We start from the raw sequence: 57,671 nt of genomic DNA on the forward strand, positions 1-57,671 counted from the left end.
CAAATCGAAATCACTACACCCAAGACGAAAGAAACCATTAGCAAAGTAATCCTTTTAACAGAGGAGCAAAAAAAAGTAGCTTCAATCTTCAATTTTGGGTGTTAAAATGCGGAAGTCAGGAAAAAGGCGTCCGAGAATTTTAGGACGCCTTTTTTTATGCATTTAAATCTTCACGATTTATTTAAAAACCGATATCGTTCCGTTTCGTGTTTCTACCTCATTTGTAATCATATTCAGGTACTGTAGCACATAGAAATACACACCGTCTGCCACAGGCTGTCCTGTATTCCTATGATTGCCATTCCACGGGGTAGCGGTTTCATAGTTATCGCTTTCGAAAACAATGTCTCCCCATCTGTTCATGATGCGCAGTTTCGCATTCCTGTGCTGTTCGATGTTTTTGATCACAAAATCATCGTTTAGACCATCGCCGTTTGGTGTCATTACATTAGGAATTTCAATGGGTTCATATACAGGTGGGGGTGGTACTGGCTTCTCTTTGCACGAAAATTTTTCGTAGTTCGAAATACTCGTATATTTCCAATTTATGCCTGAAGTATCATCGGCTACTACTCGAAGCCAGTAATCCTGATTTTTAGTGCCATCACAAGGCTTTTGAATCACCATCGTCGTATCGAAAGTCGGGTTGCCTGTCATCTCCACCTTTTGCCAGTTTATTTGTTGGGTTGCTGAATCTTCCACACCCATCTCCACGGTGTAGCGGGGATTAGGCCAACCATCGTAGTGATTCCATACAAGCGCAATTACTGAATCGGTTTGATACAAAGTATCGAGCAATATGCTCTTGATAGAGCGTGTTATGTAAAATGGCTGCGACATTACCAGTTGTACCTTGTAGTGATAAATACCAGAGTTCACCTCCGGTGTATTCAGCGTAATATCTCTCCAGAAAAAGTCGGTAGGTACATTTTGGAAGGCTAAGAAATTAAAAGTCTGACCACTATCATCACTTCTATACACATTCCATCCATCGATGTAGGCGATATTGACGGTGGGAGAATCAATTTCCCATTCGATGTATGGGTGCATGTTGTTTTCGATAGTTACATTTTTTAAATCGTACAACGGATTCGGACAATTATTTACACGAATAATAATCGCATAATACTCTGGCAGCGGGAATCCGCAGGAGTTCAGCATGGTATTGCCATCATTTCCCTGCTTTATGTACAGAATATAGTCGCCATTTACTGTAAAGGGTTTATGTAGTTTTAGTTGAATGTGTTTGGTTTCAAGAGCGACATTGCAATTTTTCTGCACCCCAATCACCGGTCTTAGGATAGAGTCAGGTCCTACAATTCTAAATTCTGAACCTTCGTCGGTAACAGATTCGCATTGAATGTTGACATCAAATTTTAAATCTACAACACTGTCAAAACAATTGTAAGGGACGATGGGAATAATTTTATCCCAACCGGTAGGCGAATTTGGGTTAGGCACTGAATCATTGCGCAGCGGATACCCGTAATTCGACATAAACCCATGCACGTAACCGCCGGCAGGTTCAGAGGTATTGGTATACCCAGGTTGATTGATATCGATTTTAGGTCCGTTCTGCACTTCAGGTTTACAGTTGTTTACAAAGTTTACCTGCATATCACGCTGTGAGGTTCCTACTAGCACCCACTGAAGGAAGATATTGTCATACTTGTATTCTTCAACTTCCACTTTCAGCACAAAGAGGCCTGTGGTCGATCCTGTGGTAAACTTAAAACTTCCGTTGTTTTCAATAACGATTTGAGTACCAGGAGCTATGGGAAAAGGTTGATTGACTGAGTATCCAGGCTGCCAAGCCATATTAACGCCTGGACCACAGTTATTGCCCTCTTGCGGATTCGCCCAGCGGTAGCGTATAGAGTCGCCATTGGGCTCTATGGTAGCTTGCGACCACACAAAGTAGTTGTTTGTACAGAACGATTTTGCTGCAGGTGTAATGAATTGTGGTGAAGTGTTGTTACCAACCATACTGTTGAGTAGTGCTTCTACATAGAGAGTTGCAGAGTTAGCATTTACCAGGTTTTGGTTCGGATTACGACAGCAGACTACCGAGTGCGAGAAGCGCACATCAGAACAGTTTTGAGGTAGGGTAACAACACCCTGATACCAGTGTGTTTCGATGGCTTGAAAACCTGCACCGGGTGCTGTGGAAACACACTCGTCTTGCCCAGGGGTCATAAATCCGCCTGCTCCAGGTCCGCTGGTGATGGGTGTATAGCCGAGCTGTGCAGGTGGAATTTTAGGTAAATTGATGTTAAGGGTGCTGAAACAGCTGGACCTCACGCATAGGGCTACTGAGGTGGAAAGGGAAACAGGTGATGACTGCAATCTATATAGTTTGACAATTACGAGATATTGCCTTGGCACATTAGTACTATCGCCAATGTAGCGATACATAATTTCCGCCCCGGCTACGTGCGTAGCCTGCACACGATAGCCAAATGCAAAAACAAAGACTACGAGAATTTGTATTATTCTCTTCATTTTGAAAAAATGATTTTTAATATCACAAAATAAAGGCAATTAATTTAAATGTCCTAACATATGTTGAAATTAAGATTACCACAAACTGTGTCTTTGCTCGATTATCAAACTGAAATGCAGAGAAATTGCGTTAAAACAAAAATATTTTTCAGAATGTGTATATATTGAAATTTGAAACTAATTTCAAATACTTCATCTGAATACATCATTTTTCAGCAACAAATCTTTTCGTTATTCAAAACTTTACGTTTTATTTATAACTAAAACTTTAATTACAAAAAGTCACTTTTCGTGTATTCTTACAGGCAGTAAAAAAACGGATCAACTTTCATAGTCGAAATTCGAACATATGTATGGTGCTTAAAATAGCAAGTCGTCAACATGGTAAAAAGTACAATAAAAGTGATGGATTTGTCGCGTGCTTAGTCATGAGCCTCCTTATCGGACGAACAGAGTAGTAGTTAGCCTAGAAGGCTAGGCAGCAAAATGTGCGTGGCTGGATGGCTTGATCCAAACATGGATTTGTCCAGAACAAATACAAAAAAAGCCGTAAATTCTTTAAAAGAATACCAATTAACGCACTTTGGCTTTGTTTTCGGCTTCTGAAAGGATTTGATTGGACTGATCGCGGGCTTGCTGTAGGATTTGCTCAGCCCGGCGGTTGGCTTCCTCTTCGAGCTTAAGGGCTTTATTTTCAGCCTCTTGCTCTACCCGACGAGCGGCTTCGGCGGCTGCGCGTTCTTTGATTATGTTTCCTTTGGCCTCATCGCGTATGCGCTGAGCCTGGGTGCGGCCTTCGGCTCGAAGGCGATCAGCAGCTGCTTTGGCTTCGGCACGCACGCGGTCAGCCTGCTGCTGGGCCTGAGCGAGAATCTGGTCGGCCTGAGCGCGGGCATTGGCCATGATGCGCTCGGCTTCGGCATTAACCTGCTGCTTGAGGTCTTCGACTTTCTGCTCTACTTTTTCGCGCACTTGCTCTTTTACCTGACTTACGAGGTCGCCAACGAGATTGCCCAGTGAAGTGCTGACCTTAGGATTGGTATAGGTGCCTGTAATTTTTACCTTGAGGTCAATGGTTTGTGGAGCGCGGCCTCCTATTGATGCAAGTAGCTGTTCGGCGCGAATGGCTGTGCCGGGTATTTTGAGGTCGAGATCGTAATCTAAGGTCTGATCCAAGCCATTAGAGCCGGAGATGGTACCAGTAAGGTTGCCGGTGCGCACCTGAAAAGGAGCTACATGTATGCGGCCGTTTTCGATTTTATAGGAAATGTTAGCATCGCGCAAGGCGAGAGTAGAATAGTCTTGATTGCGCAGGTAGGTACCGATTTGCGCCAAAGCTTGCGAACGCAGAAGTACATCGAAGGTACGAAGGCTGCCGGTGCTGCTTATTCTGGTGAGGTCGGGCATCATGTCGCGGGTCAAGGGGCCACTGATGGTAAATGAGGTGTTGAAAGTGCCTTCTGAATTTTCGGCAATGGGCGCGAGCGATTGTATGGTGTTAAAAGTCTGGAAGCTTGGGCGCAAGCCGAAGTTTTCCAGGTTCATCGAGAAGTTGAAGGTCGGGACCTGCGGTTTCGAATCATAGAAGCCGTTGAGCAAGACACGGCCGCCGATGAGGGTCATACGCACATTCTCCATCAGGGCTTTTTGGTCAGTAAGTGCGATCGCGCCCGAAAAGTCGCTTATGTCGAAGTTACTAAAGAGTACGCGCTGTGCCTGAGCAGTAAGGCGGAAGTCAATCTTCTCCGGCAAGCGGATGTAGTTGCTTTCGACGGTGTCGGCTGTAGCTGTGGCAGCAGTATCGGCCGATAGGTCGGCCAGCTCATTGAGGTCAAAAAGGGTGCTCGATACGGTGAAGCGACCATAGAGGGTGGTGTCTTTAAAAACGTAAGAAAGTAAATTGTCGAAACGGCCGGTGGCACTGATATCGGTACGACCGATGGTCATGACCAGATTGTCGAGCTGGAAGTTTTCGGGCCGTATCTGCAGGGCAGCTGAAGCAATTTTGACCGGTAGGGTAAGGGTGGAGGGGTCACTGTACACAAAATTGGCGATGGTAGCGCGCCCTTCGGCGGTTACCTGGTCATACTTTTCGGATTCGATGGCTGAGAGTTTGGTCTTCAGAGCGATGGCGGCATCGATGAGGCCAGCCAACTGCATCCCCGGGTCAAGCGGCACAAGGCGGGTGATTTCAGCCAGATCGAGCTTGCCGTTAAGCGTAAAATCGATATAGGGGTCGCTGATCGGGGTAGATACCGTAAGGGAGGCTGCAATCGGATTGTTAGCCAGCTTCATGGCAAAGCTTGGTACTGACAGAAGGGTATTATCGAGACTGCCACCGGTGTTGGAAACGCGAATGTCTGTATTCACCGCATCCACTGACGAAGGCAGGTCGGGATACTTGAAGAAGCCATCACGAACGCTGAGGAGGATGTTGAATTTTGGATAGATTTCCTTGTCGCCGTTGTAGATACCTTGCACTTTACCCTCGAGCCGGGCGGTACCGCGGGCAGTGAGCTGATGGAAGTCTTGGTAATATATGGCCGGAATCAGAGAGATGATACTTTTAAAAGAAGTGTTGGGTGCGTCGAATTCGAGATCGAGGTCGATATCGTCTTCGGGCATGCGGATAAGGCCTTTGAAGTTGAGCCGTAGGTCGTTGAGCGAAATGAAATTGTCGCCGAGGGCGATTTCCATGGTCTGTTGATTCACACGAACATCGAAGTCGGAGGCTACGCGCACCTTGTGCAGCATGGTCACACCACCGGTGCGAAAGTCGAAGGTATCAATGGTGGTTTTGGTCTTGAGATCCACAATGTCTTGGGTGAAGTCACCACGGCCTTCGTGGTTCAGATTGCGAATAGCGGTGTAAATCCCACCATAGCGGTCGTCGTAGGTTAAATTTACGTTGCGCAGGTAGTATTTTTTTAAAGCCAGACTAAAGGTAGTAGTGGTTGTATCTTCTTCCGCTTTTGTATCTCCTTCAGTGGTGGGAACAATGAGGTAATTGGCCAGATTGGAGTCGAGGGCGATGAGGTGAAAGCTGGCATCTTCGATACCGATTTTGCGGATTTTAAACTGATCGCCCTTGAAGACTGAAAGAATGTCGAGCGACAGGTCGAATTCACCGATGCGGGCCAATTCCACTCCAGCGAAAGTGTCGCGCCCGGTTATGACAAAATCGTGCACGCCAAAGTGAAGATTGGGAAAATCGCGTATTAGGCTCAGCCGAAAGTCGCCAAAATCTACATCGGCTAAAAGCTGCTGGTTAACTTCTTCTTTAAAGCGTCGGACGATTTCATCTTTGAAAACAAATGGTGCCACAAGTACGATGACCACAATCAGAGCAAAGAGGATTAGAAAAATTTTTCCGGCGCGTTTCATGGTTTTTTAAGATTTTTCAGGCAGTTTCAGTTTGAGATTCAGATTTGGCTACTAAGGTACACACCATTGCGTCACCTGTCACATTCACTACGGTACGACACATGTCGAGAATGCGGTCGATGGGGAGTATGATGGCAATCCAGGCGGGATTGAGATGGACCGATGTCAGCACGATGATGAGCATGATCAGTCCCGCACTTGGCACGGCGGCTGCCCCTATAGAAGCCAGTGTAGCCGTGAGTACTATAGTGAGTTGCTGCGCCAACGAAAGTTCCACTCCATGCATCTGGGCGAGAAATACCACCGCCACGGCCTGATAGAGGCTGGTGCCGTCCATATTTACGGTAGCACCTATGGGCAGTACGAAGGAAGTGTATTTTTTAGGCACTTTCATGTTTTCTTCCATACATTCGATGGTCACGGGCAGGGTGGCCGCGCTGCTCGACGAGGAAAAGGCCAGCAACTGTGCCGGGCTGATGGCTTTTAAAAACTCTGAAAAGCGAATGCCCGGAGCAAAAAAGTGGATGATGGCCGGATAAATGACAAAAGCCATGATGACCAATCCTGCTACTACAGCCAATGTGTACGATCCTAAGCTTCTAAATACAGGCAACACTTTGGAAACATCATCCCCGGCTATCTGGCTGATCGTACCTGCCATCAGAGCAAACACAAAAAAAGGCGATACGCGCATGACGAAATCCACCATCTTCAGAAATACATCGGTAATAGCCTGAAAAAAGTCGATGAGCACCTGCTGCCGTTCACCGGGGATGTACAGCAGCGCAATGCCGAAAAAGATACCAAAGAAGATAACCTGAATCATGAGTTTGCTGTCGTTCAGGCTAGTGAAGATGTTGTCGGGCACCATATCGACCAGAAAGGCCAATGGACCTTGATTCTGTGTTTGCTTGGCTTTTTCGATTTTGGAGGCGACCAGATCCTGGTTTTCCGTTCCATTCATTCGGCTGCTTACTTGTGCTGTCAGTTCAGCGTACTCGGGCTTGCAAGTCAGACAGATGTCGTCGAGGTCTTCGGCGCCCGATTGTTTTTTCCACAGCTCGTAGCGTATGCGGTTTTCGAGCATAAGGGCGCTATCGCGGCTCTCTCCCGGTTTTATAAGGTTTACAATCAGCAATCCCAAACTCACAGCCAGCACAGTGGTGCCTAAGTAAATGGCCAGGGTTTTTAGCCCCAAACGGCCTAAGGACTCAGGCGATCCAAGTCCGGCAATACCGCTAATGATGCTGAAGAGCACCAGGGGTACGGCAATGAGCTTGAGCAAGTTCATGAAAATGGTGCCAAATGGAGCAATAAAATCGGCCGTAAATCTTTGCCAGCCGAGCATCACGGACACTACTGCATAGACAATGCCCAGCAGCATGCCGATTAAGATTTTCCAGTGTAGTGGGAGTCTTGTAAATGCTTTCAATACAGCGTATGAATTCGGTTTAACAAATAAAAATCAGCCAACACAAGCCAGGTCAAGGCTTCTACTACAGGCACAGCCCGTGGCACCACACACGGATCATGACGGCCGGGGATAGCCAAATCTACAACATGCCCTTCTGTATCGAGTGCTTTCTGCTCTTTGGCGATAGAGGCTGTAGGTTTAAAGGTAACTTCAAAGGTTAGTTCGCGCCCCGTACTGATACCTCCGAGCACTCCCCCACTGTGGTTGGTCGCAAAGGTTTGGTTGTCATCTGGCATATCGTTGTGCTCGCTTCCGCGCATAGAAGCCGCCCGTGTACCGCTGCCGATTTCAAAAGCACGAGTGGCGTTAATGGTCATCATGGCATGCGCCAGTCGGGCGTGTAGTTTGTCAAATATGGGTTCTCCAAGGCCGGCAGGCAGTCCGGTGACGCGCACAGCCACCTTTCCACCGACGGATTCGCCCTGTTCCTTCAAGTCGGTAATGAGTTTTTCGGCCGATGTCGAAGCCGCTACATGAGGCATACGGGTAGAGTATTTGTCCACGTCTTCCGGCGAAAAGGCAGCATCCTCCGGCAGGCGAACGTCACCGATTTGACTGGTGTAAGCTAGCACCTCAACTTGAGGCAGCAGATGCGCAGCCAATGCGCCGGCCAGTACCCAGTTGGCCGTTTCGCGGGCCGAAGAGCGCCCCCCTCCTCGGTGGTCGCGATGGCCATACTTGGCCGTGTAAGTTTCGTCTGCATGTCCGGGTCTGAATACCTGACGCAGACTTTCGTAGTCGGCTGAGCGTTTATCTGCATTGCGAATCAGAAAGGCAATAGGCGCACCAGTCGATTTACCTTCAAAGATGCCGGAGAGAAATTCCGGCTCATCCACTTCATTCCGGGCTGTGGTCACTGCTGATTGGCCTGGTCGCCTGCGAGACAACTGGTATCGAATGCGATTAAAATCAATGAAAACGCCCGCCGGAAAACCGTCAAGCACCCCGCCAATAGCCGGGCCATGCGATTCGCCGAAGGTAGTCAGCCTCAATATTCTGCCAAACGTATTGCTCATCGGAGTGCAAACTTACGGGATGCCGCACTTTTGAGGTTGTAGGTTCAATTTATTTTCTAGTTACATCAATTACATGAATAAAATATCCCCCTTCACCAATCAAACATCCCTTTTCACAAAAAAAAATCTGAAATTAAGAAAAAAAAAAAAAAAAATGTAACCGATTTTCTTTACACTTTTGTAGTGTATAACCAAAACCTTAAAAAGCCATGAGAAAATTGAAAATTTTACTACTTATTGCAGCTTTTGGAATTTTATTTAGTAGCCATGGAGGAACCCCCATAATTACAATTTCTATTTCTGGATGTGGTAAAAAAGGATGTAGAGATTTAAATGAAACTCATTCTAATGATGTACATACTTTAAAATGTGAGGGAAAAGGTTATACGAAGTGTGAATTTCAATACCTCCCAGGTTTTTTTAATAAATCGATTATTAATTCCTTGATAGATCATGCTCAAATAAACATTGAAAATGGAGTCTACTCAGGATCATTTGGTCTAAACAACTACATAGTAGTCTGGAATCATGATTCTTCAATTCAAAATTCAATAATTGAAATATTCATAAATGAATAATAATAGGTATTCAATTTTATTACTTATTTTATTAATAATGATAAATTATAGTGCTTGCTATTCGCAAATATTGATTAATTTAAACGAAAAAAAGACATTAAATAAAAATTATATAGCCTATCATTACAATGATACTATTTTTTCCTTGATTATAGATAAAAATCCAAAAATAAATTCATTTAAAATAATAAAAATTTTTGATAATTTTAATGTTGAAAAAATATCATTTTATTTAATATCAGATTATTTAAGTAGTAATAAATCTATATTTTTTAAAGGATTATTTCACTATTTTTCAATTGATGATTATGGAATATATTCATACAATTCACTTGATATTCGTAAAAAGAAAATATACAAAAAATTAAAAAATTTTGGCCCTTCTTATTACAGAATATCGAAAGGTGGTATTTTTTACTCTACTAATGAATATAATTTACATCCTAACGAAAGTGATCCACCTGAACTGCTCTGGTCGGTCTATTTGCCCGACGAAGACCGCACCATCGCCTTTCCGGTTGATTCCTTCCTCATCTACACCCACTTCAACAGCGAAAAAATCCGCTTCCTCGGCGAGCGCTACATCGTAGCTGCCCGCAACATGGCCCTCTCCTTCCACGTGTACGACACCCACACCGGCACTCTCCACTACTACCGCGACCCCGACGAAGACCTCTACCTCAACGACAGCATCAAATCCTTCTTCTACCACCTCTCCCGCGACCCAAATATGGACGTCCGCACCAACATGCGTATCGCTAAGCGCCAACAACCCATGTGGCGCATCAACAAGGTGCTGCCCTACGACGAAAAGGCCTTCGTCATGAGCACCATCCTCAATGATACCCACCGCGTGTACTTCGTGCGCATCGAGCCAGACTCCATGTGGATGCAGCGCACCTTCCTCTACCAGGAGTACGGCGAACCCTCGGCCTATGCCGAAAATCCCAACCGCTCCCACATGGCCTATACCCGCGGGGTGGAAGTATACAAAGACAACTTCCTGCGCTTTCAAACAGACTCGGCCGACAACCTCTACTTAGAAATCATGCCTATCAATCGCATCATGGGCCTTACCCACGACGAACACTACGTCTTCATCGACCCTATGTACTGCCAGAAGTGCGAGTTCCCGCGAAAAGACAGCCGCTACTTCCTGCTCACCAACGGCAGTCGCCTGATGGAAGAGCGCTTTGTAAAGCAACTGGGCATCGACCCTGCAAAGGTGGTGTGGATTAAGGGTCAATACCCTGAATGGATGTACAACGAACCCAAAGAGCAGGCACTCAAACACCTCTTCACCGGCACACCGGTGGTCATCCCCAGCGAAAAGCGCTGGCAACTGGGAGCTGAAGTGCTCGACCTGCTCAGACAATACGCTGGGGAAGAGTTGTGACAATTGGATTAGAAAAACAGCATATTATTTTTAACAAAAACAAAATCATATGAAAAGAATAACTGCGATTCTGTTTTTTCTAATTGCTTTTGTTTCAAAAGCTACTGAGCCAAAGGTCGTCGTCTATCTTACCAAAGGTAGTCCGTTTGGCTACAAAGAAGTCCGCGAAAGCCACTCCGAGTGCTATTCGGATATTTCATGCGAAGGCAAAGGATTCGCCTTGTCGCTTTGAGCTGTTGGCACCCGGCTGTATGGATATTCACGATGTAAACAGCATCATAGCCCAGGTAGAAAAAGCCCTCAAAAAGCGCAAACGCAGCGGAAGCCTGAGCGTAAATGAAATTCAGGCTCGATGGGAATATGACCGAAAAACTAAATCTACTGTAATTATAATTACGTTCAAAGCCTAATCGCCTTAAAATTAAATTTTTACAAAAATTAAAATCACAAAATACTTATTGTGGTTAACGTCATGTAAAATTTACATGGTTAACCTCGCTGACTCAATACGGTCGAAAACACGTTTAATATCTTTGTAAAAAATCGATATGATGAAAGTGTTCTTGTTAGCATTTGTATTAATAGGAATTGGATTTGCTGGTATTGCAATAAAAATTTGGGCTAAAAAAGATGGTAAATTTGCTGGTACATGCGCATCCAACTCCCCATATCTCAACAAAGAAGGCGAGCCGTGTGGCTTTTGTGGTGCTATGCCCGACCAGCAATGCAAAAAGCCAGAAACAGCTTCTTAAATCTAGTTATATTTAAAATCGTCCTTGTAAATCTTTTATTTACAAGCTGCGGTAGTAAAAAATCGACTTTATCAAACATCAATTTTGCCTATTTATATCAACCAGCTGAAGTATTAATACAGCCAAATTTTTATGTTCAGCTCGTAAATGAAGATTCATCGCTGGTACACTACCAACTAAAAAAAGATGATTTTTTATATGTGCGTAATTCAGAAACTCAGCAATTTGAATCGCACATATTGCTTAAGTATGTAGTGGTACCCAATTATGAACTGCCTCACATTGTAATGGACAGTGGTAGTGTTCGTATTCGACAAGTAAAATCGGAGAATTCAGGTTTTCTTGCGGGAAAAATTCCACTTAAATTAAATACAAGACCTGAGTTTTCTGAGTTTTTAGTCGTCTTAACTATACGCGATGAACATCGAAACTTGGAATATCCATATTTTTTAATTAGCGATAGAAAGTCAATAAATTCATCTCATTACTACTTGCCAATTGATTCGTTCGGTAATATTTATTTAAAAAAAACCGCCTTTTTGGGCGATAAAATATGTGTTCATTACGGATTAGATTCTTCCAGAAAAGTCTTTGTGAAAATTTATGATGGATCCTATTCCGTTGCTTTGCCACCATTTTCAACGGATCATGAGTTGATCTATGCCGATGAATTTAAATTTATAGGCACAACTGATAGTATTTCAAAGTGTTATCGCTTTAAAAAACCAGGATTTTACCTTTTTCAGTCCGATACATCTTCTATGGAAGGCTACTATATAATGGTTCGCGATGATGACTATCCGCTCATAAACAAAAGACACCAACTGGTAGAACCGCTCAGATATCTTACTACGCAAAAAGAATTTTCTGAACTCCAGGCCGCACAGCCTGATTCCATTAAATTTATGGCAGATCAATTCTGGCTATCAAGAGCAGGAAGCATAGAGCGAGCTAAAAATCTGGTTAAAGCCTATTATGGAAGAGTTCAAAGAGCCAATGAACTTTTTACATCTTTCAAAGAAGGTTGGAAAACAGATCGGGGAATGATCTACATCGTTTTTGGGCCTCCAAATGTGGTTTATCGCTATGCCGACAGAGAAGTGTGGATATACGGCGACGATTCCAGTGCCTTGCAATACCGATTTACTTTTATGCTTACAAAGTTGCCTTTTTCAGGCTTTTATTACGTTCTCGAACGCAATGAAAACTACCGCTTCATCTGGGGACAGGCAGTCGATGCCTGGCGCAACGGACGGGTATATTCTATAAAAGACATCAAGCGTGAACAAGATGAAAGAGACCAACAGCTCCGGTACCAGCGATACCCTTATTTTTGGTTCTAGGCCAGTACTAGAAGCCTTATTGGCAGGTAAAAGCATTGATAAAATCATTGTAAAAAAACAGCACGAGCTACCCATTGTAAAAGAAATAAAACAACAGGCAAAAGCCCGTGGGGTTTATGTGCAAGAGGTACCAGCTGAAAAATTTCATTTTATAAAAAACAAAAACCATCAATACGTAGCAGCATGGCTTGCCGAGGTTGAGTTTACCAACGTTGAAACACTTGTACCTCAACTTTTATCTGAAGGAATATTACCTGTATTGGTAATACTTGATCGCGTGACAGATGTACGAAATTTCGGCTCAATCGTTCGCACGGCAGAGTGCCTGGGTGCACATGCAGTAGTCATTCCCAAAAAAGGAAGTGCTTCTGTAAACAGCGATGCCATGAAGGCTTCCGCTGGTGCTTTGTCGCGCTTACCCATCTGCAGAGAAAACAACCTGCGCGATACCTTGCGCTTTTTGAACGAAAGCGGCTTTACGACGATTGCTTGCACCGAAAAAGCCAATCAATCCATTTACAGAACAGAAGTGAAATTGCCTTTTGCCCTCTTGATGGGAAATGAAGAAAATGGAATTGCTACCGATCTGCGCAAGCTCTGCTCTGTAGAAGTAAAAATTCCTATGCAAGGGGTTACTGCTTCGCTAAATGTGGCTGTAGCGACTGGTATTGCTTTATCTGCTCTTTTGCAGCCTCATCAGCATTAATTCTGTAGACAGGTGGTAAGAATTTGTACAAAACGCGCAATCTCATTTTCAGTAGTGCCCATACCTAACGAAATGCGCAGATTAGCCAGTGAAATGAGCTCTGGATACAAATGAGAGATGACATGTGAAGGCTTAAGACTTCCGCTATTGCAGGCGCTGCCGGCTGAAACTGCCACACCTGCCAGGTCAAGAGCAAAGAGCAGGCGGCCAGTGTCTGTCTCCTGAGGTACACTAATATTTAGAATGCCAGGGTAATGAGCCTCTGTGAGTGGTTTTGGGCCATTAAAAATGGGTTGAAGTGGTTCAAGCATTTTGATTAAATGGGAAGTGAGTTCCGCAAATCGAGTGAGCATCTCTTGGGCAGCAGAGAAAGTATATTCGAGTGCGGCAGCCATTGCTGGAATTAAAAGAGCAGCCTCTGTACCACCACGCAAGCTGCGTTCCTGACTTCCACCGGCAATTAGGGGCGATTTTTTCTGAACTGATTTGTGGATAAACAAAAAGCCCGTGCCTTTAGGCCCATAAAACTTGTGAGCAGAGCCTGAAAGGAAATCAGCCTGATGAAAATCGACTAAATATTTTCCGATCGCTTGTACACCGTCGATATACAGTAGAGCTTTGTGCTTCCGACAGATGTTTGAAACCTCCTCAATGGGTGTGATGTTACCCAGCTCATTGTGCACCCAAAGCAATGCAACCAAAGCCTGCCCTTTTACCCCTGTAAGCACTTCATCGAGATGGTTCAAGTCGTATTCACCTTCAGGTGTTAAACGAAGGTGATGAACGGTGGCACCCAGCTGCACCCATTGTGTAGCAGCTTCAAGTGTGGCTTTGTGCTCAATTGGTGAGGTGATGAAAGTACGCACCCCCGCTTTAAAAGCCATGGAAAATACCCAATTAGCTGATTCAGTTGCTCCGGAAGTAAAGTACAATTCGGAGGGTAAAACATTGAGCAGATTAGCCATTTGTCGGCGTGCGAGCTCGATTTGTGCCTTGGCTTTACGCCCAAAACCGTGCAAGCTGGAAGGATTCCCCCAAATTTCGGTAGCTTGTACTATCGCCTGCCTGGCAGGAGTACAAAGGGGCGTGGTAGATGCGTAATCGAGATAAATCAAGTCTGCTTTATTTTCCATCATTACTCAAACCAACTGGCAGCCAGATGGTGTTCAGGGCTTTGCTGTTCACTTGTATGAGTAAAAGTATTTGATGAGGGGTGATACGTGTATGCCTGTTGATAGGTTCGAAAATTAAGTGCTACATCTTCGATAGCATCGACTATGTAGCGGAGCTCATCAGCCGTCATTACCGGGTGTAGAGACAAGCGTATCCAACCGGGTTTTAAGGTAAGATCACCGCGATCAATTAAATCAGTGATCATCTTTGACTTTTCTTCGTCCACACCGAGCAGGTAGTGCCCGTAAGTACCAGCACAACTGCAACCACCGCGCACCTGAATGCCATACAGATCGTTGAGCAACTTTACGCCGAGATTGTAGTGTAATCCATCGATGTAAAAGGATATTGCTCCGAGCCGCACGCGATTGTTGCCAGCCAGGATGTGTAAGCCTGGAATGCGCTCCAGGCGATCGAAGATATATTCGACCATTGCATGCTCACGCTCTCGAATTTTGGCTGGCTGAAGCTGTTCCTTTAGTTGAAAAGCTTTGGCAGCCTTTAGCAGTTGTAAAAATCCAGGCGTTCCACCGTCTTCGCGCACTTCTATGTCGTCGTAGTAACTGTGTCCGCCCCAGGGGTTTGTCCATGTGACAGTACCACCTCCGGGAATATCTGGTGACTTAAGTCGGTAGTACTTTTTGTTGAAAATTAAAATACCTGGAGTCCCAGGTCCTCCAAGGAATTTGTGAGGGCTTAAAAAGATGGCATCCAGCCAGGCTAAGGGTCTATCGGCTGGGTGCATGTCAATTTCGACATATGGACCTGAGCAGGCAAAGTCCACAAAACAGCATCCTCCGGCTTTATGCATGCGCTCGGCTATATCGTAGTAGGGTGTTTCGATGCCAGTCACATTGCTACAGCCGGTTACGGATGCGTATTTGTATTTTCTGTGTTTGTGTTTGTGGAGCAATTCGTCGAGGTGATTGAGGTCAACCAACCCATCGGCATTGGCTTTTATCAGTTCCACATGAGCGATGGTTTCGAGCCAGGAGGTCTGGTTGCTGTGGTGTTCCATATGGGTGATGAACACGACCGGACGCTCCTCGTCGGGTATTGTGAAGTAATCTTTGAGACAATCCGGATACTTCATCCCCAGGATGCGCTGAAATTTGTTGACTGCTGCTGTCATACCTGTACCTACAGCTATAAGCACATCGTCGGGTCCGGCATTTACGCTGCGTTTTATTAGCTCACGTGCCATATGGTAGGCATGGGTCATTACAGCGCCGGTATAGCTGGTCTCGGTATGTGTATTGGCCACCATTGGTCCCACTTGATTCAGCAGCCACTCTTCAATAGGTCGGTACAATCGCCCGCTGGCGATCCAGTCGGCATAAACCAGGGGCTTTTCGCCATAAGGAGTTTTTAAGGTTGCATTATGCCCCAGAATATGATGCCTGAAGGCTGAAAAATGTTGCTCATGCGGAAGTTCCAGGTGCGATTCGGTGCCTTTATTTACTGCTGTGGTGGTGTGCATAGTAAAACATGTGGTACCTACAAAGGTACGGGCATTGCAGATAGTTTGTTTCAAGAAAAATTTTGAAGTACAGTTCCATGTTAAATGTTTGATTTTAAAAAGTTTGAATCTGCGAAACCAGAATCATGCAGACTAAAAAATGAGTGCTCTACACCCGACTTAACCAACCGTTTAATAGCCTCACAAGCGATTATAAACTACTTTCGCACGGTTAATTTTTTAATTTAAGAAAAATGAACTTTGACCTCATCGTATTAGGCACAGGGCCCGGCGGCTATGTGGCTGCCATCAGAGCATCGCAGTTGGGCATGAAGGTAGCCGTAGTAGAGAAAGAATCGCTCGGCGGCATTTGTCTCAACTGGGGTTGTATTCCTACCAAAGCCTTGCTAAAAAGTGCCAACGTTTTCGAATACATAAAGCACGCAAAAGACTACGGCATCGAAATTCATGGCGAAGCGGTACCAAATTTCGAATCGGTGATCAAGCGCAGCCGTCAGGTAGCCGCTGGTATGAGCAATGGGGTGAACTTCCTGATGAAGAAAAACAAGATTACCGTGATCTCGGGCTACGGCAAAGTGAAGCCGGGCAATAAGCTGGAAGTAACTGATGCTGAAGGTAAAAAGACCGAGTATTCGGCCAAGCACATCATCATAGCTACCGGCGGACGCAGCCGCGAGTTGCCCAATCTGCCCCAAGACGGCAAAAAGATCATAGGGTATCGCGAAGCTATGAATTTACCCAAACAGCCCAAAAAGATGGTCGTAGTAGGTTCAGGTGCTATCGGGGTGGAGTTTGCTTACTTCTACGCTTCAATGGGAACAGATGTGACAATCGTAGAATACATGCCCAACATCGTACCTCTGGAAGATGAAGAGATTTCAAAAGCCCTAGAGCGCTCATTCAAAAAAATGGGTATCAAAATTCTTACTTCCTCAGAGGTAACCCAAGCTGATACTTCTGGCGATGGCGTGCGCGTAACCGTAAAAACGCCAAAAAACGAAGAAGTTATTGAATGCGACGTGGTGCTATCGGCCGTAGGCATTGTGGCCAATATCGAAAACATCGGTCTCGAAGAGGTGGGAATCAAAACCGAGAAGGGCAAAATCGTCGTTGATCAATATTATCGCACCAATGTTCCCGGATACTATGCTATTGGCGATTGCGTGCCAGGACAAGCATTGGCTCACGTCGCCTCAGCTGAGGGCATCATCTGTGTTGAAAAAATTGCTGGTCACAATCCGGAACCGCTTAATTACAACAACATTCCGGGCTGCACCTACTGCTCACCGGAGATTGCCAGTGTTGGATACACCGAAAAGGCTGCTCGCGAAGCCGGTTATGAAATCCGCGTGGGTAAATTCCCATTTTCTGCCAGCGGAAAAGCATCAGCTGCAGGGCATAAAGATGGGTTTGTGAAAGTGATCTTCGATGCCAAGTACGGCGAATTTCTCGGATGCCACATGATTGGTGCCAATGTAACGGAAATGATTGCCGAGGCTGTAGTCGCGCGCAAGCTTGAAACTACAGGTCACGAAATCATAAAGTCTGTACATCCTCATCCCACTATGAGCGAGGCCATTATGGAAGCCACTGCTGATGCTTATGGGGAAGTAATCCATTTGTGATAAGTACAGCACATAAGTTAACGAAAAACCCCGGTTTCTGCCGGGGTTTTTTTAAAGCTACAAAATAAAAAACCCACTCTTAAGAGAGCGGGTTTTTACATGGTTGCCCGAGCTGGATTCGAACCAACACAGACGGAACCAAAATCCGTAGTCCTGCCATTAGACGATCGGGCAATTCCCTGAAATCGGGCTGCAAATATACGAACGAAACTTTTTTGCACAAGTCAAAAGTAATAAATTTTAAACGTTCTCAGCCGGAGCCTCAACTTCCTTATAACCAAAAAGATGCTTCGAACGAATAATCTCTTCTACGCCTTCAGGCAGCATATCGCCCCATCCAGGTTCACCTTTTTTAATCATCCTTAACACTCTGGGTGAAAAGATGTGTAAAATATTGGGATCATACGTCTCAATGTCTTTGATGCGTCCATTGAAGGTGAGATATTCAAAAAGAGGTCGTAGCCTTGGGTGTACCCACATGTTTTGAGTGGTTTCCAGCGGACTGTCTTCTGTTGGTTTTGAGGGATATACGTAAATTTTTAAATCACGAGAAAACATAATGCCCATGGCTTCCAAAATGCCGCCAGGCAATGAGCGATAGTACTTTTCGTTAAAAACGTCCTTTAAGCTTGACACTCCCAAAATGATGCCCATCCGTGCTTTGGTGAACTCAGAGAAATAGTGCACGAGCTTGTAATACTCTTGAAAGTTGGAAATCAGAACTTTATAGCCAAGCGAACACAATATTTCAGCTCTGTCGAGGAAGTCTTGCTCATCGATTTCGCCTTCGGCGCGCAGGTTGTTTAGGGTGATTTCAAAGAGTACTTCTACATTGTCTTTTTTCACTCTTGGATCGCGTAAAAAGTATTCATAGCCCTTTTTCATCATATCCATGTTTACCTTGGTCACAGGGCGGAAACTTCCGCGAAGGGCAAGAATATTTTTCTTGTACAATAAGCCGGCAGGCAAGAGGTTGTTGCCATCAGGTCCAAAAATCACAGCATCTGTAAAGCCGTTTTTGATTAGCTGCAAGGAGAGCAAGCGATTGTCCACACCTTCGAAATCAGGACCCGAAACATTGATCATATCGATCTCAACCTTATCGCGCGACAAGTTGTCGTAGAGTGATTTGAGCAGCTCATTCGGGTCATTGATGATGTGAAAGCAGGCGTAAATCAAGTTTACCCCCATTATGCCGATGGTCTCTTGCTGCAGAACAGCCTCATTTTCTTTAAGCCTTACGTGAAAAATTACCTCATTGGGCGGACTGTCAGGTGTCAGCTGAAATTTACAGCCCATCCACCCATGGCCCTTGTAGCGCTTGGCGAAGTCAATGGTCGCTACTGTATTGGCATAAGTAAAGAAGCACTTATCCGGATTTTTCGACCGATCGATGCGCTCTTCTACAAGTCTGTATTCTTGCGCAAGCATTTTGCGAAGGCGACTCTCGGTCACATATCGGCCGTCGGGCTCACGACCATAGATGGCGTCACTAAAGTCCTTGTCGTACGCGCTCATAGCCTTTGCGACCGTTCCTGAAGCACCACCCGCTCTGAAGAAGTGGCGTACTACCTCCTGACCAGCACCTATTTCAGCAAAAGTGCCATAAATCTGACTATTGAGGTTAATTTTTAGCGCTTTTTGCTGGGTGGTAAGTATGTAGCGTTCCATACCGAATGGTTTTAACAAATGTACGATGTGACCTAGGTAACGTATTGTGTTAGATTTTATAAAAAGGCTTTAAAATCACATCAGGCTCGTCGTCAGATTGTATGGCTCGATTGAGAAATTGGATAAAATGCTTCAGCGGCAAAAGGTGCTCTACAAGCATGGGAAGCGTATCAGGATCTGATAGCTGGCTGTAGTTCAAAGAGTGTGTAGCCGTAAAAGACTTTAGCTTCAGGTATTTGATGGCCGGATTGCTTTCGTCATATCCTTTAGGGGGTCGAGTCAGCGTCCAGAGCTCTTCGAAATCCAGATCAGGATAAATCGCTTTAAATTTTTCATCGTTTAAAATTTCAGAAAATTCTTCCCAATAAAGGTCAATGTCGTTTCGGATTTTTTTCAGCACATCAGCAGGAGGCATGTAAACGCCACCACCTACAAAGCTCTCTTCGAGGTCGAAGTGCACGTAGTAGCCGGCTAAGTCGCCCTTGCGACCATCAGGGGCAAAGCCGAGTGAAACATGGGTTTTATAAGGCCTTTTGTCAGCTGAAAAGCGTATATCGCGGTTTATTCTGAATAGGCATTGAACAGGCTTGGTATTGGCAAGTTCAGGGTCGTTTGATTTTAACGAGTTTAAAATATACTCAGCCGCTGAGAGCAATTCACGTCGGTACTGCTCATAGGCATCGCGATGTTGCGCAAACCATTCTTTGTGATTGTTCTGACGCAATTTTTCTAAAAAAATCAAACTTTCTTCGGAAAGCATAAAAATGTATTTAATAATTCGCAATTGAAATAATAGACCAATATCAGCCGTTATACAACAAGCAAACAAATTAAATGTGTGCCTATGCAACAAACTGCTACCCCCTCACAAAAAAAATCGCCTAAAAATTCTATAAAGCCTAAAAAGTCCACCATTGACAGGATTCTTAATTATTCGAAGTCTGTCGTAGTGATTAAATCCGATTTGGGCAAATGGCTTGTTAATCTGAATTAACGAATAATTAGAACACTTGTAGTGCGTTGAACCTGCCTCTTCAGATGTAGGCTAAGATACTTTTGCCTCAAGATACTGTATGAGCGAACAAATTTTTTTTGCTGTATTTATTGGGGTTATTTTCCTGATTCTTGCTTTTGATTTAGGCGTTTTCCAGCGAGAAAAACATGAGGTGTCCTTTCGTGAAGCGCTTGTCTGGACATCTGTTTGGTTTGGGTTATCCATTGGATTTTACTTTTTTTTGAAATTTTACGGTCATTGGATACACAATCCGAAGTCAATTGACGAGATTTTATACATCACAGAAAAATACCGACAAAAACTGGACATTACAGGTTTGAGCTTCGACCAGGCCCTGCAGAGATATCGGAATCTCATCGCTTTGGAGTATCTGACAGGTTATTTTATCGAGTACAGCCTTTCGGCCGACAATCTGTTTGTGATTTTATTGATATTCAGAAATTTTGGGGTGCGAAAAAGGGATTACAAGACCATTTTGATCTGGGGCATCCTAGGGGCTGTCATCTTTCGATTCACCTTTATTTTTCTTGGGGCGGAGTTGATTCAGCGGTTTCACTTTTTGCTGTACCTATTTGGTGCATTTCTGATGTATTCGGGATTTAAGGTGCTGACCAGCAAGAAGGGAGACGAAGACATCACCCCCGAAGGTCATCCACTGGTGAGGCTCACCAGCAAGTATCTCAACGTATTTCCACGCAATGTGAAGTCGCTGCTCATGTTTCGCCACCCCGACGACCGAAAGACGTACGTCACTCCACTTTTTATTGTACTTCTGTTGGTGGAATTCAGCGATATCATCTTTGCTGTGGACAGCGTTCCGGCCATTTTTTCCATCACGTTAGACCCGTATATCGTCTTTTTTTCCAATATTTTTGCTATTTTGGGACTTAGGAGTTTGTTTTTTCTGTTGGCCAAGGTGGTCGATTTATTTCACTACTTGACGTATGGGCTTGGTATATTATTGATTTTCATTGGCCTTAAATTAGTATTTGAGCACTACTTCGACCTGTGGGGCATCCAGGCCTTTGAGTCGTTGATGGTAGTGGTATTGATACTCGCTCTTTCAATTGCTGCCAGTCTGATTCGCAGCAGGGTGTTGATTTGGAAGGATAAAAAATCCCGGCCTTCTCTAAAGTAAAGAAAACCGGGATTCTGTAGAAATTTGCCTTTGGCTCGGCTACATTAAAACGTCAGCATAAAGCCTATGTAGTTATTCCACCTTTCACTACCGGAGCCCAAATCGAGATGAAATCGAACGCCAATTTCCCGCATTTTATTTTCTGAAGTAAGCGTCCCTAAAGAGAAGCCCGGAATGAAGAAAAAGCGCGGACGGATATTCTCTTGAAGAATGGTTGCCGAGCCCAATCCGGAAAACAGATTTATAAAGAATTTTTCTGTAATTCTGTAGGAGTAGCGCAAGTTTACGTTGTATTGGACAAATAGGTTTACATCCGACGAAGTTTGTTGGAAAGCGCCAAATTGCATGGTATTTTGTACAGATAGGAGATTTCGATTTCTGTCGTCCAAATACGTAGCTGAAATAAAATCATTAAAAAAACCGTAGTAAAAGCCAGCGTACCCTACATTGTCGATGTTCAGCTGTATAAAGGCAAATTCCGGTGTTGCCTTTGGAATCGTTTCAGATAAAGTTTTTTGGGCATTTAATTGTTGAACAAGAAACAATGCTGGGATTAAAATTCCAATATTTTTACAGAAATTCGAATTTTTCATACCTTCAATTTTTTATTTATAAATTTTCTCTTACAAGAGCTGAACCATAAGTTGAAATTTGTCCACCTGTGTATGCACCAACTGCATAGCCTAAAATGCCTCCTCCAAGGTAGCCGCCTATTAAATAATCGCATGCGTAACCAGCTACATCTGCTGTAACTACGGCAAAGCCTTTTAATATTTTACCCCAAGGAATTCTTGCGTTTGAAATTAAGTTGTCTGAATTTATATAATTTAATACATAAGGATAAAAAGGATTGGATATATCACCTTTCATTATTTCTGTCCAATAAAATAATGAATGTCTAAATACTGATGTCATCCCCAATATTAATTTCAATTCGTAATCAATTAGATTATTACTACTAATAATAGTATTTTCTAAATATTTAATTTCGTTTATTATATCTTCTAAATTTTCTAAATCGTACTCACGATTTAAAATGTTGAGAATTTCATCATAGTATGATTTAAAATTTAGACTTAAATCATATTGCTCAATTAGCAAATTAATTAAACCATCAAAATTTGAAGAAGAGGAATAATACCATGATAATGATGCTAATGAATCAATGATATTGCCATCTAGATGATAATCAATATCTTTATTATAATAACTATCATAGAAATTCTTAATGTTCATGCCTAAATCTATTGTATCAAATCCTTCAAGTGTGGTTAAGTAATCAAGACATAAATTATGTAAAATTCCTATGGAGTCATAAATATTATTTTGATTTTCAACAAAAGATGGACTTGAGTAAGATTTATCTTTTAAATTAACTAAATTTATTTCATTTTTTTTACAACCTAATAAAAAAAGCACAAAAAGTATATTACCTAGTATAAAGAATTTAATATATTTTGAACTTTTTTTAATTAAATATCTGTCGAATAAAATAATTTGAAGTTTCCGGTTGAAGTTTCCGGTTGAAGTTTCCGGTTGAAGTTTCCGGTTGAAGTTTCCGGTTGAAGTTTCCGGTTGAAGTCTAAATTTGCTTTCAAAATTTATAAATTTTGATTTTCAAAAATATAAAGATATTATTTATTAAAAAATAAAAAAAATTTAACAGATTTAAATTTAATACATAATTAACATTTTTTGTCAACCAATCAGTTATTAATTGAAGATTCTAAGCTTTTTTTAACTCTCTTACAATCCTTGTTTGAGTTAATATTGATACTCGCTCTTTCAATTGCTGCCAGTCTGATTCGCAGCAGAGTACTGATTTGGAAGGATAAAAAATCCCGGCCTTCTCTAAAGTAAAGAAAACCGGGATTCTGTAGAAATTTGCCTTTGGCTCGGCTACATTAAAACGTCAGCATAAAGCCTATGTAGTTATTCCACCTTTCACTACCGGAGCCCAAATCGAGATGAAATCGAACGCCAATTTCCCGCATTTTATTTTCTGAAGTAAGCGTCCCTAAAGAGAAGCCCGGAATGAAGAAAAAGCGCGGACGGATATTCTCTTGAAGAATGGTTGCCGAGCCCGATCCGAAAAAAAGATTTAGAATGAATTTTTCGTCAATTCTGTAGGATTAGCGCACATTTATACTGTATTGAGCAAACAGGTTTATATCCGAAGAAGTTAAGTTAGTATGTGTCAAATTGACAATTTATAATAGGTTTTAGTGAAAATTACAGCCATTTTGTCGTGTTTTTCACAATGGATAAATCCTTGTTAATAGCTTGTGGAAAACTTTTTAAATATGAATCTCAACAATCTAACCATAAAATCGCAGGAAGTGCTGCAAGAGGCCCGCACCATAGCTTCTGAGCGCTCCCATCAGGCAATTGACAACATCCACTTGCTGCAGGCAATGCTGGAAGAAGAAAGCGGCTTTACCAAATCGCTGCTTGGCAAGATGAGTGTGCCTGTAGCCACCGTAGAACAGGCTGTACGTCGTACTCTCGATAGCATACCTAAGGTTCAGGGTGGGGAGGCGTACTTCAGCCGCTCCATTTCTGATGCCCTGAATTATGCCACTAAGGCGGCTAAAGAAATGGGAGATGAATACGTCACCCTCGAACACTTGCTTCTCGGCATTGTAAAGAGCAACGACACAGCCTCGCGCATCCTGAAAGACGCCGGTGTGACTGAAAAAGACCTGCTTCGCACCATTCAGACTGTGCGTGGGGGTAGCAAGGCTACATCAGCCAGTGTAGAAGACACCCATAATGCCCTGAGCAAATACGCCAAAAACCTCAACGCTCTGGCGCGAGAAAACAAACTCGACCCAGTCATCGGCCGAGATGAAGAAATCAGACGTGTGCTACAAATCCTCTCACGTCGTACCAAAAACAACCCAATCCTGATCGGTGAGCCGGGTGTGGGTAAGACGGCCATCGTAGAAGGCATGGCACACCGCATCATCAATGGCGATGTGCCCGAAAACCTCAAAGACAAAGTGATTTACGCCCTCGATATGGGTGCCCTCATAGCCGGAGCGAAGTACAAAGGCGAATTTGAAGAGCGCCTGAAAGCCGTAGTAAAGGAAGTAACCCAGAGCGACGGCCAGATCGTACTCTTCATCGATGAAATTCACACCCTCGTGGGAGCCGGAGGTGGAGAGGGCGCCATGGATGCCGCAAACATCCTGAAACCCGCTCTAGCCCGTGGTGAGCTGCGCGCCATAGGTGCTACCACCTTGGGCGAATACCAGAAGTATTTCGAGAAAGACAAAGCTCTGGAACGCCGATTCCAGAAAGTGCTGGTCGATGAACCTCAGCCCGAAGATGCCATCGCCATCCTGCGCGGTATAAAAGACCGCTACGAAATGCACCACAAAGTGCGCATCAAGGACGAAGCCATCGTAGCTGCTGTGGAACTTTCAACCCGATACATCACTGACCGATTCTTGCCCGACAAGGCCATCGACCTGATGGACGAGGCCGCTTCGCGCCTGCGCATGCAGATCAACAGTAAACCCGAGGAAATCGACGACCTCGACCGCAAAATTCGTCAGCTCGAAATCGAGCTAGAGGCTATGAAGCGCGAAAACGACGAGCGCAGAATCGCCCTCATCCGCGAAGAGCTGGCCGAACTCAACGAAAAACGCTCTGCCCTGAATGCCGCCTGGATGCGTGAAAAAGAGGCTATCGAACATCTGCAAGGCCTGAAAAAGCAACTCGAAGACCTGCGTATTCAAGCCGAAGCTGCCGAGCGCGCCGGCGATTACGGCCGTGTGGCTGAGATTCGCTACGGCAGAATCAAAGATGTCGAAAATCAACTCAAAGCCGCAGAGCGTCAGCTGAACGAACAAGGCAACCGCTTCATAAAAGAAGAAGTCGATGCCCAGGAAATTGCCGAAGTCGTTTCGCGCTGGACTGGCATACCGGTTTCAAAAATGCTGGAAAGCGAACGCGAGAAGCTGCTGCGACTGGAGGATGAGCTCCACAAGCGCGTCGTGGGACAAGATGAGGCCATTGCTGCCGTAGCCGATGCCATTCGCCGAAGCCGAGCTGGACTGCAAGACCCGCGCCGGCCGATTGGTTCCTTCATCTTCCTCGGTACTACTGGTGTAGGTAAGACTGAGCTGGCCCGAGCTCTGGCTGAAATTCTCTTCAACGACGAAAAGGCCATGGTACGGCTCGATATGAGCGAATACCAGGAGCGCCATACCGTGAGCCGGCTGATCGGTGCGCCTCCGGGCTATGTGGGCTACGACGAAGGGGGGCAACTCACCGAAGCCGTGCGCCACAGACCTTACAGCATTGTGCTGCTCGACGAGATCGAAAAGGCGCACCCCGATGTGTTTAACATTCTGCTTCAGGTACTCGACGATGGTCGCCTCACCGACTCAAAAGGCCGCACCGTAAACTTCAAGAACACCATCATTATCATGACCTCCAACATGGGCTCACACCTCATACAAGAGCGTATGGAAGAGATGGCTACCGGCAACCGCGAATTCATTCTCGAGCGCCTGCGCGACGAAGTCTTTGAACTGCTCAAGCGCAACATACGGCCAGAATTCCTGAACCGAATCGACGAAGTCATCATGTTTGCCCCGCTGAGCCGTGAACAAATGACCGACATCGTACGCCTGCGCCTCAACGAGGTGAAAAAGGTGCTCGAGCAGCAGCATATTACTCTGGAATACACCGATGCAGCCGTCAGCTATCTGGCCGAAGTAGGCTACGATCCGCAGTTTGGTGCCCGGCCGGTGAAGCGCGTCATTCAGAAGCGCGTGCTCAATCAGCTGAGCAAAGAGATCTTAGCCGGTCGCGTCACTCCTGAGAGCGTCATCTTACTCGACCACGACGGTACCGACTTTGTGTTTACCAACATCGAAGTGCCTGAAATCACGGAAGAATAATTCTTATAACCCTACTCAAAAAAACCTGCCGCTTGCAAGCGGCAGGTTTTTTTATTGCGTCATACATGCTTCCCTGTGGAAGAAGTCTTTAATGCGTTTAAGGGCTTCAAAAGCAGCTTTACCAGCCTTTACATCGCCGTAAAACATCACGGTTTGGCAATCGGTTGATTTTTTTAACAGTTCATCGACTGATTCTACCGAACCATAAAATATTGATTCCATCCATGGGTCTCGTATGCAGGCAGATCTACGACACTGAATGTGAAAGATTACTCGCTCATCACATATATCCGCACAACCCGGCTCTTGAGGTCGTAATTCGATGTCGAAATGGACATCTGTGATTCTAAAAAGACAATGTCCGTCACCAGCTGAGCCTCCCCCTAAATATACGTTGCCGTAATCGTCAAGCGAAGCATTAGAATCTCTGAAAAATTGATTGAAAATCCTTTTAGCTTGTGCCAAATTGGTTATCGCTTCAGTCTTTGAAGCCATTGATTGGCCGAATGCAAAATGTGAAAACGCTATAAAAAAAGCAGTATCAAGCTTTTTGCAGCTTTCATGTTACATCTCTTTTACAGCTTTTTTGCGAAAATATTCTGTAATACCTCAAATTCAAATCCTCTTTCATGCAGCACTTTGAGCACTTCGGGCAATGATTTTTTCAGATTACCATAAGCTTTTTCGGAGTCGTGAAACACAATGATGGAGCCGTTTTCAGCATTGAGCGACACGTGCTCCACAATGCTTTTTGGGGTCACTGCCTTGTCGAAGTCGTAGGTTACCAGATGCCAGAGTACAATCTGATATCTTTTTGCCAAGTGTAGGTATTGCGAGGGTTTCATCTTGCCATAGGGCGGTCTGAAGAGGTCGGAGCCGACCATTCGGGCGCATTTTTCCACATTTTCGTAATACACAGCGCTTGAAGTCTTTAAACCATTGAGGTGATTGTAGGTATGATGGCCTACAGCATGTCCATGTGAGCGGTACCAATCGACCGAAAGATCAGGATATTTATCCATATTTTGCCCTATAAGGAAAAAGGTTGCCCTGGCATGGTGCTGAGCTAACTGTTCTATTACCCAGGGAGTTATTTCGGGATGTGGCCCATCGTCAAAAGTCAGATAAACTGCCTTTTTCTCTGGGTGAGGCAGTTTGGTAAGGGCGCTGCTCAGGAGTTGGGTAACCAACGGAGGCATTCGTCTCAGGCGCATGTGACTAGTTTTGTTCAAATATCCGAAGTACCTTACGTTTAGCATTAAAAAATCGCATACGTTTGTAGTAGGCAAAAGCGCATTCACACATGTTCGTCAAAAAGTTTATTAAAGCCTTTCTGATGCTGACTCCCCTGCTGGGCATACTGCTTTTGGTTTTTTCCATTTTCAGCCTTCGAAATTTTAGGGGGGCGCGCAAATGGGTATTTTGGCTGGTCGTACTGTTTTGGCTGGTTAGTACCCGACCGGGAGCATGGCTGCTGATGAAGCCTTTGGAAAACCAGTACGAAACCTTCCAGGCTCTGCCCGAAGACAAGCATGATGCCTACGTGCTGGTGCTCGGTGGCGGCTGCAATACCTCAGGCCACAGCGAATACGAACGACTCGACGAAAGCGCCTTGCGACGGGTGTTTGAAGGCATTCGCATCGCTCAGATGTATCCTAATACAACCATCGTACTCAGCGGTACTAGCTGGAGGGGAACTTGTGATGTGGCAGATTACGGATTGGCCATTGTGAAAGATTACTTCCCGAAAGACCGCATAAAAATTCAATACGAATCAAGGGATACTAAACAAGAAGCGGAGGTCTTTAAGCTTCAATTCGGTACAAAGAAGCCCCTAGTGCTGGTAACCAGTGCATGGCATATGCCCCGAGCGGTGCGCAACTTCAGAAAGCTGGGCATCGACGTGATCCCTGCACCCACCGATTTTCGAATCAAATCCGGGAAATTCTGGATTTCGGACATACTGCCTTCAGCCAACAATCTGCGCATTTCTGAAACAGCTTTACACGAATATCTCGGAATCCTCTACAGCCTGTAAAAAATGAAAAAGCTGCTTTTGGTTCTTCTGGTTGCTCTTGTATTGCTCATAAGTGTGGTGATATGGCGCACGTTGCGCTTTCACTCGCCTTTAGACGACATAACACCATCCACCCTACCAGTGGAGTGGATAATAGACGAAGAGGCAGCCATCAATAAGCTCAGAGAAGCCCTCACCTACCCCACCATCAGCCATCGCAGAGAAATGATGGACCTTGAGGCGTTTCAGGGATTTCTCGCCTTTCTTGGCAAGAGTTTTCCAAAGGTTTTTGCAGAGCTGAGGGTCGATACTGTCAACGATTTCACTTTGCTCTTCACTTGGCAGGGAACCGATCCCAGCCTTGACCCCATTGTGTTGATGGGTCATTACGATGTCGTCCCCGTAGAGGCCACAACGCTCAACCGATGGGATGCAGGGCCTTTTTCAGGCGATACGGTAAATGGCTACGTATACGGTCGTGGAGCGATTGACAACAAGACACCCTGTATTGCAATACTCGAAACGGTAGAAAACCTCCTATCCTACGGAATGCGCCCAAAGCGCTCACTCCTCATATCTCTCGGCCACGACGAAGAGATCGGTGGTGACGATGGTGCGGTGCAAGTAGTAAAACTGTTTGAGAAGCGCAACATTCGGCCAGCACTAGTTCTTGACGAAGGAGGCACCCTGGGACAAGGACTGGTGCCGGGTGTAGATGATGTCACCGCTCTCATCGGCACTGCCGAAAAAGGCTACCTAAGCGTCGAACTGCTGGTAAAAGGTGCCGGTGGACACTCCTCTATGCCCGAGCGGAACAATACGCTATCGGTTTTAACAGAAGCCATGCATCGAATCAACGAACATCCGATGCCATTTGAGATTTCAGATCCGGTCAGGGGTTTTATCGAATGCATGGGTCCGCACATGCAATTTCCGGCCAACATGGCTTTTGCCAATACCTGGCTGTTTAAACCTTTGATTTTTAAAACCTTTTCAAAATCAGCGCAGGGGGCAGCTATGCTGCGTACCACACAAGTGCCAACCATTGTAAGCGGTGGCGTAAAAGACAACGTCATTCCCAACTTGGCGCGTGCGGTTTACAATTTCAGGCTCTTACCCGGCCATACCGACAGCATGATCATCGACCGCTTGCGTGCACTCATAAGCGATAGTTCGATTGTCATACGCCCAATTCAGGATGCTCCCTATACACCTGGCAGCAAGGCATCGCCTTACGACGATCAGGTGTTTCGTCAATTGGCAGGGGTAGTGAAAACGACCTTTCCAAAGGCGATTGTATCGCCGTATTTGGTGCTTGGGGCAACCGATGCGCGTCATTTCACCGGAATCAGTACACATGTATATCGGTTCAATCCCATCTTGCTTCTGGCTGAGGATTTGCCGCGCATACACGGCATCAACGAGCGCGTGGGCATTGACGATTACTTGGCCGCTATTCAGTTCTACGCTCAGTTTATCCAACACTTTTGTATCGACGACGGTCTCTCGAAGGATCTGGTAAAAGGTAAGATTTGATATATCTCTTTCACGCTGATCTCGCAGCGTGGCAAAGAAAGTTTTAGTTTTAGTAAAACTTAAAGTCAACGTTATTTAGGCTTTGACAAAGCCTTAAGCTAATAAACACACACCCCCCAAACCCCTACCAACGAAAGCTCTGAAGAGCTTTATCGGCACCTGCGGCTCTCCAGGTCCATCGGACGCAAAGAGGGAGGTGTCCCCCACAGAACTCTCAGAGAAGCACTAAAAAAAGATTTAGTTTTAGTCAAAGTGAACATTTAAGCTCAAAAGCCCTAAAAAAGCATTACTCAGAGAACATATCTGCGTATATCTGCATAAAAATCCGCGTATGATATCCGAGGCTTATATCCGCGCTCATCCGCAAAGAACAAATCCACGCTCATCCGCGGCAATAAAAAATCCCACCCTCAGCCAAAGCCTAAGGTGGGATGATGAAACAAACTTATGCCTATGAAGTGTGCTTAGTCTCGATTGCGACGACGGCGGGAGTACTCGCTGATGCCAAACGTGACGCCAGCAGCTGCTAACAAGCCGATGAGGCCATCGATGGGTGTCGGATTGTTGGGCATACCCGGCTGAGCCATCAGAAAGACAGGCATCAGGGCTATCAGGGCGAATGCTAACTTTTTCATATCCTTGAATATTTTAAGATTAGTACACAAACTTCACAATGGTTTGACCTTCGCGGGTGATGAGCTGTACCATGTACACGCCCGGTTTCAGGCTTGGTACATTCCAGCGGGTGAGCTCGCCGGTGCTGATGGTCACTACTTCCTCGGCAATGCGCTTGCCGCTTACGTCCACCAAGCGGGCAGTTACCGGGCCGTGAAAGCCAAGTGACTTCAGATTGATGCGGCCGTCGAAGTACCAGGCCTGTAAGCCCTTGATGCCACCGCGAGCGGTGTATTCGTCCTGGCCGATGTTCACTTTGTTGTAGTGCAGTATGAAGCGATCCTTGCCCATCTGTGGGGTGTGGGTGAAGGTATAGACGCTCTGGCTGCTCTGGAAGGTGAAAGTCGCATTGGTCTGCTTGTCTTCTAAGGTGATTTCGATGCTCGGATCGATGTCGTCGCGGTTGATGGCGAAGGTGTAGGTGCCCTGCTGGTCGTTTTCAAACCACACCGGTACGCTGGCTGTGCCACTGAAGGCCGGCAGGTAGTTCAGTGCTAACGACAGATTTTGGCTGCGGCTATATACATTGTGCATACCGGCATCGTTGCGCAGCTTGTAGCCATCGAGCAGACGGTCGAAGCCGGCTGACCCATCGTTGTGGAAACTGATGACGGCGCGGTCGTCATGACCGGTGGCGGTATTGGTCACCTTTATGCGGGTGAGTACTTCCTGAGCCGATGGCTTTTCGATGACTTGAGTGCTGTTGGTACTTCTTTGAGCGATGTCAAAGGTCAGATTTTCCGATAGGGTCGTTCTGATCCAGAAGCCCTGCATGGGAGGTATGTACCGGCGGTTGGTGGTCTCTGAGGTATTCCAAGTCACCCAGCCGGTGTTTGCCGCATTGCGAACGTAGATGGCCCCGCCGGTATTGGGACCGAGGGTCTGACCATTCCAGTCGTAAGAACTCAGATAAGGGTTGGCCAGCAGGTTCCATCCATCTGTAGGGCCGTCGATGGTCGGGAAGGTCGGTGATGACGTGTAGCCCAGCAATCTGGTCACGTTGGCTGCGTTGCCGTAGTTGCCGGTTACAGTGATGTTGCCGGGTACCGGACGGATGAAGGTGCTGCCTACAAATTCGCCAAAGAAGGCTACATAACCGCGACCGCGCTCAAAGGGCATGGTCGAGCCGGTAGGCAGTTCATAGTCGCCGGTACCGGCATTCCATATTCTGAAGGGCGACTCCGTGGCATTGGTTACATCAAACTCGCTGGTGCCGTCGTGCAGCTGATTGATGGGCACGGCAAAGGGCGATCCGATGGTGTACCAGCGGCCGTTGTTGGGTGGTGTGGAAGCGTTCAGATACATACGGCGGCTGATGGTACCTGTGCCGGTCACTACACTTTCTATCAGCGAACCATAGCCCGAGGCTGATGCGTCGAGCGTAATATTTCCAAACAAACGCAACGAATCAGTTGTCAGAGCACCTCCATTGGAAACAGTGAGTGTGCAGCCGGAAGCAATTCCCATGAAATTGGTGTTTGTTACAGCGGTGGTGATCTCAGGCTGAGTAACGGTAGAATTGATTACAGCCACCATCGTAGAGGCACCCGGCACACTGCCATCGCTCCAGTTAGCTGTATTGGTCCAGGCAGATGTGCTGCCCAGCCATACGCCTGGTACAGTGCCCTCGAAGGCACCTTTGGCCGGTGCAGCAGTACTGCGCGTACTACCGTTGATATCTGTAGTGATACCGCTGATGGGCTGTGCAAAGTAGCCGTTGAAGTCCGTAGGCAGCAGATTGGTAGATGACGTAAAGTTGGGATCACGGACTATCGACATACCATCCTGGTTGGTAGCGGTTTGCCAATCGGAGAGGGAGGTCCGGTTTGAAGTTAAATAACCTAAATGCTGGGTAGAGAAATAGTTGTTGAAATTAATCTGTGAGTAGGCGGTATTTGCCACAGATGAAAAGATTGCATATCTGGTACCGGTGGTTTGAGTATTTACAAACACATTGTTTCGAATATCGAGGTTGCTTCCAGATGAAATCAATATAGCCGAAGACTGTCCGGCTATAGTTTGATTGGTAGCTAGATTTACACTATTGTAGGCTATGGTATAGCCTCCACCTGCCGTAATTCGAATCCCATGACCGTTGTCAGTAATATTACTAGCCCAACCATATCCTCTTACATTATAAATGACGTTGTTGGTTATGCGGGTATTGCTTGCTGTGGAAGTAGAGGAAAGTCGTATTCCGGAAGTTCCCCATCCACTCGTGTTTGAATTTACGATATCGTTTAATATGTTGGCATTTACTACTGTGTTGGTGGTGTTGCCCGCGATGGTAATTCCCGATGAGTTGTTGTCATTATTAGGACTGGAAATTCCTGATACTGTATTGCCTTGTATCAGGGCACCGTTTTGATTGGAGATAAACATGCCCTGAAAACTGATTTTATCAGCAGCCACAGTAGAACCAACGGTATTACCCTCTACCACCAGATTTGTTTGACCTGATGTTGGCCCGACAACAGCAATACCATATTGAGCGCGTTCAGTCACTGTTTCACGGATTTGAATATTGGTATTATCCGTCTCAGCAACCCCACCTAATGTGGAACCTGAAACAACAATAGCCGCTAAAGTAGATGCACCTCCTCCCTTTGCTGTAATATTTCGAATGGTAATATCTGTAGCAGGATTTGATGCATTGACCGAATTCACCCAAATAGTAGCCGCACTAGCCGTGTTGTTGTTGTTGATAAAGGAAAAGTAATTACCACTTCCACTAAATCGCCCGTCAATAATAACGCGATCAGCGCCATTGAGGCGGATAAGACCATTGGCGATATTTCCAGTAATATTTCGCAGTGTAGCCGCATCGGGACGGATGGTCAGCGTATATCCACCCGGGGAAACTTCTGCTATTTCATTTAAAGCTATCGTACCTGGCTCTGTGATGTCTGAAATTACTTCCGCAATCAAATTGCCACCTAATAAAGCATTATTAATAGCATCAAAAAGACCACTAGTACCTGTTAATGTTGAGTACGTACCTCCGGTACCTACGGTCACCGTTCCTGATAATGGAATAGCGATATTAAATTGATTGATTGTACCCGTAATCGGAAAGTTAGCCGCTGTAAGAGAAACTGATGATGGTGTAGATGCAAATGTTCCAGAATTAATACCCACATTAGGAGTGGTCGCTAAATCCTGCGCTACTACAAAATATTGAATAACATCGCCTACAGAAACACTTCCACCGTTGAGGATTGTATAATCAATGGTAAAATTAAAGGGTGAAGAAGTATTTGAGGCCTCCACAAATTTCCAGCCATTGTCAGCAGATGTATTACCGGCAAAAGTGTTGGCATCCGTAGATTTTTTGTAATAAACTCTTGGTTTGGTTCCACTGGCTGTATTTACCCCACTTGGATCGGTAATTGTAACATTATTAAACGTTCTAGTAGCAGCCACAATTCCATTCCCTAATACTGTATAAGAGATACTTGGCGGAGTTAAATCTAGAATTGTAAATGCACCTTCATGTGCCCCCACATCAGGCGAAGTGGCATTTCGGGTAGTGCTGAAGTAGTCGGTAGTAATAGCAACCGGCACTGTAATCGGTACCCCTCCGCTCTCGATTTGTGTAGGAACAGTCGTCTGAATTTGTAAATCGTATGGTGGGGTAGTGACATTGACAAAGGGTGGATCCTCCGTAAATGAATTCCCATCTCGTGGTGCAACTCTTGTCTTATATTCTGCGATTGTCTGGTCTGAATTTGTACCATCATAGAATATTAAATTTGTTGTAGATACTGTTCCAGCATAAAAGAGGTTATTATTAGACGCGCTATTATAATTCGCTAAATTTGTAGATGAGCACTGATAAGCAACGGTCCTTCCTGTACCATTTGGAGTGGAATTATTAACAAAAATGTTATTTCTCATCGTCAGATTTGAAGTAGTAGCTGTTGCATTCGCTGTATGAAAAATTGCAGCAGAGCCAAAATTTGTTCCTGAGGAACTTGCATTTAAATAAACTGTATTATAGTAAAGATGAACATTTGTTGATGTTGAAGTACTAGTGATGTTAATACCTCTGACTGCTGGGCTTGTAACTGTGTTTGTGCTTGCATTAGGTGCTTTTATTTCACTTATAAAATTATTATAAAATATTGCATTTCCGCTCGAAACAGAAGTTAATAAAATACCGGAAACCGTTGGACTAGTATTATTTGTGCTTTGAATGTTATATATACGATTATTAAATACTGTTGGAGAGCTGGCTGCATTTACAATACCTGCTATGGTAGTTCCTGCACCAGTTATATTATATACAGTATTTCCTGACATTGTACGAGTACCAGTAGTTGTAAAATGGTAAATACCATAAACTATACCTGTTCCATTATGCGTTAAATCGTAAACAGTATTGTTGTTTACTGTTTCATTGGTCGGAGATGCTATATTGAAAATACCATATAATGCGCCTGTGCCAGATGTTTTGGTACATTGCAGATTATAAACATTATTGTTATTAACGGTAATAGTTCCTGTAGCTGTTTGTATTCCATACATTATGCTTGAGCTACCCGTTCCACTAATACTCATATTGGAAACAGTATTGTTGTTTACATTATATGTCATACCACTCGTGCCTGTAGACGCAAAGATCCCTATGGTAGTTCCACCTGTAGTTCCGGTTCGGGTGATATTATTTACTGTATTTCCTGTAATATTAAAAGTAGAAGCAGAATTAGTTCCAGTTGTATAAATAGGATAAACCGCTCCTGATCCAGCCAGGCTACCAGAGCTGTAATTTAAATTTTGAACAGTATTGTTCTGAATATTCAAAGTCGCAGGTGCTACTCCATTATTAAAAATACCATAAAACACACCAGTAGTAGCTGTAAGATATTCGCCGGTAATTGTATTATTGCTGATGGAAACCGTGTTGCCTGCAGGGGTGCCACCTATTCCACTTTCAATAGCAGCAACCTGCTGCGTAGTTCCACCGCCTTTAATAGTAACGTTATTATAATTAATAGTGGCGTTAGCACTAGTTCCTGCTTGAGCAAAAATTCCTCTTAAAGTAGAAACGTGGTTAACACCACTGCCATCGTTGTTGTTAACCGTGTTATAGGAAATATTTATACTCCATTGGTTATTAGCTCTAATACCAGCAGCGGGGTTAGTGGCACTTGGAGCACCGCCGTAGTTTAGTATTGTGTTTCCTGTAGACGAAGAAGTTCCACCAATATCATTGTTCATATCACCCAAAAATGTGGCTGGATTAGGCGAAGGACCCACTCCAGAGGTAGCAGCAAAACCACTAAGAGCAATTCCATAATTACAATTTTGGATTGTGTTAGCATAAAATGAATTAAATGAATTCGAGCCTAACGAAGCAGTAGGAGTTAAAGCTGTAGTGGCAGCTGTCCTTGTTGAATTTATAACAAGAATACCCACCGAACCTTCTACCATCGGTCCTGAACCGCTGGCATTGTTAACTTTGTTTAAAGTGATTGTACAATTTTTAATTGTAACATATTGGCATCCATCAATTGCAGAAGCTTTGAATAAACCATAGCCAAATTCCATTGTAGCAGGATTGGTCGTATTTGGGTCTACCAGATCAATTCCATCAATAGTAACATAATCAGACCCAGATAATGCCCAAATTCCATCTGGAGTAGCTGAACCTGGTGTACCTGTTCCTCCTGAATATGCTGTAATAAGTGGATTAGCACCGGTACCTGATTTTTGAAAAACAATTGGATTAGCTGCTGTACCAGTTGCAGTTAAAACAATTGTTGCAGAGATTGTTTCCGTATGTCCTGCAGCAACATTAAAAGTTACACCACCAGAGCCAACGCCTTGTGTGTTGAGGTCAGTGACGGCTGCTGCTATGGACGCATAATCCCCGGGTATGGTTTTAATGCCCGTGAGGGGTTGTGCTTGTGTAAGCCATGAAAAGATGGCCAAGAAGGCCAAGAGATAGACTTTTTTCATGTGGGTAAAATTTGAGCAAGGTTACGAATCAATTAATATATGCTTAATGTCAAACTTGTTAAAATACCTCAATTTTTTTACGAAATTTTTTTCGAGTGAAATTTTTTTGTTTTTTTAATATGCTTGAATAACAATTTTTTACAAAATAAACTTTTTTAAAAAATGAAATTTTAGTTCATATTTTTCTTATTAATTTTTGTAAACATTCCGTATATTATCTGAACATTATTTTTTTGTATTTACTTGTTATGTAGCGATTTAGCTGTGATTACACTGCACTTATACTACATAGATCTTTTTGTGTAGGCTGATAAAAATTTTTCTTCTAAGCACCTGATTTTCCCAGATTTTCCAGTCCCAAAGGTCATATTTCACGTAGTGTAGTCTCTTTGCTTTACAAAAATGTTTTTTATCTGTGCTTTTCGCATGTACTGTTTTCCACCTTGCGCAAAATGATCAATGAAAGAACAGAGTCTAAACGATCTTAATATTTTGTTTTTCAATTAGTTAAAAAACTAAAATGAAATAGGCAAAGATCAGACCTAGAGGTCAGAGTGGAATGGCGGACTTTTTATACCTTTCGCCACTTTTTTAAACGACTCGAATCCCTATGGATTACCTAGACTTCGAACTACCTGTAAAAGAAATAGAAGAGCAAATCGCCAAAGCCTTGCAACTGCAAGAAGAGACTAAGGTGGATATGACAGCCACTATAGACGAACTCAAGCGACGACTGATCGAAACACGCAAACACATACACGAAAACCTGACGGCCTGGCAGCGGGTGCAGCTGAGCCGGCATCCCAATAGACCCTACACTCTGGCCTACATCAACTATCTGACCGGAGGAAAGTTTCTGGAACTACATGGCGACCGCGGGGTAAAAGACGACAAAGCCATGGTGGGTGGCTGGGGACTGCTCGATGGCAAGGGAGTCATGTTTATCGGCCAGCAAAAAGGCATCAACACAAAGATGCGCCAATACCGTAACTTCGGTATGGCTAATCCAGAAGGCTACCGCAAAGCTCTGCGCCTAATGAAAATGGCCGAAAAATTTGGCAAGCCGGTGGTGACCATCATCGACACGCCGGGAGCCTATCCTGGCCTGGAAGCCGAAGAACGCGGACAGGGGGAAGCAATTGCGCGTAATCTATTGGAAATGAGTATGCTGAAAGTTCCCATCATCTGCATCATCATCGGTGAAGGGGCTTCAGGTGGAGCCTTAGGCATAGGGGTGGGCGATCGCGTGTACATGCTTGAAAATACGTGGTATTCGGTGATTTCGCCCGAAAGCTGTTCGTCTATCCTGTGGCGCAGTTGGAATTTTAAGGAAAAAGCGGCTGAAGCACTGAAACTCACGGCCAAAGACATGCTCGAACACAAGCTGATCGACGGCATCATTCCGGAGCCTCTCGGCGGGGCACATACCGACCAGGAAACGACCTTCGAAACGGTAAAACGCTACATAAAGGCGGCCATAGAAGAGCTGGAAAAACTCTCGCCGGAAGAGCGCATTAACCAGCGCATCGAAAAGTTTACCTCCATGGGCGTGTACGCCGAAGATTGATCGAAGAGCTCCCTCTCTAATGTGGAGTTAATTGCCTTTCGCTACTAAGACAGCATAAGCAGCATTAGTCAAATAAATAAAGACTGCAGCAAACAGGTTGTACCACAAATATTCGACCTGTAGTGTGGGTAAAGCATCTTTGAAAAAGTGCAATACCAGGATGCCAACTTGTGCAAGAATGGCTGTGGCAAGCAGAAAGCGCGAAGTGGTTTTTCTGACAAAAAAAGCAACCAGGAATACGCCCAAGATGGTGCCGTAAAAAAGCGAGCCTATGATGTTGACCATCTCAATGAGATTGTCGAACAGGGAGGCAGCGATGGAGAAGGCAATGGCCAGCAGGCCCCAGAGCAAGGTGATGAGGCGCGTAAGGGGTAACTTCCACCGGCTGTCAGGCGCACTGATGCCCAAGCGCTCGATGTAATCGACCATAGTGGTGGTAGCCAGGGCATTGAGCTCGCCGGCGGTGCTGCTCATGGCAGCAGAGAGCACCATTACGATGACGAGCCCGATGAGTCCGTGCGGCAGATAGTGCACCACGAAGTGCAAAAAGATGAAGTTGGTGTCTTTGGGAGGCTCCTTGCCGGTGGATTTTTTAAACTCTTGCAAATATTGATTCCTACACGATTGCAGCTCATGTGCTTTGTAACTCACTTCGGCGGCAGAAATGGCTGACTTTTGTTTTAAAGAGCTTTTTAAATCGTTTTGAAGGTATTCGAAACGCCCTTGCAACTCTTGAAGCACCGGAGCGTCTATCGTTGCCACTTCTTGTCGAAGGAGAGGATTAAATACCAGGGGCTGCCCTTCGACCAAAAAGAACATCCAGACAATTACCCCGATGAGTAAAATGAAGAGCTGCATGGGAATTTTTAAAACGGCATTGAAGTACAGACCTCTGCGTGCCACCCTTACATCGGTGCCGGCTAAGTAGCGCTGCACTTGGCTCTGATCGGTGCCAAAGTAGCTGAGCGACAAGAAGAAGCCACCCAAAAGACCGCTCCACACAGTGTAGCGCGTACTGAGGTCGAAGCGCCAATCGAGCACATCGAGCCTGCCACTGCCCCGCGCTGCTTGCCATAAGAGAGTGATATCAGTCAGTTGAGAAAGGCGAACGATCAAAATGCCAAAGACAATAAAAAGCGACAGGAAGATGATGCCCATTTGCCAGCGATGGGTGACAGACACAGCTTTGGTACCGCCCGAAACAGTATAAGCGATCACCACCAAGCCGATAACAATACAGGTTGTGGCCAAATCCCATCCGAAGAGGACGCAGAGCACAATAGCTGGTGCATAAACGGTGATGCCTGCAGCCATGCCGCGCTGAAGCAAGAAGAGAAAGGCGGTAAACAATCGAACTCTCAAATCGAATCGGTGCTCGAGAAATTCGTAGGCAGTAATGACGCGACTGCGGTAATAGGGGTCGATAAAAAATCTGCTGATGAACCAAACGGCCAGCGGCAAACCGAAGTAAAATTGAGCGAACCGCAATCCGCTTTCGAAACCGAGACCAGGGGCTGAAAGGAAAGTAATGGCGCTGGCCTGCGTAGCCATTACAGAGAGGCCTACACTCCACCAGCGATCGTCGCCACCTTTGAGGAATTCAACTGTAGAAGCTACCCGACGAGTATGCCAGATGCCATAGCCGGCTATGAAACCGATGCTTGCGATGACGACGAGCCAGTCAATCCAATTCATTGATTGAAAATATGGAAGTAGATGTGTGTACAAACATAGGTATTTTCATTGCGAAGGAAGTTTTTTACTACCCCTCCCATCCCCTACCGACGAAAGTTCAGGAGAGCTTTGTCGGCATCTGCGGCTCTCTACGTCTTTCGTACGCAAAAAGGGGGGTATTTCCCTCAGAACTCGCAAATGGGTGCAAAAAAGGTTTTCGTTTTAGTAAGAGTTAAAGTTGAAGTATAAAGCCTTAGCCCAAAAAAATACTCACCCCCCTGCCCCTTCTCTAAATCCGTTGGATTTAAAAATGGGGATTTTGACAAATTCATTGAAAAGCGCTGAAAAGGTTATCGTTTTAGTAAAAGTTAAAGTACAAATCTTTAACCCTTAACCCTACCCCTAAATCCACTCCATAATCTCCGGAGCGAAGTAGCTGGCGATGAGGTCGGCGCCGGCGCGCTTGATGGCAAGGGTAGCCTCAAGCACAGCAGAGCGATAGTCGAGCCATCCATTGGCCGCAGCAGCTTTGATCATGCTGTATTCCCCGCTTACGTGGTAGGCAGCCACAGGTAGGGTTACTGCTTCTTTTACCTCGCGGATGATGTCGAGGTAGTGAATGGCAGGTTTTACCATTACGATGTCGGCCCCCTCGGCCACGTCGTCCAAAACTTCGCGAATGGCTTCGATGCGGTTGGCAGGGTTCATCTGGTAGGTCTTTTTGTCGCCAAACCCGGGAGCGCTGTCCAATGCATCGCGGAAGGGTCCGTAAAAACAAGAAGCATACTTAGCCGAATAGGCAAGTATGCCGGTTTTTGTATGGCCGGCCAGCTCCAATTCTTCGCGTATAGCACCTATGCGACCGTCCATCATGTCGCTTGGAGCTACGAAATCAGCTCCGGCCTCAGCGTGCGAGACAGCCATCTGTGCCAGCACTTCTACCGTGGCGTCGTTCACAATCTCACCATCCTGCACAATGCCGTCGTGTCCGTAGCTGCTGTATGGGTCCAATGCAACGTCGGTCATTACGACCAACTCGGGAACAGCACTCTTGATAGCGCGGATACTGCGCTGCATTAGCCCGTCAGGGTTCAGAGCTTCACGGCCGGTATTGTCTTTCAGCTCGTCCGGACATTTGATGAAGAGCAATACCGAACGCAGGCCCTTTTGATAGTATTCTTTGGCCTTTTCTACGGTAAGATCGAGGGTGTATCGGTAGTATCCGGGCATGGAGGGGATTTCTTCCTTTTGGTTCTCCCCTTCGATGATAAACATGGGTACTATGAAGTCGGCAGGTCTAAGCACAGTCTCCTCCACCATGGTGCGGATGGCAGCGCTACGGCGAAGGGTGCGGTTACGGCGTTGAAGAATCATTGGTGATAAAACATTTATCGCAACAAAAGTGAAACACAAAACAATACAAATGGTCTAATAAATCGAAATAAAACAAGAGTAAAGAGTGTCGATTTAGTCTATTCTTTAACATTTTCTGAATCAAAAAGTTAATACAAAATAAAAAAATGTAAGACTATTCGTTGTATTTATTTTTCCTTTATTTTTAAAAACCAAAATTCGCTTCTTTCACAATTCAACTTTCAAAATCCTCAAAGTTGTGGTTAAATGGTTGATTGTTTTTGTTCTAACACTATTATTTCGCCAGACCGGCCTTGCACAGCAAGGCTGGTTTGTAGGCATAGGAGCTGAGCCAAGACATACCTGGCTCTACAACAAACATGACTACATGTATAACGTCACAAAGGAAGATATTATCGATATAATTTATAATCTATATTCTAATCATGAAAACTACAGTACAGGTTTTTACTTTCATTACATAAGACCCGTAAATAAAGATTTTTTAATACCCGAAGGATTCCAGTTTAATCTCCACGGGGGATATGCCTTTAATGACTACTTCCGTATATCTCTTGGAGTAGGGTATGAATCCTTTTACATGCATTATGAAAGAAGTGGTTATACAGTACTTGCTGATTCAGAAGGCGATGATTCAATCAAATTTTTATTTTATAAAATTGGTTGGCCACAAAGTAGAGCTGAAACCCTGCGCGAACGATTGCATTACCTTTCTGTTCCCCTTCAGTTTCAGTATCAATTTGGCACTTCCAATGTTAAACCCTTTGTCGAAGTAGGAGCAATATTTCGATGGTTGGCCAACTATTCTTTAAGATATTCAAAAGATAATATTGACCCATATTTATTGTCAAGTCTTTATATAAATTTAGATGTTGGAGATGTATATATTGATAAATTGGAAGTTACTAAAAGCAGATTTGATCTAGAAGGTACTTTTTATCAAAATTATACTGGCAATTTAGTTGGCCCAGTTCGTTCAAAAGGTCGCTATGAAAACATTTTTTACAATGTGCTAAATGTAGCACTCAACCTTGGTCTGGGAGTAAACATCGCAATAAACAATCAATGGCAGGCCAGCGTGGGTTTATTTGGCTCGTATTCTCCTCTATCCGTAGAAAAGAAATACAGAGAAGATGTTCGACCTCCGTCTAAGATATTGACCAGCGAACTTTTTCCTGACGGAACTTTTCTTGTGGAATATCCCTTTTGGTTTATTTATCCCGGAATTAATCAACGGCAGAAACTTTATGGGTCAGCTGATTTTTATCCCGACTTATTGAATCGAAATGGCTATACTCCTTACGAGGAGCGGGGTCGTACTGTGCCCATATCCCTTGGTTTTCAGATTGGACTGAGGTGGTTTTTTGAAGAGTGGTAAATTTTTATGTCTAACAATTAAAATTCTAAAACATGAAAAAGTTTATTTTTCTTTTCACAGCAGCAATCCTCACCCTCTCTTGCAGTCAAGAGCGTGAGACGACCATTACCGGTCAAGTACGTATAGCAGGCACCGAAAAGGCCATCGAGCATACCCCTGTCACCATGGTAATCTATGAACGAATACCAGGGTCAGGGCCTCAATCGGTCTTTAACGTTAGGGCAATCGCGGAAGCTACCTCTGATGCTAATGCCAATTTTACCATTACCGCAAGACTACGTCGCGACGGAGAATACTTTCTTGGATTGGACCCGGAGCGGTCAGCTGAACTCGTCGATTTAATTGCACCCACATTAGGCGATGCCACATTGCCCGAGCGTCGTATTACTAAAATTGGAGGTACCGTACGCATGAATTATTACCTTTATGGACATGGTTGGGCAAGAATACGATTTATTAATGACAACTTTAGACCCGGAGATTGGATCTGGTTGATATTTCAAGGTCAGCATGCCGCAGTTGGGTCGGAAGACCAAACTCATCTCTTTAAAGGAATTGGGAATCATTACAATTCAATTGGAATGCAGATAAATCTTCAGGGAACTTATACCATTCGAACTGAGAGGGTGTTTGTGCCCTACAACGATACAGTATATCATGAAATACGATGGCCTTGATTTCAATTCCGTAAAATCTCCTCAAACCTCCGATAAACCTCAGCCCACCGATGCTCGGACAGAAGTGAGACGACAGACTCGGTAGGTGGAGACTCTGTAAGTAAGTTGGCCAGCGTCAGGCTACTGTCAAAAGTTTTTAAACCATAGCACTCCGCTACATACAGATTGTACGGATTGGCATGCACCAATATGCGCCGGTGATGGGTCAGGGCTTGAATAAGCGAAGGATTGGTGCCCCCGGCCTTGTGACCGTGCAGGTAATACCGGCAGTGCCTGCGCAACCATAGAGCTTTTGGCTTGTCAAAGATTCCTCCCAAAAACACGATACCTTCGGTTTTTCCATATTTCCGGAAAATTCTCCGCCCATACCGCGTGCTAAGGCTACCGGCTAAGGCGAGATGATGAGGCAGTCGTGCCCCCAGCCAGCCTTCGATGAGCATTTCGATCTGATTCTCAGGCTCCATGCGGGCCATTATCAGGTCAAATGTCTTGCCATTCAGAGGCTCTACAGGCTCCTCAGGCAACAGGTCGTCTTCGCCATAGGCGATGTAGGCGATGGATTTTGTCGGGTATTGCCGGCTCAGATAGTCGCCAATGACGGGATGATCGGCGATCAACACATCCGCATGTCGCACAGCGATGTGTTCGCTCCGGCGCAAAAAGGCCTTTACTGCTCGGCTGTACTTGTCGCGCTGCCATTCCATGCCGTCCATGTGCTGAAGGATGCGGGCTGACGTTGGCAGCAGAAACGACCAGACGGCCGAACTCGTATAGCCCAGCAGCAGCACCACATCGGCCTTCCACCGGCGCACCTGAAGTATTGACAGAAGGTCATACACGAATTGACCAGCAGTGCCAATGGGCGGGTCATAAGCTCTGAGCAGCTCGACCTTACCCCACTTCCTGGCTTTGTACGGATGCCGTGAAGATTGGCAAACCGCCACCTGATGGCCAGCTACTGCCAGGTGCGCAGACAGCTTTTCGGCCAACCACTCAAAGCCGCCGTAAGCATTTGGGATGCCTCTGCTGCCGACGATGGCGATGCGCGCCATGCTTTAGTTGATCAGGGGCAAAAAGCTGTACCGACGGCCATAGTCGAGCATCTGCTGCTTGAAGGAGGTCGGATACTCCACCCGTATATCGATGATCTGCCCGTCTTTTTCCACCGGCACCAATTCCGGATTTACAAAGCCGGCATAGGGCGGGATTTTAAGAGCTTCCGTCCTGCGCAGCACCTCTGCATGGATGTCAGCATCCACCTTTACCCCGTATCCTTCCACGAGCTTGCGCGCAGCCTCATAATCGGCTTCGCTTTTGATGCGCTGTACCTCGCGCAGCAGTTGGCCGAAGAGCGTACGGAGCTTGTCGTAGTCGTTTATGATGAAATAGGTCTTGCCGTTCACCACTTTTTTCTCAATCACGTTATCGGGCTTACCCCTTTCATATACCCACTGAGCCACAAGCTGGCGGTTGCGCATGTGGTCTTCCTCGAGTTGTTCGCCCGGTTTCAGCCGGCGCAGCTGCAGCATCAGCCCATTGCGGATGTAGCTGTCGTACTCGGCTTTACCCACTTCGTCGCTCTCTACAAGGCCGAGCTTTTGCAAATGAGGATCAGCGATGTAGTAGAGCGCCACCAAGTCGGCTCGGGCTTCTTCTATGGTAGAGTAGTATTTCGACAGCCGCTCTTTGGCATTGGTCACGCCCTCTTTGAGCTTGCCTGAGGCATGGCCGATTACTTCGTGCAGGGCCGTGTGCAATTTCGAGGCTACTCCACCGTATTTCAAAGCGCGCTCCAGCTCAGCGGTGGTGAAGCAAAATTCTTCCAATATCGGGCGTGAACCGGCCTTGTCGTACGCATCTTCGATATTTCCTAAGCTCACTGACTTCGAACCGTAGCGCACTCGTATCCAGTCGGCATTCGGCAGATTTACGCCGATGGGCGTCGCCGGCGAGGCATCACCGGCTTCTCCGGCCACATTCACCACTCGGTACGAAATGCCCACCACATTTTCCTTTTTGTACTCAGGCTGTATGGGTGAGTTCTTCTCAAACCAGCCGGCATTTTCAGCCAGCACACGCATGCGCCGGCTCGCTTCGAAGTCGTCGATCTGCACAATGGTTTCGTAGTTGGCCTTGTAGCCGATGGGGTCATTATACACCTCGATAAAGGAATTGATGTAGTCGATCACCCCTTCGGTAGCCTGCACCCAGGCAATGTTGTAGGCATCCCACGTGCGCAGGTCGCCGGTTTTATAGTATTCTATTAGCAGCTTCAATGCATCAGCTTGTTTCTGATTTTCTGCTACTTCCACTGCTTTCTCCAGCCAATACACGATACGCTCAATGGCCGGGCCGTACATGCCGCCCACTTTCCACACTTTTTCGGCCAACGTTCCATCCGACAGGCGCACCAGCTTGCTGTTCAGGCCGTAAGAAATCGGCGTAGAGTCGTCCGGCTTGCGCATGGCATTGTAAAAAGCTTCTGCCTCAGCCGTCGTAATGCCGGGGTCATAGAAGTTCACTGCACTCTCCAGCACCGGGTCGCTGCCCTCGTCGCGCACCACCTTGCGGGCCTCGATGGTCGGATTAAACACAAACTCCATCACTTCCGCCGGCAGCGACTGCCCGGTCTTCTTCAGAAGTACTTCAAAGTACTCCCGACTGAAGCGCGGCTCAAACTTTTGGTGTGAATAGTGGTGATGCGCCCCGTTGGCAAACCAGAAGCGCTTCACATATTCCTCGAAGGCCTCCCATTCCGGGCCCGACTCTCGCCCATCCAGCTCCGTCATAATCTTGTCGAAGCAGTTGCGCAGCGTGAGGTTGTAGCGGTGATTTTGGTCGTAGATGATGTCGCGCCCCGAGAGACCCGTCTGCACCAGATAATACACAAGTAGCTTTAGCTTCAGCGTAAGGCTATCAAAATCAGGTATCTGATAGCGCAATATGCGAATGTCGGCAAAGCGCTCCAGCTCCCACTGAAAGTCGTCAGTCATCGTATCAGCAGATTTGTCAGATTTACATTGCATCAGTTGTACGGCAATGGCCACAGCCATCGCCCGTTGCAAAAATCGCTTCATGGCCCATTGGTTTTACATGCGAAGGTAACCCCGCCTGTCGAGTTGCTTTTGAAAAATCAAACTTTAAATAAAAACTAAAACTTAAACTTCTTTTTATGTCTCACTGTGAGTTTGGAGGGATATTAGTTCATAAGGGTTTCAATAACTTGATTGAAATTGATAATTTTAATCTGACTAATCCTTTTAAATTTTTCAAAAAACTCCTTTCGGGGAATTTCGGGAAAGCATATAAAAATCCAAAAACACCATTAAAATCTTCCGATCCTTCGGTTCATTATTAACAAAATCGACTACCTCACAGTTATTGCTTTACATCAGTAATATTGCAACCTATACATTGAGTGATTCTGTACGTGTGAAAATAGCTCTCGACGACATCAAAAGACCCGTGGCCAAAGAATTGGAACTGTTTGAAGAAAAGTTTCGACAGGCCATGAAGTCAAGGGTACCCTTGCTCGACAGAATCACCTATTATATCATACGTCGTAAAGGCAAACAACTTCGCCCGATTCTTGTCTTTCTGAGCTCAGAATATTTTGGCGGTATTACAGAACAGACCTACAGAGGGGCTGCCTTGATTGAACTGATGCACACGGCCACGCTCGTTCACGACGACGTGGTGGACGATGCCTACTACCGTCGCGGATTTTTTTCCATCAATGCCCTTTGGAAAAACAAAATTGCCGTACTCATTGGCGACTATCTCTTATCTAAGGTCTTGCTTCTGGCCGTTGAGCATAGCGATTTTGAGATGCTTCGACTTGTATCTACGGCCGTAAAAGAAATGAGCGAAGGCGAACTTCTCCAGATCGAAAAAGCCCGCCGGCTCGACATTGACGAATCCGTCTATTACGAAATAATCCGCCAAAAGACGGCCTCTTTGATAGCCGCCTGCTGCGCCATAGGCGCCTATGCCGGCGGGGCCAACAACACGCAAATAGAGCACTTTACCCGCTTCGGCGAATACCTCGGCATGGCCTTTCAGATCAAAGACGACCTCTTTGACCTCGACCCCGAAAGCAATACTGGTAAGCCTTCAGGCATCGACATCAAAGAGCGCAAAATGACCCTTCCCCTCATTTATGCACTCAGCAACGCCGGCTGGCTCGAAAAGCGCGAAATCACTTACCTCGTTAAAAACAAAAACAACGATCCTAAGGCCGTAAAAAAGGTCATTGACTTCATTCTCAACAGCGGAGGTGTAGAATACGCTAAACAAAAGATGAACGAATACCACGACAAAGCCCTGAAAGTGCTCGAAGAAGTAAAAACGGAACACTCCGACCAATTTCTCCGCAACCTCGCATTGTACGTGCTCCAACGCTCACATTGATCAAACTTAACGCACAATATGTTTACCGGAATCGTTGAAACACTCGGCACCATCACACACATTGAGCACCAAGGCACCAACATCCACTTCACCGTACAGTCTAACATCAGTTCTTTCCTCAAAATAGATCAAAGCGTAGCTCACGATGGGGTGTGCCTTACAGTTACGGAGTTACCAGAACCCGGTTTGCACAAAGTCACTGCCATAGACGAAACACTGCGAAAAACCGCTCTAAAAAACTGGAAAATAGGCACCAAGGTCAATCTGGAGCGAGCTATGGCAGCCGGGGCGCGCCTCGACGGTCACTTGGTACAAGGACATGTGGATACTACTGCCATACTTGAACACTTCGAAGACGTTCAAGGCTCGTGGAATCTACACTTTCGTCATCCGGTAGCACCCGAATTTATCACTGTACCCAAGGGCTCTATTTGCGTAAATGGCATCAGCCTCACCGTTGTAAACGCACAAGACGACGGCTTCTCCGTATCTATCATCCCCTACACCTGGGAACACACCAATCTGCAATATCTCCGCCCTGGAGACCCAGTAAACCTGGAATTCGACATCTTAGGTAAGTACATTGCCAAGCTCTTTGAGCGCTACAAATCAATGAAATAAAAAAACCGGCCAAATAAGCCGGTTTTTTTATGCTTCTATTTCAGTTTAAAGTTCTCGAGAAACTTCGTTGTGTAATTACCACTCACGTAGTCAGGATGCTCCATGAGTTGGCGATGGAAGGGGATTGTCGTTTGAATGCCCTCGATCACGAATTCATCTAAAGCGCGCTTCATTTTATCGATGGCTTCTTCCCGTGTTTGGGCAGTAGTGATGAGTTTGGCAATCATACTGTCGTAGTGCGGAGGTATCACATAGCCTGCATACACATGAGTATCGAGGCGCACGCCATGCCCGCCCGGGGCATGAAAGGTAGTAATGCGTCCGGGACTTGGTCTGAAGTCGTTGTATGGATCTTCGGCATTTATACGGCACTCGATCGAGTGCAGTTTCGGATAGTAGTTTTTCCCTGAAATGGGGATTCCGTAGGCTACTTTTATTTGTTCGCGTATTAAGTCGTAATCGATTACCTGTTCGGTAATGGGGTGCTCTACCTGAATACGAGTGTTCATTTCCATGAAGTAGAAATTTCTGTGCTTATCTACCAGAAATTCTACAGTACCAGCACCCTCGTATTTGATGTATTCAGCAGCGCGTACAGCAGCTGCACCCATGGCTTCGCGAAGCTCAGGGGTCATAAAAGGCGAAGGCGTCTCTTCGGTAAGCTTTTGGTGACGACGCTGAATAGAGCAGTCGCGCTCCGAAAGGTGGCACGCCTTACCGGTGGAGTCGCCCACGATTTGAATTTCGATGTGGCGCGGCTCTTCGATGAGCTTTTCCATGTACATGCCATCGTTGCCGAAGGCAGCTAAGGCCTCTTGACGTGCAGTTTCCCAGGCTTTTTTGAGTTCCTCTTCGCTGTACACGGCGCGCATGCCACGGCCTCCACCGCCGGCTGTAGCTTTCATCATCACTGGGTAACCAATTTCGCGCGCCACAGCTATAGCGTGGTCGAGCGATTCGAGCAATCCGTCGCTGCCGGGTATGGTAGGTACACCGGCTGCTTTCATGGTGGCTTTTGCAGTGGCTTTGTCGCCCATTTTTTCAATCATCTCGGGCGAAGCACCGATAAACTTGATTCCGTGCTCGGCGCAGATTTTTGAAAACTTAGCGTTTTCGCTCAAAAATCCATATCCAGGGTGAATGGCGTCCGCATTGGTAATTTCTGCTGCAGCGATGATTCGCGGGATATTCAAATACGATTCTTTACTGGGTGGGGGGCCAATACACACGGCTTCATCGGCAAAGCGCACGTGCAGGCTATCCTTATCAGCTGTGGAATAAACTGCTACAGTCTTGATGCCCATCTCTTTACACGTGCGGATGATGCGCATAGCTATCTCACCCCTATTGGCGATCAGTATTTTTTTAAACATAGGAAGATGTTTAATTACAGTCCGTTAGACGAAAAAACCACTTAGAGTGGCTCTACCAAAAACAGCGGCTGATCGTATTCTACCGGTTTTTGGTCATCGACGAGCACTTTTACAATTCGCCCATTTACCTCTGACTCTATTTCGTTAAAGAGCTTCATGGCCTCGATGATGCACACAACCTGTCCTTTTTTGATCTCGCTACCTACTTCTACAAAGGGGGGTTTATCAGGTGCCGGACGTCGATAGAAGGTACCGATCATGGGCGATTTGATGGTAATGTATTTCGACTCATCTACGGCTGGAGCTGCAGGTTTAGCAGGCTCAGCAGCAGCAGCAGGGGCCGAAGGCACTGCGGGTACCTCTACCACTTGATGTACTGGAGCTGTATGTGCTACCACAGGCACTGATTCTACCGGATAGGGAACGCCCGAATGGGTTTTTATTGTAATCTTAAAGTCTTCCGTTTCCAGGCTTACTTCTGAAGCACCTGATCTGGCTACAAACTTTATCAGGTTTTGAATTTCCTTCAAATCCATAGGACGCGTTGTTTAAGAGTTAGGTATGTGATTTCTGATTTGTTATTCTTCAAAAGGTTTACCTTTCAAACTGCCATCGTAGGCCCATTTTACGTACACAGCTCCCCAAGTGAATCCACCGCCAAAGGCTGCCATAATTAGGTTATCGCCTTTCTTGAGCTTGCTTTCATAGTCCCACAGCAGCAGGGGAATTGTTCCATTGGTAGTGTTTCCATAGCGGTGAATGTTGAGCATCACTTTCGAATCGTCGAGATTCATTCGGCGAGCGGTGGCATCGATGATCCGTTTATTGGCTTGATGCGGTACGAGCCAAGCTACATCGTCAGGCGATAGGTTGTTGCGCTCCATGATTTGAGCTGCTACCTCGGCCATATTGGTAACGGCAAATTTGAAAACTGCTTGGCCTTCTTGGTGCACATAGTGTTCGCGATTTTCTACCGTGCTTTTGGTAGGCGGGTACAAACTTCCGCCAGCTTTAATGTAAAGAAATTCGCGCCCTACCCCATCGCTGCGCAGTATGTGATCCAGCACCCCATATCTCTCTGTGTCGGGCTCCAGTAATACAGCACCGCAACCATCGCCAAAAATTACACACGTAGTGCGGTCGGTGTAATCGATGATCGACGACATTTTATCGCCACCTACAAGCAGTACTTTCTTATAGCGACCGGTTTCGATAAATTGAGCAGCGGTGGCCAAGCCGTACAAAAATCCGGAACAAGCCGCTTGAAGGTCAAAACCAAAGGCATTTGTTGCTCCGATTTCGCTGCACAGATAGGCCGCAGTAGAAGCCACCGGCATATCAGGTGTAGTAGTGCTTACGATCACTAAGTCGATTTCCTTGCCTTCAATACCTCTTTTATCGAGGCATTCTTTAATGGCTTTTTTGGCCATGTACGATACTCCGAGCCCTTCACCCTGCAGTATTCTGCGTTCTTTAATACCGGTTCGGGTAGTGATCCACTCATCAGAGGTATCTACCATGGTTTCCAGTATTTCATTGGTTAGCCTGAATTCAGGCACATATCCACCTACGGAAGTGATGGCCGCTGTGATGTGGCGATCCATAATACGATGTAGTCAAATAAATTTTGAAGGTGCAAATGAACGAAATTCGATTTACACGGATACAATAATTTATTTGCATGCATAATATTTCTGCAATTTGAAAACAAAAAAAGGCAGCCGACTAACATGGCTGCCTTTGTGCGTTTAAGCAAAATTTTCTTTTAAAGTGGTGGTAAAATAACCTTATCAATCACGTGAATTACCCCATTTGAGGCCACAATGTCAGCTTGAACCACATTTGCTACGCGGTTGTTTGCATCAGTAATGCTCACACCTCCTTCAGTATTTACAGTAAATGTGGCAGTATTAAGAGTTGTAACGACCTGTCCGTTCGAAAGTGCATTGCTCCGGATTGATCCGGCTACTACGTGATAGGTCAATACAGCCTCGAGCACAGGAGCTGGAATGTCATTCAGCGAATTGATATTCAGTTCAGTAAGCAACTCTTGAAAGGCTGCATTGGTAGGGGCAAATACGGTAAACGGACCTTCTCCGCTCAAAACGTCTGCGTAATTCACACTTAAATCAGCGCGTGTAAGTGCCTGAACCAGAACGCTAAAATCCGGATTTGACTGGGCAATCTGCACAATGTTTGGAGTAGGTTCTTCATTTTGCGGATTGTCGTCTTTTTTACAACTTACTGCCATTAACGAAATGGCCATAACCCATGTAAACACATGCATTATTCCTCTTTTCATAGCTCTTAGATTTAGAATTTCAACTTATTAAGACATTTTAAATACGAGATAGTTTACAATCATCCGGGTTTTAAGAATTTGTTATGAATTAATGACTTGTATTAAATTTTGGTTAATAATGGAAACGAAATAAAACAAAAATGTTTCCAAGGGATTAATGCATGTAAACTTTGCCCCCGCAAAGCACAAAATGATTTCACAAGACTTTTACGGATTTTTTCCCTCAGTAGCTTTAGTCGAAAAGCTATCGCCCGAGCAGCAGATTCTGGCTGGTGCTGTAGTACTGTTTAGTCGTTTAGGGCTTCGCAGCGTGACGATGGACGATATCGCCCGCGAACTCGGCATTTCAAAAAAAACTTTGTACAAATACTATAAAAACAAGGCTGAGATTGTAGAAAAAGGGGCTGATCTGGTGATCGATCACATCCGCGAGTTTTGCGGTTCCATTTGTCCCAGAGTGGAAAACCCCATCGACGAACTTTTCATACTCGATGAGGGTATGCGCAACTTCAACAAAATGCAGCACCAGGGCATTCAGTTTCAGCTGCGCAAATACTATCCGGAAACTTTTTTTAAAATTAAAGAAGCCCAGCGCAAAAATTTTATTGAAGTCACTACTCAGAACCTGGAAAAAGGCATACGCTTAGGATGGTACAGAGATGACTTCGACGTACAAATCATCGCAAATCTCTACTACAGCCGGGTTCTGATGATCATGGACGAACAATACTTCCCCGTCAACGAATTCGATTGGGAAAAACTCACACGCGAAGCCATGCTTTACCACATACGCGGCATCGCTTCAAAAAAAGGCCTTGAATACCTCGAAACCAAATACGCTAGCACCACAAAATGAAGATCCCTAATACCTTTTCCATCTATTGGCTAGGCTTGCTAACGCTGTCCTATCCTCTGGCTGCTCAAAAGACCTTTTCGCTCAAACAAGCTCGCGAATATGCCGTAGAGCATGCTTATTCAGTTAAAGATAAGCAACTTGAGCTAGAAAAAGCAAGAAAAACCATTACTGAAACAGCGGCCATCGGTCTTCCGCAGATCAAAGCGGAAGCCCGCCACCAGTACAATTCACAAATACCTCAAACACCACTGCCAGCCATCCTGCTCCCGAATCCGCCCGAAGGAGTAGACTTTGTGCTCGTACAGTTCGGTGTACCGCATCAGAGTTCGTATGGAATTCAGGCTTCCCAGCTCATTTTCGATGGCTCTTACATCATCGCCTTGATGGCCACCCGAGTTTTCAAAGAAATTGCCAGAAACGATGTTCAGGTTTCAAAAGTAGATATCATTGATAATGTGACCAAGTCGTACGGAGCTGTGGTAATGACCAAAGAGCTGATCCGAATCTTAGAAGAAAATCTGTCGGTTTTGCGCAAAATCTACAATGACAACCGCAAGCTGTATGAAGAGGGCTTTATCGAAGAACAGGACGTGGATCAGCTCGACATTCTGGTAAATACTGTGTCTAATCAGCTCGACAATACCCGCCGTCAATATGACATAGCCCTTATGCTGCTCAAACTGCAAATGGGCATACCTATCGAGGAAAGTATTGCCCTGACTGACGGTATAGAAATTTTTGAATCCATTGACGACGAAGCCTTTCAGTTGCTTTCCAAACCTTTTGACCTGATGCAAGATTACCAATACAAAGGCATCCTGCTGCAGGAGCAGGCAGCCGGCTTACAATTGAAGCGCTACAAAATGTCCTATTTGCCTTCACTGGCCGCCTTTGCTTCGCATCAACAGAATTCGTTTGGCCAAACATTTAAAATGTTTGACTTTAATCAATACTGGGTGCCGGTTACCATCGTAGGAGCAAGTCTTAGCTGGAACATCTTCACCGGTTTGGACCGCTACGCAAAAACATCAAAAGCGCGTCTCGATCTACTGCGCGTTCAAAATGCCAAAAAGCAAATCGAAGACGGCAAAATGGTAGAATACAACCGCGCTCGCAGCGATTTTGAATTTGCCCTCAACAACCTGCGCGTGCGTCGCAAAAACCTCGGAACAGCTGCCCGTGTGCGCGAAAAAACCTTAATCAAATACCGCGAAGGATTGGCCGGCAGTTTTGACCTGACTCAAGCGGAAAATCAGCTCATCGAGGCTCAAAGCCAGTACGTACAAGCCATGCTTCAATTAGTAAACGCTCATTCATCACTCAATAAACTCCTTGGAAATTATAACAACTGATTACAATGAAAAAGACTCTCCTTTTAGCTTTAATAGCAGTAATTGCCGGTGCCTGCAGCAGCCGAAACCGATCAACAGCCGCAGAAACTCCCTTATCTGAACTCTACAGACAGCGCGACTCTCTGCTCAAACACATCGAAAAAAGCAATCTGCTCCTCACTGAAATCAACGAGCGCATCAACGAACTCGACAGCACAGCGCGCTTTTATACCGTTACAACTTTTGAAGTAAAACCGGCGCTCTTCGAACACTTTGTAGAAGTGTACGGTACCGTAGGGTCAGAGAAAAATACCTTGATTTTTCCAGAGACAGGTGGGGTAATCACCTCCATCGCCGTGAAGCCCGGCCAAAAAGTAACCCGCGGTCAAACCCTCCTTCAGCTCGATGCCTCCATCATACTCAGCAGCATCAACGAAGTAAAGACCCAACTCGACCTAGCCACTTCCGTTTTCGAAAAGCAAAAAAGGCTCTGGGAGCAGAAGGTGGGCTCTGAAATTCAATACTTACAGGCAAAAAACAACAAAGAATCGCTTGAAAATCGCCTCAAAACCCTGCAGGCTCAATACAGTCAGACCATCGTAAGAGCTCCCTTTGACGGTGTAGTGGACGATATTTTTCCAAAGGTAGGTCAGCTCGTCGGCCCGCAAACTCAACTGCTGCGCCTTGTCAATCTCGACAACATCTACATCGAAGGTGAAATCTCAGAAAACTACGCCGGACTGATAAAGCCCGGTTACATAGCTAAGGTGCGCGTGCCCGGCACTGATTCAGTGTACGAAGCAAGGGTTACCTCTACAGCTCGCTTCATCAATCCAACCAATAGAACCTTTAAAATCCGCCTTGAACTCGTCGATAAATCTGTGCGGCTGTTGCCCAACTCACTGGTTTCTATAATGGTAAAGGACTACGAAAATCCGGCAGCCCTTACCGTGCCAGTGCGCGTAGTTCAACAAGACCCCGCTGGTAACGACTTTGTACTAATCCTGGAAAAAACCTCCTCAACCCTAGGCATTGCCCGCAAGGTGTACGTTAAGACAGGAAAATCCTATCACAACCACGTCGAAGTAATCGAAGGCATTGGCCCGAATACCTTGATCATCGACAAGGGATCGCGCAACGTAAAAGACGGACAAAAAGTAAAACTGGTGAGCGAAACCGACCTAAATGCCTAAAGAAGATGGAGACCAAAGCAACCATTAAAAAAGAGTTTAAACTCAGCTCCTTTTCGGTGGACAACAAGACCACCGTATTTGTGCTGACGTTTATTCTCTTCATAGCCGGTCTGGTAGCCTACAAAGGCATGCCTACCGAAACCTTCCCAGAAATCGTAAGCCCAGAAATCTACGTAGGTACCGCCTATCCGGGTTACTCTCCTATCGACATCGAAAAGCTCATCACCCGGCCACTCGAAAAAGAAATCAACGGCATCTCGGGCATTGAAGAAATCAATTCAACCTCCGTACAAGGCTATTCGACCATTCAAGTAAAGTTTGACTTCAAAGTAAAACCTGACGAAGCCCTGCGAAAGGTAAAGGACAAAGTGGACCAGGCGCGCAGCAGCAAGGACTTTCCCAAAGACCTGCCGGCGGAACCCAACGTGTTTGAGCTCAGTTTTGCTGAACTAATTCCTGTATTGAACATCAACTTAAGCGGTGACTTCTCTTCAGACCAACTCAAGCAGTACGCCGAATATCTCGAAGATAAAATCGAAGCCCTGCCAGAGGTTTCGAAGGTGGAAATACGCGGCATGGACGACAAGGAGCTGCGCATCAGCCTCGACCAGCAAAAGCTCGAACTGCTCAATCTCTCATTTGACGACATCGCAAATGCCATCCGCAGCGAAAACATCTCAGTGGCTGCTGGCGATTTCCTAGTGGATGGATACCGTCGAAACATTCGCGTAATCGGCGAGTTCAAAGACCCCTCTGAGGTGGGACGAATCATCGTCAAGAATGAAAACGCTGAAGTCGTTTATCTCGAAGACATTGCCGATATATCTTTTGGAGAGGTCGAGAAAGAGTCCTTCGCGCGCGAATTTGGAAAGCCCGTGGTAATGCTCGACGTAATGAAGCGTAGCGGTGAAAACCTCATCATCGTTTCTGACAAAATCAATAAAATCATTAAAGAGGCCCGCGCCAGCTACTTTCCTGAGAATCTGAATCTCTCCATTACCAACGACCAGAGCGACCGCACGCGCAATCAGGTAGCTGAGTTGGAAAATTCCATCATCTTCGGCGTAATACTGGTGGTAGCAGTACTTATGTTTTTTATGGGCTTGCGCAACGCCCTCTTCGTGGGCATCGCTATTCCCCTCAGCATGCTCATCAGCTTTATGGTTCTCAATTCATTGGGGGTAACCCTCAATACCATCGTGCTCTTTTCGCTCGTATTAGCCCTTGGTATGCTGGTGGACAACGGTATCGTAGTTGTCGAAAACATCTATCGCCTCCTCTCTGAAGGCAAGCCGCTCATCCGCGCAGCTAAGGAGGGTGTGGGCGAAGTAGCTGTAGCCATTATTGCCTCTACGGCCACTACTGTGGCAGCATTTATTCCACTGGCTTTTTGGCCGGGCATCTTTGGCGAGTTTATGAAATACCTCCCCGTCACACTCATGATTGTATTAGGCTCATCGCTCTTCGTGGCCTTAGTCATTAATCCCGTGCTTACCTCTGTGTATATGAAGCTCAAAGAAGATGAGCCCAACATGAAGCGCGTTTGGCGCATCACCGCCATTCTCATATTTGTCGGAACGCTCTTTTTAGTAGCCGGAGTCTATTGGTTCGGAAATCTCTTGATTTTCTTCGGACTCATTGGGCCTTTCAACTACAAAGTATTGATGCCGCTCTCCGATTCCTTCCAAAATCACTTCCTCCCTCGACTTGAAGAAAATTACGAAGCCCTGTTAAAGTTTGCCCTACGGGGCAAAAATCCCACTTACTTTTTCATCGGTACCATAGCTCTGTTGGTTCTCAGTTTTATACTTATTGCCATCTTCCCGCCAAAGGTTCAGTTTTTCCCCGTCAATGAACCAAATAGAGCTGAAATCTACATCGAGCTGCCGATGGGTACTGATGTTAATACTACAAATCAATTTACTCTTCAGATCGAAGAGCGCCTCAAGTCCATCTACGATCGCTATCTCGTAACCGAAAAAACTCCCGACGGACGAGACACTACGTATAACTTCCTCATTTCGAGCATCATCTCTCAGGTAGGTAAGGGAGCCTCTGACCCCAATCAGGGCCCCTCTCAGGCCGCTACCCCCCACAAAGCCAAAGTCACCATCGCATTTGTAGAGGCAAAGCAGCGCAGAGGCGTAAAAACTTCAGAAGTGCTCGAAGACATTCGCGAAGAGCTTCGGATGTTTCCGGGCGCTCAAATCACCGTGAGCAAAGACCGCCAAGGTCCACCTGCCGGAGCACCCATTAGCATCGAACTCTCTGGTGACAATTACGAGCAGCTCATTGCTGAAGCCGAAGCCATCAAAGTTTTCATCGACAATGCCAACATTTACGGCATCGAAGAACTCAAGCTCGACGTGGACCGCGCTAAGCCCGAGTTGCCCATCATCATTGACCGTACGAAGGCAAAAACTCTTGGCATCAGCACGTATCAGATCGGCGATGCCCTGCGCACAGCCCTCTTCGGCCGCGAAGTTTCCACCTTCAAAGATGGCAACGACGACTACCCCATCAACATTCGCTTCAAAGACCAATACCGCTACGAGCTCGA

General features: G+C 45.6%; 43 protein-coding genes and 1 tRNA gene (1 of these 44 running past the window's edge). 21 read left to right on the top strand and 23 right to left on the bottom strand.

Going from position 1 to position 57,671, the window contains the following annotated elements; all coding sequences use genetic code 11:
- Positions 1-177: 177 nt before the first annotated feature.
- The 4 genes from EIP89_RS06825 to aroC form a co-directional block, all read right to left on the bottom strand.
- Complete coding sequence (locus EIP89_RS06825; protein WP_124397927.1) at positions 178-2,502, bottom strand: T9SS type B sorting domain-containing protein; 2,325 nt, start codon at positions 2,500-2,502, stop codon at positions 178-180.
- 573 nt (positions 2,503-3,075) lie between these two features.
- Positions 3,076-5,886 carry an AsmA family protein gene (locus EIP89_RS06830; protein ID WP_124397928.1) on the bottom strand — a complete coding sequence of 937 codons (2,811 nt, stop codon included), beginning with the start codon at positions 5,884-5,886 and terminating at the stop codon, positions 3,076-3,078.
- Between the two features lie 16 nt (positions 5,887-5,902).
- Positions 5,903-7,318: a dicarboxylate/amino acid:cation symporter gene (locus EIP89_RS06835; protein WP_245966116.1), complete on the bottom strand. Its 1,416-nt coding sequence runs from the start codon at positions 7,316-7,318 to the stop codon at positions 5,903-5,905.
- The gene (aroC, locus tag EIP89_RS06840; protein WP_124397930.1) at positions 7,315-8,376 is read right to left on the bottom strand and encodes a chorismate synthase; all 1,062 of its coding nucleotides are present in this window, start codon (positions 8,374-8,376) and stop codon (positions 7,315-7,317) included. The genes EIP89_RS06835 and aroC overlap by 4 nt, the downstream gene beginning before the upstream one ends.
- Before the next feature lie 209 nt (positions 8,377-8,585).
- Here aroC and EIP89_RS06845 point away from each other — a divergent pair, with 209 nt between their 5' ends.
- The 7 genes from EIP89_RS06845 (at position 8,586) to rlmB (ending at position 13,151) form a co-directional block, all read left to right on the top strand.
- Positions 8,586-8,954 (top strand): hypothetical protein, encoded by a 369-nt coding sequence (locus EIP89_RS06845; protein ID WP_124397931.1) that lies wholly within the window; start codon positions 8,586-8,588, stop codon positions 8,952-8,954.
- A 145-nt stretch (positions 8,955-9,099) separates the two neighbouring features.
- On the top strand, positions 9,100-10,350 hold the full coding sequence (locus EIP89_RS06850; protein WP_124397932.1) for a hypothetical protein: 1,251 nt from the start codon (positions 9,100-9,102) through the stop codon (positions 10,348-10,350).
- A 49-nt stretch (positions 10,351-10,399) separates the two neighbouring features.
- Complete coding sequence (locus EIP89_RS06855) at positions 10,400-10,582, top strand: hypothetical protein (protein WP_124397933.1); 183 nt, start codon at positions 10,400-10,402, stop codon at positions 10,580-10,582.
- A 19-nt stretch (positions 10,583-10,601) separates the two neighbouring features.
- A complete protein-coding gene (locus tag EIP89_RS11480; RefSeq protein ID WP_160160551.1) occupies positions 10,602-10,760 on the top strand; it encodes a hypothetical protein in 159 nt (52 codons plus the stop codon).
- Positions 10,761-10,901: 141 nt separating this feature from the next.
- Entirely contained in the window at positions 10,902-11,102 is a 201-nt protein-coding gene (locus tag EIP89_RS06860; protein ID WP_124397934.1) for a membrane or secreted protein, read from the top strand.
- Positions 11,075-12,445, top strand: coding sequence for a GWxTD domain-containing protein (locus EIP89_RS06865; RefSeq protein ID WP_160160552.1), 1,371 nt, complete (start codon positions 11,075-11,077; stop codon positions 12,443-12,445). The genes EIP89_RS06860 and EIP89_RS06865 overlap by 28 nt, the downstream gene beginning before the upstream one ends.
- Positions 12,393-13,151: a 23S rRNA (guanosine(2251)-2'-O)-methyltransferase RlmB gene (rlmB, locus tag EIP89_RS06870; RefSeq protein ID WP_124397936.1), complete on the top strand. Its 759-nt coding sequence runs from the start codon at positions 12,393-12,395 to the stop codon at positions 13,149-13,151. Before EIP89_RS06865 ends, rlmB begins: the two co-directional genes overlap by 53 nt.
- On the opposite strand, the gene EIP89_RS06875 is transcribed toward rlmB, so the two are convergent.
- The gene (locus EIP89_RS06875) at positions 13,148-14,287 is read right to left on the bottom strand and encodes a cysteine desulfurase family protein (protein WP_124397937.1); all 1,140 of its coding nucleotides are present in this window, start codon (positions 14,285-14,287) and stop codon (positions 13,148-13,150) included. The genes rlmB and EIP89_RS06875 overlap by 4 nt on opposite strands.
- The gene (locus tag EIP89_RS06880) at positions 14,287-15,858 is read right to left on the bottom strand and encodes an aminotransferase class V-fold PLP-dependent enzyme (RefSeq protein WP_307718669.1); all 1,572 of its coding nucleotides are present in this window, start codon (positions 15,856-15,858) and stop codon (positions 14,287-14,289) included. Before EIP89_RS06880 ends, EIP89_RS06875 begins: the two co-directional genes overlap by 1 nt.
- Positions 15,859-16,037: 179 nt before the next feature.
- Here EIP89_RS06880 and lpdA point away from each other — a divergent pair, with 179 nt between their 5' ends.
- Positions 16,038-17,429 (top strand): dihydrolipoyl dehydrogenase, encoded by a 1,392-nt coding sequence (lpdA, locus tag EIP89_RS06885; protein ID WP_124397938.1) that lies wholly within the window; start codon positions 16,038-16,040, stop codon positions 17,427-17,429.
- 100 nt (positions 17,430-17,529) lie between these two features.
- Here the strand turns inward: lpdA and EIP89_RS06890 are convergent.
- From EIP89_RS06890 to EIP89_RS06900, 3 genes are all read right to left on the bottom strand, one after another.
- Positions 17,530-17,603: transfer RNA gene (locus EIP89_RS06890), tRNA-Gln, on the bottom strand.
- Between the two features lie 66 nt (positions 17,604-17,669).
- Positions 17,670-19,100 (bottom strand): TonB-dependent receptor, encoded by a 1,431-nt coding sequence (locus EIP89_RS06895; protein WP_124397939.1) that lies wholly within the window; start codon positions 19,098-19,100, stop codon positions 17,670-17,672.
- 49 nt (positions 19,101-19,149) lie between these two features.
- Positions 19,150-19,860 carry a DUF2461 domain-containing protein gene (locus tag EIP89_RS06900; protein WP_124397940.1) on the bottom strand — a complete coding sequence of 237 codons (711 nt, stop codon included), beginning with the start codon at positions 19,858-19,860 and terminating at the stop codon, positions 19,150-19,152.
- A gap of 313 nt (positions 19,861-20,173) precedes the next feature.
- Between EIP89_RS06900 and EIP89_RS06905 the strand changes: the two genes are divergently transcribed.
- Positions 20,174-21,253, top strand: a complete 1,080-nt coding sequence (locus EIP89_RS06905; RefSeq protein ID WP_124397941.1) for a TerC/Alx family metal homeostasis membrane protein — start codon at positions 20,174-20,176, stop codon at positions 21,251-21,253.
- 44 nt (positions 21,254-21,297) lie between these two features.
- On the opposite strand, the gene EIP89_RS06910 is transcribed toward EIP89_RS06905, so the two are convergent.
- Complete coding sequence (locus EIP89_RS06910; protein ID WP_124397942.1) at positions 21,298-21,846, bottom strand: hypothetical protein; 549 nt, start codon at positions 21,844-21,846, stop codon at positions 21,298-21,300.
- Positions 21,847-21,862: 16 nt separating this feature from the next.
- Complete coding sequence (locus EIP89_RS06915) at positions 21,863-22,672, bottom strand: hypothetical protein (RefSeq protein ID WP_124397943.1); 810 nt, start codon at positions 22,670-22,672, stop codon at positions 21,863-21,865.
- A gap of 884 nt (positions 22,673-23,556) precedes the next feature.
- Between EIP89_RS06915 and clpB the strand changes: the two genes are divergently transcribed.
- Positions 23,557-26,166, top strand: a complete 2,610-nt coding sequence (gene clpB, locus EIP89_RS06920; RefSeq protein WP_124397944.1) for an ATP-dependent chaperone ClpB — start codon at positions 23,557-23,559, stop codon at positions 26,164-26,166.
- Positions 26,167-26,217: 51 nt separating this feature from the next.
- Here clpB and EIP89_RS06925 read toward each other — a convergent pair whose 3' ends face one another.
- Positions 26,218-26,661 (bottom strand): hypothetical protein, encoded by a 444-nt coding sequence (locus tag EIP89_RS06925; protein ID WP_124397945.1) that lies wholly within the window; start codon positions 26,659-26,661, stop codon positions 26,218-26,220.
- Between the two features lie 80 nt (positions 26,662-26,741).
- Positions 26,742-27,380 carry a polysaccharide deacetylase family protein gene (locus EIP89_RS06930; RefSeq protein ID WP_160160553.1) on the bottom strand — a complete coding sequence of 213 codons (639 nt, stop codon included), beginning with the start codon at positions 27,378-27,380 and terminating at the stop codon, positions 26,742-26,744.
- Positions 27,381-27,469: 89 nt separating this feature from the next.
- Here EIP89_RS06930 and EIP89_RS06935 point away from each other — a divergent pair, with 89 nt between their 5' ends.
- On the top strand, positions 27,470-28,204 hold the full coding sequence (locus EIP89_RS06935; RefSeq protein WP_124397947.1) for a YdcF family protein: 735 nt from the start codon (positions 27,470-27,472) through the stop codon (positions 28,202-28,204).
- A 3-nt stretch (positions 28,205-28,207) separates the two neighbouring features.
- Positions 28,208-29,719, top strand: coding sequence for a M20/M25/M40 family metallo-hydrolase (locus EIP89_RS06940; protein ID WP_124397948.1), 1,512 nt, complete (start codon positions 28,208-28,210; stop codon positions 29,717-29,719).
- A 464-nt stretch (positions 29,720-30,183) separates the two neighbouring features.
- On the opposite strand, the gene EIP89_RS11550 is transcribed toward EIP89_RS06940, so the two are convergent.
- Positions 30,184-30,354: a PID-CTERM protein-sorting domain-containing protein gene (locus tag EIP89_RS11550; protein WP_170157620.1), complete on the bottom strand. Its 171-nt coding sequence runs from the start codon at positions 30,352-30,354 to the stop codon at positions 30,184-30,186.
- Between the two features lie 19 nt (positions 30,355-30,373).
- Entirely contained in the window at positions 30,374-36,355 is a 5,982-nt protein-coding gene (locus tag EIP89_RS06945; RefSeq protein ID WP_124397949.1) for a beta strand repeat-containing protein, read from the bottom strand.
- Between the two features lie 610 nt (positions 36,356-36,965).
- On the opposite strand from EIP89_RS06945, the gene EIP89_RS06950 reads away from it, so the two are divergent.
- A complete protein-coding gene (locus EIP89_RS06950) occupies positions 36,966-37,922 on the top strand; it encodes an acetyl-CoA carboxylase carboxyltransferase subunit alpha (RefSeq protein WP_124397950.1) in 957 nt (318 codons plus the stop codon).
- Positions 37,923-37,949: 27 nt separating this feature from the next.
- Here the strand turns inward: EIP89_RS06950 and EIP89_RS06955 are convergent, their stop codons facing one another.
- Both EIP89_RS06955 and hemB read right to left on the bottom strand, forming a co-directional pair.
- Positions 37,950-39,617 (bottom strand): sodium:solute symporter family protein, encoded by a 1,668-nt coding sequence (locus EIP89_RS06955; RefSeq protein WP_124397951.1) that lies wholly within the window; start codon positions 39,615-39,617, stop codon positions 37,950-37,952.
- Between the two features lie 381 nt (positions 39,618-39,998).
- Positions 39,999-40,970 (bottom strand): porphobilinogen synthase, encoded by a 972-nt coding sequence (hemB, locus tag EIP89_RS06960; RefSeq protein ID WP_124397952.1) that lies wholly within the window; start codon positions 40,968-40,970, stop codon positions 39,999-40,001.
- A 238-nt stretch (positions 40,971-41,208) separates the two neighbouring features.
- On the opposite strand from hemB, the gene EIP89_RS06965 reads away from it, so the two are divergent.
- Positions 41,209-42,348, top strand: a complete 1,140-nt coding sequence (locus EIP89_RS06965; RefSeq protein WP_124397953.1) for an outer membrane beta-barrel protein — start codon at positions 41,209-41,211, stop codon at positions 42,346-42,348.
- Positions 42,349-42,380: 32 nt separating this feature from the next.
- Positions 42,381-43,025, top strand: a complete 645-nt coding sequence (locus EIP89_RS06970) for a hypothetical protein (RefSeq protein WP_124397954.1) — start codon at positions 42,381-42,383, stop codon at positions 43,023-43,025.
- Positions 43,026-43,027: 2 nt separating this feature from the next.
- On the opposite strand, the gene EIP89_RS06975 is transcribed toward EIP89_RS06970, so the two are convergent.
- Both EIP89_RS06975 and EIP89_RS06980 read right to left on the bottom strand, forming a co-directional pair.
- On the bottom strand, positions 43,028-44,077 hold the full coding sequence (locus tag EIP89_RS06975; RefSeq protein WP_124397955.1) for a DUF1972 domain-containing protein: 1,050 nt from the start codon (positions 44,075-44,077) through the stop codon (positions 43,028-43,030).
- A 3-nt stretch (positions 44,078-44,080) separates the two neighbouring features.
- Positions 44,081-46,102, bottom strand: coding sequence for a dipeptidyl-peptidase 3 family protein (locus EIP89_RS06980; protein WP_124397956.1), 2,022 nt, complete (start codon positions 46,100-46,102; stop codon positions 44,081-44,083).
- A 337-nt stretch (positions 46,103-46,439) separates the two neighbouring features.
- On the opposite strand from EIP89_RS06980, the gene EIP89_RS06985 reads away from it, so the two are divergent.
- A complete protein-coding gene (locus EIP89_RS06985) occupies positions 46,440-47,435 on the top strand; it encodes a polyprenyl synthetase family protein (RefSeq protein ID WP_371851063.1) in 996 nt (331 codons plus the stop codon).
- 18 nt (positions 47,436-47,453) lie between these two features.
- Positions 47,454-48,056 (top strand): riboflavin synthase, encoded by a 603-nt coding sequence (locus tag EIP89_RS06990; RefSeq protein ID WP_124397957.1) that lies wholly within the window; start codon positions 47,454-47,456, stop codon positions 48,054-48,056.
- A gap of 35 nt (positions 48,057-48,091) precedes the next feature.
- On the opposite strand, the gene accC is transcribed toward EIP89_RS06990, so the two are convergent.
- From accC to EIP89_RS07010, 4 genes are all read right to left on the bottom strand, one after another.
- On the bottom strand, positions 48,092-49,429 hold the full coding sequence (gene accC / locus EIP89_RS06995) for an acetyl-CoA carboxylase biotin carboxylase subunit (RefSeq protein WP_124397958.1): 1,338 nt from the start codon (positions 49,427-49,429) through the stop codon (positions 48,092-48,094).
- A 41-nt stretch (positions 49,430-49,470) separates the two neighbouring features.
- Positions 49,471-49,965, bottom strand: coding sequence for an acetyl-CoA carboxylase biotin carboxyl carrier protein (gene accB, locus EIP89_RS07000; RefSeq protein WP_124397959.1), 495 nt, complete (start codon positions 49,963-49,965; stop codon positions 49,471-49,473).
- Positions 49,966-50,007: 42 nt separating this feature from the next.
- On the bottom strand, positions 50,008-51,033 hold the full coding sequence (locus EIP89_RS07005; RefSeq protein WP_124397960.1) for a beta-ketoacyl-ACP synthase III: 1,026 nt from the start codon (positions 51,031-51,033) through the stop codon (positions 50,008-50,010).
- Between the two features lie 161 nt (positions 51,034-51,194).
- Entirely contained in the window at positions 51,195-51,731 is a 537-nt protein-coding gene (locus EIP89_RS07010; RefSeq protein WP_124397961.1) for a fasciclin domain-containing protein, read from the bottom strand.
- A 190-nt stretch (positions 51,732-51,921) separates the two neighbouring features.
- Between EIP89_RS07010 and EIP89_RS07015 the strand changes: the two genes are divergently transcribed.
- The 4 genes in view from EIP89_RS07015 to EIP89_RS07030 are tightly spaced (at most 5 nt apart) and all read left to right on the top strand, a layout consistent with a single transcriptional unit that may run on beyond the window.
- Positions 51,922-52,587: a TetR/AcrR family transcriptional regulator gene (locus EIP89_RS07015; RefSeq protein WP_160160554.1), complete on the top strand. Its 666-nt coding sequence runs from the start codon at positions 51,922-51,924 to the stop codon at positions 52,585-52,587.
- Positions 52,584-53,939 (top strand): TolC family protein, encoded by a 1,356-nt coding sequence (locus EIP89_RS07020; protein ID WP_124397963.1) that lies wholly within the window; start codon positions 52,584-52,586, stop codon positions 53,937-53,939. Before EIP89_RS07015 ends, EIP89_RS07020 begins: the two co-directional genes overlap by 4 nt.
- 5 nt (positions 53,940-53,944) lie before the next feature.
- Positions 53,945-55,111 (top strand): efflux RND transporter periplasmic adaptor subunit, encoded by a 1,167-nt coding sequence (locus EIP89_RS07025; RefSeq protein WP_124397964.1) that lies wholly within the window; start codon positions 53,945-53,947, stop codon positions 55,109-55,111.
- 5 nt (positions 55,112-55,116) lie between these two features.
- A protein-coding gene (locus tag EIP89_RS07030) for an efflux RND transporter permease subunit (RefSeq protein ID WP_124397965.1) crosses the window boundary here: on the top strand, positions 55,117-57,671 show its 5' portion. The gene runs 907 nt beyond the window's last position; only the first 2,555 of its 3,462 coding nucleotides appear in the window; its start codon is at positions 55,117-55,119; its stop codon lies off the right edge, out of view.

The organism is Thermaurantimonas aggregans (genome assembly GCF_003851885.1).
In the GTDB taxonomy this organism is placed as follows: Bacteria; Bacteroidota; Bacteroidia; order Flavobacteriales; family Schleiferiaceae; genus Thermaurantimonas; species Thermaurantimonas aggregans.

Excerpts from the sequence above, each read along its gene's own strand:
- EIP89_RS11550 (WP_170157620.1), bottom strand. The coding sequence starts at position 30,354 with ATGAAAAAGTTAGCATTCGCCCTGATAGCCCTGATGCCTGTCTTTCTG.
- EIP89_RS06860 (WP_124397934.1), top strand. The coding sequence starts at position 10,902 with ATGAAAGTGTTCTTGTTAGCATTTGTATTAATAGGAATTGGATTTGCT.
- EIP89_RS06955 (WP_124397951.1), bottom strand. The coding sequence starts at position 39,617 with ATGAATTGGATTGACTGGCTCGTCGTCATCGCAAGCATCGGTTTCATA.
- EIP89_RS06930 (WP_160160553.1), bottom strand. The coding sequence starts at position 27,380 with ATGCGCCTGAGACGAATGCCTCCGTTGGTTACCCAACTCCTGAGCAGC.
- rlmB (WP_124397936.1), top strand. The coding sequence starts at position 12,393 with ATGAAAGAGACCAACAGCTCCGGTACCAGCGATACCCTTATTTTTGGT.
- clpB (WP_124397944.1), top strand. The coding sequence starts at position 23,557 with ATGAATCTCAACAATCTAACCATAAAATCGCAGGAAGTGCTGCAAGAG.
- EIP89_RS06895 (WP_124397939.1), bottom strand. The coding sequence starts at position 19,100 with ATGGAACGCTACATACTTACCACCCAGCAAAAAGCGCTAAAAATTAAC.
- EIP89_RS06900 (WP_124397940.1), bottom strand. The coding sequence starts at position 19,860 with ATGCTTTCCGAAGAAAGTTTGATTTTTTTAGAAAAATTGCGTCAGAAC.
- EIP89_RS06935 (WP_124397947.1), top strand. The coding sequence starts at position 27,470 with ATGTTCGTCAAAAAGTTTATTAAAGCCTTTCTGATGCTGACTCCCCTG.
- accB (WP_124397959.1), bottom strand. The coding sequence starts at position 49,965 with ATGGATTTGAAGGAAATTCAAAACCTGATAAAGTTTGTAGCCAGATCA.
- EIP89_RS06910 (WP_124397942.1), bottom strand. The coding sequence starts at position 21,846 with ATGAAAAATTCGAATTTCTGTAAAAATATTGGAATTTTAATCCCAGCA.
- EIP89_RS06945 (WP_124397949.1), bottom strand. The coding sequence starts at position 36,355 with ATGAAAAAAGTCTATCTCTTGGCCTTCTTGGCCATCTTTTCATGGCTT.
- EIP89_RS06830 (WP_124397928.1), bottom strand. The coding sequence starts at position 5,886 with ATGAAACGCGCCGGAAAAATTTTTCTAATCCTCTTTGCTCTGATTGTG.
- EIP89_RS06940 (WP_124397948.1), top strand. The coding sequence starts at position 28,208 with ATGAAAAAGCTGCTTTTGGTTCTTCTGGTTGCTCTTGTATTGCTCATA.
- EIP89_RS06950 (WP_124397950.1), top strand. The coding sequence starts at position 36,966 with ATGGATTACCTAGACTTCGAACTACCTGTAAAAGAAATAGAAGAGCAA.
- accC (WP_124397958.1), bottom strand. The coding sequence starts at position 49,429 with ATGTTTAAAAAAATACTGATCGCCAATAGGGGTGAGATAGCTATGCGC.
- EIP89_RS06975 (WP_124397955.1), bottom strand. The coding sequence starts at position 44,077 with ATGGCGCGCATCGCCATCGTCGGCAGCAGAGGCATCCCAAATGCTTAC.
- aroC (WP_124397930.1), bottom strand. The coding sequence starts at position 8,376 with ATGAGCAATACGTTTGGCAGAATATTGAGGCTGACTACCTTCGGCGAA.
- EIP89_RS06825 (WP_124397927.1), bottom strand. The coding sequence starts at position 2,502 with ATGAAGAGAATAATACAAATTCTCGTAGTCTTTGTTTTTGCATTTGGC.
- EIP89_RS06905 (WP_124397941.1), top strand. The coding sequence starts at position 20,174 with ATGAGCGAACAAATTTTTTTTGCTGTATTTATTGGGGTTATTTTCCTG.
- EIP89_RS06990 (WP_124397957.1), top strand. The coding sequence starts at position 47,454 with ATGTTTACCGGAATCGTTGAAACACTCGGCACCATCACACACATTGAG.
- EIP89_RS06845 (WP_124397931.1), top strand. The coding sequence starts at position 8,586 with ATGAGAAAATTGAAAATTTTACTACTTATTGCAGCTTTTGGAATTTTA.
- EIP89_RS07005 (WP_124397960.1), bottom strand. The coding sequence starts at position 51,033 with ATGGATCGCCACATCACAGCGGCCATCACTTCCGTAGGTGGATATGTG.
- EIP89_RS06855 (WP_124397933.1), top strand. The coding sequence starts at position 10,400 with ATGAAAAGAATAACTGCGATTCTGTTTTTTCTAATTGCTTTTGTTTCA.
- EIP89_RS07020 (WP_124397963.1), top strand. The coding sequence starts at position 52,584 with ATGAAGATCCCTAATACCTTTTCCATCTATTGGCTAGGCTTGCTAACG.
- lpdA (WP_124397938.1), top strand. The coding sequence starts at position 16,038 with ATGAACTTTGACCTCATCGTATTAGGCACAGGGCCCGGCGGCTATGTG.
- EIP89_RS06865 (WP_160160552.1), top strand. The coding sequence starts at position 11,075 with ATGCAAAAAGCCAGAAACAGCTTCTTAAATCTAGTTATATTTAAAATC.
- EIP89_RS07025 (WP_124397964.1), top strand. The coding sequence starts at position 53,945 with ATGAAAAAGACTCTCCTTTTAGCTTTAATAGCAGTAATTGCCGGTGCC.
- hemB (WP_124397952.1), bottom strand. The coding sequence starts at position 40,970 with ATGATTCTTCAACGCCGTAACCGCACCCTTCGCCGTAGCGCTGCCATC.
- EIP89_RS07015 (WP_160160554.1), top strand. The coding sequence starts at position 51,922 with ATGATTTCACAAGACTTTTACGGATTTTTTCCCTCAGTAGCTTTAGTC.
- EIP89_RS06875 (WP_124397937.1), bottom strand. The coding sequence starts at position 14,287 with ATGATGGAAAATAAAGCAGACTTGATTTATCTCGATTACGCATCTACC.
- EIP89_RS07010 (WP_124397961.1), bottom strand. The coding sequence starts at position 51,731 with ATGAAAAGAGGAATAATGCATGTGTTTACATGGGTTATGGCCATTTCG.
- EIP89_RS11480 (WP_160160551.1), top strand. The coding sequence starts at position 10,602 with ATGGATATTCACGATGTAAACAGCATCATAGCCCAGGTAGAAAAAGCC.
- EIP89_RS06980 (WP_124397956.1), bottom strand. The coding sequence starts at position 46,102 with ATGAAGCGATTTTTGCAACGGGCGATGGCTGTGGCCATTGCCGTACAA.
- EIP89_RS06970 (WP_124397954.1), top strand. The coding sequence starts at position 42,381 with ATGAAAAAGTTTATTTTTCTTTTCACAGCAGCAATCCTCACCCTCTCT.
- EIP89_RS06925 (WP_124397945.1), bottom strand. The coding sequence starts at position 26,661 with ATGGCTTCAAAGACTGAAGCGATAACCAATTTGGCACAAGCTAAAAGG.